46 protein-coding genes and 1 tRNA gene (1 of these 47 running past the window's edge) are annotated in these 57,671 nt (G+C 39.7%); 15 read left to right on the top strand and 32 right to left on the bottom strand.

The features are described from left to right. From pheT to IEU71_RS02065, 13 genes are all read right to left on the bottom strand, one after another. On the bottom strand, nucleotides 1-1,035 hold the 5' end (the start) of the coding sequence (pheT, locus tag IEU71_RS02125) for a phenylalanine--tRNA ligase subunit beta (protein ID WP_004915824.1). The gene continues 1,422 nt to the left of window position 1, outside the view; the window shows 1,035 of its 2,457 coding nt (coding positions 1-1,035); it begins with the start codon at nucleotides 1,033-1,035; its stop codon lies off the left edge, out of view. A 2-nt stretch (nucleotides 1,036-1,037) separates the two neighbouring features. After that, nucleotides 1,038-2,087 carry a phenylalanine--tRNA ligase subunit alpha gene (pheS, locus tag IEU71_RS02120; RefSeq protein ID WP_004915820.1) on the bottom strand — a complete coding sequence of 350 codons (1,050 nt, stop codon included), beginning with the start codon at nucleotides 2,085-2,087 and terminating at the stop codon, nucleotides 1,038-1,040. Between the two features lie 255 nt (nucleotides 2,088-2,342). Next, nucleotides 2,343-2,711, bottom strand: coding sequence for a winged helix-turn-helix transcriptional regulator (locus IEU71_RS02115; RefSeq protein ID WP_004915817.1), 369 nt, complete (start codon nucleotides 2,709-2,711; stop codon nucleotides 2,343-2,345). 63 nt (nucleotides 2,712-2,774) lie between these two features. Then, nucleotides 2,775-3,704, bottom strand: a complete 930-nt coding sequence (locus tag IEU71_RS02110) for a phosphoglycerate dehydrogenase (protein ID WP_004915814.1) — start codon at nucleotides 3,702-3,704, stop codon at nucleotides 2,775-2,777. After that, complete coding sequence (locus IEU71_RS02105; RefSeq protein ID WP_004915811.1) at nucleotides 3,704-4,144, bottom strand: nucleoside 2-deoxyribosyltransferase; 441 nt, start codon at nucleotides 4,142-4,144, stop codon at nucleotides 3,704-3,706. The genes IEU71_RS02110 and IEU71_RS02105 overlap by 1 nt, the downstream gene beginning before the upstream one ends. An 11-nt stretch (nucleotides 4,145-4,155) precedes the next feature. Continuing rightward, nucleotides 4,156-4,548: a cytidine deaminase gene (locus IEU71_RS02100; protein ID WP_004915808.1), complete on the bottom strand. Its 393-nt coding sequence runs from the start codon at nucleotides 4,546-4,548 to the stop codon at nucleotides 4,156-4,158. Between the two features lie 58 nt (nucleotides 4,549-4,606). Further along, on the bottom strand, nucleotides 4,607-6,397 hold the full coding sequence (pepF, locus tag IEU71_RS02095) for an oligoendopeptidase F (protein WP_036067578.1): 1,791 nt from the start codon (nucleotides 6,395-6,397) through the stop codon (nucleotides 4,607-4,609). A 77-nt stretch (nucleotides 6,398-6,474) separates the two neighbouring features. Beyond that, nucleotides 6,475-7,476 carry a competence protein CoiA gene (locus IEU71_RS02090; RefSeq protein WP_004915800.1) on the bottom strand — a complete coding sequence of 334 codons (1,002 nt, stop codon included), beginning with the start codon at nucleotides 7,474-7,476 and terminating at the stop codon, nucleotides 6,475-6,477. Nucleotides 7,477-7,523: 47 nt separating this feature from the next. Then, on the bottom strand, nucleotides 7,524-8,975 hold the full coding sequence (locus tag IEU71_RS02085; RefSeq protein ID WP_004915798.1) for an ABC transporter substrate-binding protein/permease: 1,452 nt from the start codon (nucleotides 8,973-8,975) through the stop codon (nucleotides 7,524-7,526). 54 nt (nucleotides 8,976-9,029) lie between these two features. Beyond that, nucleotides 9,030-9,776: an amino acid ABC transporter ATP-binding protein gene (locus tag IEU71_RS02080; protein WP_004915796.1), complete on the bottom strand. Its 747-nt coding sequence runs from the start codon at nucleotides 9,774-9,776 to the stop codon at nucleotides 9,030-9,032. Continuing rightward, on the bottom strand, nucleotides 9,773-11,215 hold the full coding sequence (locus IEU71_RS02075) for an ABC transporter substrate-binding protein/permease (protein ID WP_004915792.1): 1,443 nt from the start codon (nucleotides 11,213-11,215) through the stop codon (nucleotides 9,773-9,775). The genes IEU71_RS02080 and IEU71_RS02075 overlap by 4 nt, the downstream gene beginning before the upstream one ends. A gap of 73 nt (nucleotides 11,216-11,288) precedes the next feature. Then, on the bottom strand, nucleotides 11,289-12,275 hold the full coding sequence (locus IEU71_RS02070; RefSeq protein ID WP_036067247.1) for a GMP reductase: 987 nt from the start codon (nucleotides 12,273-12,275) through the stop codon (nucleotides 11,289-11,291). A gap of 171 nt (nucleotides 12,276-12,446) precedes the next feature. After that, entirely contained in the window at nucleotides 12,447-13,502 is a 1,056-nt protein-coding gene (locus IEU71_RS02065; RefSeq protein WP_004915788.1) for a BMP family lipoprotein, read from the bottom strand. 172 nt (nucleotides 13,503-13,674) lie between these two features. Between IEU71_RS02065 and IEU71_RS02060 the strand changes: the two genes are divergently transcribed. Continuing rightward, nucleotides 13,675-14,679, top strand: coding sequence for a sugar transferase (locus tag IEU71_RS02060; RefSeq protein ID WP_004915786.1), 1,005 nt, complete (start codon nucleotides 13,675-13,677; stop codon nucleotides 14,677-14,679). A 10-nt stretch (nucleotides 14,680-14,689) separates the two neighbouring features. Here IEU71_RS02060 and IEU71_RS02055 read toward each other — a convergent pair whose 3' ends face one another. From IEU71_RS02055 to IEU71_RS02040, 4 genes are all read right to left on the bottom strand, one after another. Further along, nucleotides 14,690-16,027, bottom strand: coding sequence for a PTS sugar transporter subunit IIC (locus tag IEU71_RS02055; RefSeq protein WP_004915784.1), 1,338 nt, complete (start codon nucleotides 16,025-16,027; stop codon nucleotides 14,690-14,692). A gap of 234 nt (nucleotides 16,028-16,261) precedes the next feature. Next, nucleotides 16,262-16,705 (bottom strand): hypothetical protein, encoded by a 444-nt coding sequence (locus IEU71_RS02050; protein ID WP_004915782.1) that lies wholly within the window; start codon nucleotides 16,703-16,705, stop codon nucleotides 16,262-16,264. Between the two features lie 7 nt (nucleotides 16,706-16,712). Then, nucleotides 16,713-19,376 carry a cation-translocating P-type ATPase gene (locus tag IEU71_RS02045; protein WP_004915781.1) on the bottom strand — a complete coding sequence of 888 codons (2,664 nt, stop codon included), beginning with the start codon at nucleotides 19,374-19,376 and terminating at the stop codon, nucleotides 16,713-16,715. 254 nt (nucleotides 19,377-19,630) lie between these two features. Then, a complete protein-coding gene (locus IEU71_RS02040; protein ID WP_004915780.1) occupies nucleotides 19,631-21,478 on the bottom strand; it encodes a DUF2207 domain-containing protein in 1,848 nt (615 codons plus the stop codon). Nucleotides 21,479-21,624: 146 nt separating this feature from the next. Between IEU71_RS02040 and IEU71_RS02035 the strand changes: the two genes are divergently transcribed. The 6 genes from IEU71_RS02035 to IEU71_RS02010 all read left to right on the top strand — a co-directional run bounded on the left by IEU71_RS02035 (nucleotide 21,625) and on the right by IEU71_RS02010 (nucleotide 27,601). After that, nucleotides 21,625-22,281 (top strand): YoaK family protein, encoded by a 657-nt coding sequence (locus tag IEU71_RS02035; protein ID WP_004915779.1) that lies wholly within the window; start codon nucleotides 21,625-21,627, stop codon nucleotides 22,279-22,281. A 431-nt stretch (nucleotides 22,282-22,712) separates the two neighbouring features. After that, nucleotides 22,713-23,558 carry a MetQ/NlpA family ABC transporter substrate-binding protein gene (locus tag IEU71_RS02030; protein ID WP_004915778.1) on the top strand — a complete coding sequence of 282 codons (846 nt, stop codon included), beginning with the start codon at nucleotides 22,713-22,715 and terminating at the stop codon, nucleotides 23,556-23,558. Nucleotides 23,559-23,603: 45 nt separating this feature from the next. Beyond that, entirely contained in the window at nucleotides 23,604-24,443 is an 840-nt protein-coding gene (locus IEU71_RS02025) for a MetQ/NlpA family ABC transporter substrate-binding protein (RefSeq protein ID WP_004915777.1), read from the top strand. A 49-nt stretch (nucleotides 24,444-24,492) separates the two neighbouring features. Beyond that, nucleotides 24,493-25,824 carry a M20/M25/M40 family metallo-hydrolase gene (locus tag IEU71_RS02020; protein WP_004915774.1) on the top strand — a complete coding sequence of 444 codons (1,332 nt, stop codon included), beginning with the start codon at nucleotides 24,493-24,495 and terminating at the stop codon, nucleotides 25,822-25,824. Beyond that, nucleotides 25,821-26,909: a methionine ABC transporter ATP-binding protein gene (locus IEU71_RS02015; protein ID WP_004915773.1), complete on the top strand. Its 1,089-nt coding sequence runs from the start codon at nucleotides 25,821-25,823 to the stop codon at nucleotides 26,907-26,909. The genes IEU71_RS02020 and IEU71_RS02015 overlap by 4 nt, the downstream gene beginning before the upstream one ends. Beyond that, the gene (locus IEU71_RS02010) at nucleotides 26,906-27,601 is read left to right on the top strand and encodes a methionine ABC transporter permease (protein ID WP_004915769.1); all 696 of its coding nucleotides are present in this window, start codon (nucleotides 26,906-26,908) and stop codon (nucleotides 27,599-27,601) included. Before IEU71_RS02015 ends, IEU71_RS02010 begins: the two co-directional genes overlap by 4 nt. A 34-nt stretch (nucleotides 27,602-27,635) precedes the next feature. Here the strand turns inward: IEU71_RS02010 and IEU71_RS02005 are convergent, their stop codons facing one another. From IEU71_RS02005 to IEU71_RS01995, 3 genes are all read right to left on the bottom strand, one after another. After that, nucleotides 27,636-28,334: a GntR family transcriptional regulator gene (locus IEU71_RS02005; RefSeq protein ID WP_004915766.1), complete on the bottom strand. Its 699-nt coding sequence runs from the start codon at nucleotides 28,332-28,334 to the stop codon at nucleotides 27,636-27,638. Continuing rightward, nucleotides 28,334-29,476, bottom strand: a complete 1,143-nt coding sequence (gene nagA, locus IEU71_RS02000; protein ID WP_004915765.1) for an N-acetylglucosamine-6-phosphate deacetylase — start codon at nucleotides 29,474-29,476, stop codon at nucleotides 28,334-28,336. The genes IEU71_RS02005 and nagA overlap by 1 nt, the downstream gene beginning before the upstream one ends. A 132-nt stretch (nucleotides 29,477-29,608) precedes the next feature. Next, complete coding sequence (locus IEU71_RS01995) at nucleotides 29,609-30,127, bottom strand: phosphatidylglycerophosphatase A family protein (protein WP_004915764.1); 519 nt, start codon at nucleotides 30,125-30,127, stop codon at nucleotides 29,609-29,611. Nucleotides 30,128-30,440: 313 nt separating this feature from the next. Between IEU71_RS01995 and IEU71_RS01990 the strand changes: the two genes are divergently transcribed. From IEU71_RS01990 to IEU71_RS01975, 4 genes are all read left to right on the top strand, one after another. Next, nucleotides 30,441-30,512: transfer RNA gene (locus IEU71_RS01990), tRNA-Gln, on the top strand. A 160-nt stretch (nucleotides 30,513-30,672) separates the two neighbouring features. Then, nucleotides 30,673-31,419, top strand: a complete 747-nt coding sequence (locus IEU71_RS01985; RefSeq protein WP_004915761.1) for an NUDIX hydrolase — start codon at nucleotides 30,673-30,675, stop codon at nucleotides 31,417-31,419. A 74-nt stretch (nucleotides 31,420-31,493) separates the two neighbouring features. Beyond that, nucleotides 31,494-32,654, top strand: coding sequence for an MFS transporter (locus tag IEU71_RS01980; RefSeq protein WP_004915757.1), 1,161 nt, complete (start codon nucleotides 31,494-31,496; stop codon nucleotides 32,652-32,654). Nucleotides 32,655-32,669: 15 nt separating this feature from the next. Further along, nucleotides 32,670-33,218 carry a folate family ECF transporter S component gene (locus IEU71_RS01975; protein ID WP_004915754.1) on the top strand — a complete coding sequence of 183 codons (549 nt, stop codon included), beginning with the start codon at nucleotides 32,670-32,672 and terminating at the stop codon, nucleotides 33,216-33,218. A gap of 135 nt (nucleotides 33,219-33,353) precedes the next feature. Here the strand turns inward: IEU71_RS01975 and alr are convergent, their stop codons facing one another. From alr to IEU71_RS01960, 3 genes are read right to left on the bottom strand one after another with little or no spacing between them, the layout of a single operon-like run. Then, nucleotides 33,354-34,475, bottom strand: coding sequence for an alanine racemase (gene alr / locus IEU71_RS01970; protein ID WP_036067571.1), 1,122 nt, complete (start codon nucleotides 34,473-34,475; stop codon nucleotides 33,354-33,356). A gap of 15 nt (nucleotides 34,476-34,490) precedes the next feature. Beyond that, nucleotides 34,491-35,828 (bottom strand): dihydrolipoyl dehydrogenase family protein, encoded by a 1,338-nt coding sequence (locus IEU71_RS01965; RefSeq protein WP_004915747.1) that lies wholly within the window; start codon nucleotides 35,826-35,828, stop codon nucleotides 34,491-34,493. A 41-nt stretch (nucleotides 35,829-35,869) separates the two neighbouring features. Further along, the gene (locus IEU71_RS01960; protein WP_004915744.1) at nucleotides 35,870-37,963 is read right to left on the bottom strand and encodes a DNA topoisomerase; all 2,094 of its coding nucleotides are present in this window, start codon (nucleotides 37,961-37,963) and stop codon (nucleotides 35,870-35,872) included. Nucleotides 37,964-38,162: 199 nt separating this feature from the next. Here IEU71_RS01960 and IEU71_RS01955 point away from each other — a divergent pair, with 199 nt between their 5' ends. Continuing rightward, nucleotides 38,163-38,471 carry a PTS sugar transporter subunit IIB gene (locus IEU71_RS01955; protein ID WP_004915741.1) on the top strand — a complete coding sequence of 103 codons (309 nt, stop codon included), beginning with the start codon at nucleotides 38,163-38,165 and terminating at the stop codon, nucleotides 38,469-38,471. A 38-nt stretch (nucleotides 38,472-38,509) separates the two neighbouring features. Here the strand turns inward: IEU71_RS01955 and IEU71_RS01950 are convergent, their stop codons facing one another. From IEU71_RS01950 to IEU71_RS01920, 7 genes are all read right to left on the bottom strand, one after another. Continuing rightward, the gene (locus IEU71_RS01950) at nucleotides 38,510-39,898 is read right to left on the bottom strand and encodes a DUF2130 domain-containing protein (protein ID WP_004915738.1); all 1,389 of its coding nucleotides are present in this window, start codon (nucleotides 39,896-39,898) and stop codon (nucleotides 38,510-38,512) included. 154 nt (nucleotides 39,899-40,052) lie between these two features. Then, nucleotides 40,053-41,315 (bottom strand): polysaccharide deacetylase family protein, encoded by a 1,263-nt coding sequence (locus tag IEU71_RS01945; protein ID WP_004915735.1) that lies wholly within the window; start codon nucleotides 41,313-41,315, stop codon nucleotides 40,053-40,055. Between the two features lie 244 nt (nucleotides 41,316-41,559). Next, nucleotides 41,560-41,835 (bottom strand): hypothetical protein, encoded by a 276-nt coding sequence (locus tag IEU71_RS01940; RefSeq protein ID WP_004915732.1) that lies wholly within the window; start codon nucleotides 41,833-41,835, stop codon nucleotides 41,560-41,562. Between the two features lie 218 nt (nucleotides 41,836-42,053). Then, nucleotides 42,054-44,483 carry a hypothetical protein gene (locus IEU71_RS01935; protein WP_004915728.1) on the bottom strand — a complete coding sequence of 810 codons (2,430 nt, stop codon included), beginning with the start codon at nucleotides 44,481-44,483 and terminating at the stop codon, nucleotides 42,054-42,056. 307 nt (nucleotides 44,484-44,790) lie between these two features. Beyond that, on the bottom strand, nucleotides 44,791-50,202 hold the full coding sequence (locus tag IEU71_RS01930; protein WP_004915726.1) for a S8 family serine peptidase: 5,412 nt from the start codon (nucleotides 50,200-50,202) through the stop codon (nucleotides 44,791-44,793). 286 nt (nucleotides 50,203-50,488) lie between these two features. Beyond that, nucleotides 50,489-51,205 carry a YebC/PmpR family DNA-binding transcriptional regulator gene (locus IEU71_RS01925; RefSeq protein WP_004915723.1) on the bottom strand — a complete coding sequence of 239 codons (717 nt, stop codon included), beginning with the start codon at nucleotides 51,203-51,205 and terminating at the stop codon, nucleotides 50,489-50,491. 50 nt (nucleotides 51,206-51,255) lie between these two features. Next, nucleotides 51,256-51,789: an rRNA large subunit pseudouridine synthase E gene (locus IEU71_RS01920; RefSeq protein WP_004915722.1), complete on the bottom strand. Its 534-nt coding sequence runs from the start codon at nucleotides 51,787-51,789 to the stop codon at nucleotides 51,256-51,258. Nucleotides 51,790-51,983: 194 nt separating this feature from the next. Between IEU71_RS01920 and hemH the strand changes: the two genes are divergently transcribed. The 3 genes from hemH to IEU71_RS01905 all read left to right on the top strand — a co-directional run bounded on the left by hemH (nucleotide 51,984) and on the right by IEU71_RS01905 (nucleotide 55,008). After that, nucleotides 51,984-52,928: a ferrochelatase gene (gene hemH / locus IEU71_RS01915; RefSeq protein ID WP_004915720.1), complete on the top strand. Its 945-nt coding sequence runs from the start codon at nucleotides 51,984-51,986 to the stop codon at nucleotides 52,926-52,928. Then, on the top strand, nucleotides 52,921-54,237 hold the full coding sequence (locus IEU71_RS01910; protein WP_004915717.1) for an Nramp family divalent metal transporter: 1,317 nt from the start codon (nucleotides 52,921-52,923) through the stop codon (nucleotides 54,235-54,237). The genes hemH and IEU71_RS01910 overlap by 8 nt, the downstream gene beginning before the upstream one ends. A gap of 126 nt (nucleotides 54,238-54,363) precedes the next feature. After that, on the top strand, nucleotides 54,364-55,008 hold the full coding sequence (locus tag IEU71_RS01905) for a CHAP domain-containing protein (RefSeq protein WP_004915714.1): 645 nt from the start codon (nucleotides 54,364-54,366) through the stop codon (nucleotides 55,006-55,008). Between the two features lie 167 nt (nucleotides 55,009-55,175). Here IEU71_RS01905 and IEU71_RS01900 read toward each other — a convergent pair whose 3' ends face one another. Continuing rightward, nucleotides 55,176-56,024, bottom strand: a complete 849-nt coding sequence (locus IEU71_RS01900) for a MetQ/NlpA family ABC transporter substrate-binding protein (protein ID WP_004915711.1) — start codon at nucleotides 56,022-56,024, stop codon at nucleotides 55,176-55,178. Between the two features lie 1,263 nt (nucleotides 56,025-57,287). Continuing rightward, the gene (locus tag IEU71_RS01895; RefSeq protein WP_267878718.1) at nucleotides 57,288-57,590 is read right to left on the bottom strand and encodes a tyrosine-type recombinase/integrase; all 303 of its coding nucleotides are present in this window, start codon (nucleotides 57,588-57,590) and stop codon (nucleotides 57,288-57,290) included. Between the last annotated feature and the right edge of the window lie 81 nt (nucleotides 57,591-57,671).

Here is a 57,671-nt window from a genome sequence, read left to right as displayed (position 1 = left end):
AACTTCCGAACTAATGCCACCCATAACACCGGCTAACATTAAACCATCTTGTCCACTGGCAATCACAATATCTTTTTCAGCACGTAGTGTCCGATTTTGACCGTCCAATGTGACCAAAGATTCATTTTCATTGGCACGGCGAACATGGATATCTTTGTGTGATAGCTTATCTAAATCAAAGGCATGCAAGGGTTGTCCGTACATCAGCATCATATAATTGGTAATATCAACAATGTTATTGATTGGTCTCATGCCTGCATTCCACAACTTTTTTTGTAACCAAAGTGGTGAATCCTGCACAGTAACTTGATTAACAACCCGCAATGCATATTTTGGTGCCAAAGATGGATCATCAATTTGAATTGATACTTGGCTATCAGCAGTTGTTTCATACTCAACTAATTCAAAGTCGAGTTCTTGAACCTTCACATGTCGCATTGCACCAAACTCATACGCTGTTCCAATCATAGAAAGCATATCTGAGCGATTTGGCGTCAAATCAGTATCTAAGACCGGTTCATTCATCCCCAAAGCAGCAATTGCGTCATCGCCAGGTTGCACACCATCATCTGGACCAAAAACATAGATACCAGACTCAAAATCTTTAGGTGCAATCTTGTTATCAAACCCTATTTCTTGCAAAGCGACCAACATACCATAAGACATTTGTCCTCGTAGTGACACTGCAGAAAGCGTCACCAATTCGCCACTATCATGGTTGATAATATGTGCACCAACTTTTGCCAAAATAACGAATTGCCCGACAGCGACATTTGGCGCCCCAGTGACAATTTGAATCGGTTCAGACTCACCAGCATCAATCTGTGTGATAACCATATGATCTGAATCTGGATGTGGGTTAACGCTCAAAACTTTTGCCACAACCAAACCATCTTGTTGTCGCGCAATAGTGGTATAGCTATCAATTTCAACACTTGTACGCGCAACTTGCTCAGCCAGTTGATTAACAGCAACCTCATCTAAAGCAAGTGGCTCATCCAAATATTCATTTAACCAAGCTAAACTCGTTTTCATGATTAATTCCCCTTCCGATTAAATTGTGACAAAAAACGAACATCATTCAGATAGAATTGTCGAATATCATCTACACCATACTTCAACATTGCAAGTCGATCAGGTCCCAATCCAAAGGCAAACCCTGAATATTTTTCAGGATCAACACCGTCCATACGCAATACATTAGGATGCGTCATACCCGCTCCCAAAACTTCAATCCATTTAATATCTTCTGGTTTTGTATCAGGTGTCACTTCATCCCAGGAAACATCGACTTCCACAGATGGTTCCGTAAATGGAAAGTATGATGGACGCATCCGAATTTGATGCTTTTCACCGAACAATTCCTGCATAACGGATAATAAAGTGCCCTTTAAGTCTGCCATAGTAATATTTTCACCAACAACCATGCCTTCAACTTGATGGAATTGGTGCGAATGTGTAGCATCATCAGTATCACGACGGTAAACTTTTCCCGGTGCAATCATTTTAAGAGGCCCCTTAGAAAAATCATGTTTCTCTAACGAACGTGACTGAACGGGTGATGTCTGGGTTCGAAGCAAAATTTCCGGCGTAATATAAAATGTATCCTGCATATCACGTGCAGGGTGATCTTTTGGCAAGTTTTCTCTTTCGAAATTATACTCATCCGTCTCAACTTCTGGTGAATCGACTGTATCATCAATTACTTGAAATCCAAGACCCAAAAAATGTTGCTCAATTTCATCAATAATCTGTTGAAGCACATGTGGTTGTCCAATGGGTGATTGGGCCCCTGGCATTGTAACATCAATTGTTTCAGCCTCTAATTGCTTGGACAAAGCTGCTTCAGCTTCAGCAGCTTTTTTTTCGGTCAATAATTCAGTAATTGTTTGCCGAACGTCATTGCCAATTTCACCAACTGCCTTGCGATTTTCAGCAGCGACATCTTTCATGCCCTTCAATAAAGCAGTCAACTCACCTTTTTTACCCAACAATTTAACACGCAATTGTTCAATATCGGCATCTTGCGAATTAATGCGCGAGACAGCAGATTGTTTCAGCTGTTTTAAATCATCAATTAAACTCATCATTTTTCCTTTCTAACAAAAAATCCCATGTTATCTTAAAAAAGATAACATGGGACGTCAAATAACGCGGTACCACCCAAATTTCTGAACGTTGTCAGCTTTGGCGTCCGTATCGTGGACTAACGCTGGCGATTAAGCCATTACTCCTGACTGAAATTCATCATTAGCTACCCACGGTCTTTCACTATTCACCGCTCGCTATTGGCGCTTAATCATTACTAGGTCATTCATCGTAATCTTACTATGTCTATTGTATCAAACTTCTGTCATGCTGTCAGGAACTTCTAGTTTTGCAACATTATTAAATTTATCAGACCATTCGTGAACTGCTTTCATCATTGGTCGCATCGCTTCACCAGCTTCAGTTAGTTTGTATTCAATCAAATTAGAATCTTCATAAGTTTGACGAATCACTAAATGCGCTGCTTCTAGTTCTTTTAAACGCTCAACCAAAACGCGATCTGAACAAGCTGGAATAGCACGTGAAATTTCTAAGAACCGCTTTGGTCCACTAACCAGTAACGTTTCAATAATCATACCATTCCATTTACGACCAAGAATTTCGAATGTTTTTGTAAAATTCTGACACAAAAGATTTTCTGTATGTTCTGCCAACTTTGCCATAATTATTCCTCCAGGCTCTTGTGTTCATTCTAACACAATCTTATACTATTGACAAAAAGTAAGCTAATTAACAGGAAACAGTGGTTGTTCCCCTGATAATACTCTGACAATATCTTCTGCTGCTTTAATGGCAACATTATCCATTGCTTCTTGCGAAATCATAGCGACATGTGGTGTCACAAATGCATTGGGTAATTGTAGCAACGGATTATCAACACTAATTGGTTCATGTTCGACAACGTCCAAACCAGCACCAGCAATCACATCATTTTTCAGGGCATCAATCAATGCTGATTCGTCAATTAATGCACCACGTCCAATATTAACGAGAACCGCTGAAGATTTCATCTTTGAGAAAACATCTGCGTTAATCATGTGCGTCGTTTCCGGTGTGGCTGGTAGCGCGGTCACAATAAAGTCAGATTGTTCATAAATTTCGTCTAGCGTAGCCATCCGACCGTTCACTACCTCATGTGAATGTCTTGCGTAAGCTAAAACATTCACATCAAATCCCGTTAACAATCGATCAATATTTTGACCAATGTGCCCAAACCCGATGATTCCTACTGTTTTACCTGATATTTCCTGACCATTATGCGCTGCTAAGTAATCAGCATTTGTAGTATCTGTGAGTAATTCACGACGCTGGTAATATAGGCGACCAGCCATCAACATGTGCATGATAGCCGTCTCAGCAACAGCTGTCGCATTTGCACCAGGAGTATTCGTGACGACAATATCATGTTTGGCAGCAGCAGCCAAATCAACATTATCATAACCGACACCGTGTCGTGCAATCACTTTCAAATTAGGCATCTTTGACATCAATGATTCACCAAAAGGGTGCATCATTATCAGAATGCCATCCACATCCGTGTGTGCCAAAAAGTCATCGTCACTCGCCTGAGAACTAATAATGACCTCGAATCCCTTTTCTTCCAAATATTTAACCGCTTTTTTTGCTGTTAAATTCGCAACCAAAATTTTTTTCATTAGAATAGTTCTCCTGTAAATGGTATTTTCGGTGTTTGTTCAAAATTATATGTTTTTAAAGCTTCTGCTGCTGTCACATAAGCTGTTAATGACTCAGATAACATCAAATTAACAGGAAACTGTAACTCATTAACGACCACTATTGGTTTTTTAGCCACCCAAGCCATTCCTTGCTCAAAAGCAGTACCCGAATCAGCATCATTATCGCGATAATCAATCACTGATACAATAATATCAGCCGCCATGACATTGGTAACATCTCTTTGAAATACTTCGGCCGCCCAAGGGGCACTAAATTCCGGATTTTCAGTTTTTTGATTTTGTCGTGGTGAGTAATAATCTTTAACAGTTGGATTAGCATCTAATGCTGATTCAATACGTTTTGCACGATCAATTTGTTCATCTGAAAAAAATGGTGCTGCAAGATAAATCTGAGGCATGAGTAAACTCCTTATTGTAAATTATTAAATGCGCCCGGCATTAATTCTGCAATGTTAGTTTCGATTTCTTGTCCTTGGTCATTAATTAACCAAATTGGCATGTCAGGTTCAAAAAACTCTACCATTACCTGCCTGCAAGCGCCGCATGGAGCAATTGGCTCATCAGTTTTTCCAGAAATAACAAGTCCATGAAAATGCCGATGACCAGCTGCAACAGCTGTAAAAATGGCAGTTCTTTCCGCACAGTTAGTTAATCCAAATGAGACGTTCTCAATGTTAACACCTTTAAAAACTTCACCATTTTCAGCTAGTAAAGCAGCACCAACGGGAAAGTGAGAATACGGGGTATAGGTATCATTAAGTGCTGCATTAGCAACGTCAGCAAGATTTTGTGGTACAGTCATGATTTTTTTCTCCTAACTGTTATTTTAGCAAAAAAACAGCCCGTTGGACCGTTTATTTCTACTTGGATAGCAATGTTTCTAATTCAGACAAACGTGCTTCAAACACTTCAAAGGCTTGTTTTAAATAGCCAGATTGACTCATGTCGACGCCTGCTTTTTGAATAATATTCAACGCATAATCTGAATTACCCGACTTTAAATAGTTTTTATAGTCTTGAGCACCGTTGCCATTCAAGATACGTTCTGCCAAAGTTGTTGCGGCAGCTTCACCAGTAGCATACTGATAAACATAGAAATTATAATAAAAGTGAGGAATACGAGACCATTCATAAGCAATAGCTTCGTCAGGGAAAAGATCTGGTCCATAGAACTTTTGATTCAACTCACCATAATAATCACTCATGACTTCAGCAGTTAAAGCCGTTCCATCAGCACTTTGTTCGTGGATCCATTGTTCAAATTCCGCAAACTGAGTTTGGCGAAATACCGTTCCCTTGAAGCCATCTAAGTATTGGTTCAAAACATAAGCACGGAATTTAGGATCACTATTGGTCTTGAGCAAATAGTCCGTCAACAACCCTTCATTAGTTGTTGAGGCAATTTCTGCCAAAAAGATAGGATAATCACCATAATGGTACTCTTGGTTATGCCGTGTTAAATAAGAATGAACGGAATGTCCCATTTCATGCGCCAAAGTGTAGATATTATTCAAATTATTTTGCCAATTCAACAGAATGAATGGCTTAGTGTCGTAAGCACCACTTGAATAAGCACCAGTACGCTTACCTTTATTTTCGACAACATCAATCCATCGTTCGTCAAATGCTTTTTGAACAATGGCAACATAATCTGCTCCTAACGGTGCCAATGCTGATAAGACAATTTGTTGGGCCTTTTCATAGGTTACATCAAAGTCAATTTCATCAACCAATGGCACGTACAAGTCATAAGAATGCACATCTTCTACACCCAGAATTTTTTTTCGTAAAGCAACAAATCGATGCAATAATGGTAAGTTTTCATCCACAGTTGTCGTTAATGTTTGAAAAACACTTTCAGGGATATTATTTCCTGAAACAGCAGCTTGGCGCGCTGAATCATAGTGTCGAGTTTTGGCCAAAAAATTGTGTCCCTTAACGTGAGCAGATAGTGTTGACGCAAATGTGTTTTGTAATCCAATGTAACTATCATATAGGGTTGTAAAAGCTTCTTGGCGCAAATCACGGTTTTGAGATTCTAACAAGAGTGAATATAAACCATTTGTTAATGGCACTACTTCTCCGGTCTCAGTATGAACATTACCAAATGTAATATCGGAATTGTCAAGCGCACCAAAAGTTTGCTCGGATGCGCCAAAAATGTCACTCGCACCTGCTAAGAGCGCTTCTTGATCAGCGGGCAACGTATGAGGCTTTTGAGCAAGTAAAACATCAAAGAAATGTTGATACTTTGCCAATCCCTCTGCAGCAAGATATTGAGTCAAAGTCGCATCAGGAATAGCTAAGACTTCTGGTTGAAAAAACGACGTTGCTGCGCTCAACTCAGCATATAAACTCTGAACTTGTGCATTATAAGCCGCATATTTAGGATTAGTAGTGTCTTGATCAAAAATCTGGTGTGCATAGACATACACTTTTTCAAATTCGCGTTCAGCTGCAAGGTCCGCTTCTAATGCAGCCAGCAATGTAGTAGCTGAATCACCAACGTGCCCAACATATTGACTTAATTGTTTTGCTGCTGTTTGAACTGACTTAAAGGCCGCTTCAAATGCATCATCTGATTCAAAAATTGTGCTGAGATCCCATGTTAAATTTTCAGGAACTTCAGAACGTAGTATTTGTTGTGCCATAATTATAAACGTGCGGAACTCCGCACTCTCCTTATCATTCAATACTAATCATTCTATCATATTCACGGTAAATGATGTTACTTTGCGTTCAACCATTTAGGCAATCGTCGAATTAAAATATAACCACCTTGCTGTAAAATAAAATTATGATTTTCTAAACTGCAAAATATTTGTCGTAACTGAACGATTTTAAAATCATCATCACCTAAGAAGTATTGTGCTAATATTTGACCTAATTTTTCTTTTTTAATAACATGCTGTAAACCAATTTTTTCTAATAGTAACACAACTAATAATCGGAAATGCCAATTTGCAACATTTAAACCAAACGTACACCCTTGAAATACCCATTCAGGCGCATCAGGTAATCGTCGATTATGTTGATATAAATGATTAATTAAAAACTTATCAACACGTTGTTGCATGAGTAAACTATGGACTTTATAGCGTTGCTTATTTACGTCATGTTGATATGTCAGCGATTGCAACGGCTTTATGAACAAATCATGATGACATTTCTCGGTATATTTTACACGTGAAAAATCGGCTTTGATGAAATGATGACGATGGACAAACATTTGATTACTCGACAAATAGAATACAATCTGCTGTGCAGCCATAAATTTTAGAATTGTTTTTTGACTTAAATTACGTTGATAGTAGGTCTCCCCTAGGATCCAAATAACTTTGATGTGACATGATTGATAGCCCGCATTTCGTTGCATTAACCTTTTTTGAGAAATAGGACTGCATTGATATTCAATTGCTAATTTTTGATTGCCTTGCGTCAATAAAATGTCCGGACGTTGCTGTATGCTAGCAATCACAGCCTCAATTTCCACATGACCAAATTGCTGCAAATACTGTGCTAACTGCATTTTACCCGACAAATGAGCTGTCGTTTCATTTTCAGTTAGTGTTTGGCAAAGTGTGCCTGAATAATGCGCAAAATGTTTTTGTTTAACATCACCCACTTTTAGCATAACTGGCTCACGACAACCTGGACAAAAATACGATTGATCTTTTTGCGCATCTTTAGCTAAAATGTATTTTTGACGCTGGTTATAGGCTACAATCATAAAAAAACACCTCCAATCATATCATACGATTTGGAAGTGTTTTTGTTTTATTGCAATTTTTTTTGCGCCCAATTGCTAAACCAAGTAAGTAATGTAATGATAATCAGATACATGATAGCCACAATTGCCCATACGCGGAAACCTTGGGAATTACGTGCAACAATTAAGGAACCGGTTTGTGTCAATTCTAGCAAACCAATCGCTGACAAAATTGAGGTGTCTTTCAATGTAATAATGAATTGATTAATGAAACTTGGCACCATAATTTTTAAACCTTGCGGCATAATTACACGCCGCATTGCTGTACGATAAGGTAATCCCAACGATCGTGCTGCTTCCATCTGACCAACTTCCACCGCTTCAAAACCACCACGGACAAAAGCACCTGTATAAGCGCCTTCATTAAGAACTAATGTCAATACCCCGGCAGTGAAAGCAGGAATTTTGGCCCCAATCACACCAGGCAAACCGATATAAATAAAGAATGCCAACACCATAAGTGGTAATCCACGGAAAATATATATAATCGTCGTCGATACGCCACGTACAAATTTATTTTGGCTAACACCCATTACGCCTAACACGACACCCCAAATTGAAGCTAAAATAATGCCAAGGAATGTGAGCATAATTGTTTGCCACAGGCCCTTCAAAAAGGCACTTTTATTCGCCTTTAAGATACCCAGAACAGAAAAATTATCCTTTTTGGCGCCAGTGAATGTAGATTGATTAGCACCTAGATATTTTGCAACGATTTTGTCATACGTACCATCTTTCTTAATAGCAGCAAAACCACGGTTGAAAGCTGACAACAGCGCTTTGTTCTCACCTTTTTTAACAAAAAATCCATACCAACCAGCGTTCCCTGGATTATCGGCATTCATAACCTTCAACTTAACACCATTTTTGATAGCATACTGAATAACTGGCATATCTTCAAATGTTGCAGCAGAATTGCCCACCGCAACATCATTGTACATTGTGTCTGTATCGTTAAAGTATTTAACATTAAACCCATACTTAGCTTGCAAAGATTTACCATATTCTGAAGCGGCCGTACCCGTCTTTAAAGCAACAGTTTTGCCTTTTAAGTCTTTTAATGACTTAATTTTGCTGTCTTTTTTGACAATCCAAGCCACACCCGTTTTATAGTAAGGTGTTGAGTGATCATAAACGGCCTTACGCTCCTCCGTAATTACCATACCCGCAATAATGCCGTCAGCTTGTCCATTTGAAACAAGTTGTGCTGCTGAATTAAAGCTCATTGGTTTTAACGTATAAGTGAAATTTTCTCGTTTCGAAATTTCTTTCAAAATATCTTGATCGATACCCACATACTGATTATTTTTATCCTGAAAATCAAACGGCGGATAGGTTGCATCAGTTGAAATGATATAATTCGGTTTATCCGCATGAACTAAATTATCACCCATTGCAAAAACAAACGTGGTAATCGACAACATTGCCAAAAAACTTATTAGTATACCTTTTTTAAACATTTTTTCTCCCCAAAAAAGGTGGCGCTATGGCCACCTGTCATTCATACGCCACGGTTAAGCATGCGTGACTTTACTCAAAAATTCTTGTAGACGTTCATTCTTTGGTGCATCAAATACTTGATCTGGTGTTCCTGATTCTTGAATTTTACCTGATTCAAAGAAAACAACACGATCAGCTACTTGCTTGGCAAAGCCCATTTCATGTGTCACGATAATCATTGTCATACCAGACTCGGCCAAATTTTTCATAACATCAAGTACATCGCCAACCATTTCAGGATCCAGCGCAGAAGTTGGTTCATCAAACAACATAATATCTGGCGTCATTGCTAATGCGCGTGCAATCGCGATACGTTGCTTTTGACCACCAGATAAGGAACTAACTGGCATATCCGCTTTATCAGATAAACCAACAGTTTCAAGAAGTTCACGTGCTTTTTTCTCTGCTGCAACTTTGTCTAGTTTTTTGAGTTCAACAGGTGCTAACATGATATTTTCTAGCACGGTGTAATTATTGAACAAGTTGAAGTTTTGAAACACCATACCGATGTTTTCGCGAACCTTGTTGATATCCGTATTTTTATCTGAAATATCATAGCCATCAACAATGATTGTCCCATTATCAGGTGTTTCTAATTGGTTTAACATCCGCAAAAAGGTTGATTTACCTGATCCTGATGGTCCAATCATAACAACCACTTCGTTTTCGGCAATATCCAATGAAATATCGCGCAAAACATGGTTTTCACCATAAGATTTATTAACTTTATCAACATGCACTTTTACTTGTGCTTCACTCATGAACGCGTCCTCTTTTCTACCCAATTACTAAACCAAGTCAGTAACGTGATTACAACCAAATATATCACAGCAATAATAGCCCATACACGAAAGCCCTGTGAGTTACGAGAGACAATTAAGGTCCCTGTTTGTGTTAATTCCAAAATACCAATTGCCGACAAAATTGATGTATCTTTTAAAGTGATGATGAATTGATTAATAAAACTCGGCACCATAATTTTGAGTCCTTGGGGCATAATCACTTTATACATTGACTTACCATAAGTAAATCCAAGACTTCGTGCCGCTTCCATTTGACCTTTGTCAACTGCTTTAAAACCACCACGTACAAACGCACCAGTATATGCACCCTCATTCAAAATCAGTGTGATGACACCAGCCGTAAATGCTGGGATTTTAGTACCAATAACGCCAGGCAGTCCAATATAAATGAAAAATGCTAATACCATTAACGGCATACCACGGAAGATGTAAATGATTGTGGTTGAGATACCCCTAATCACACTATTTTGGCTAACACCCATGATACCAAGTAAAATGCCCCAAATTGAAGCTAAAATAATACCAAACAATGTTAATAGGATTGTTTGCCACAATCCCTTCATAAAGGCATTTTCATTGGACTTTAAAATACCAAATACCGAGCTATTGTCTGATTTACTACCAGTAAATTCTGAAGCCGGAGCGCCTAAATATTTGTTTACGATCTTTTGATAAGTGCCATCTTTTTTAATCGCGGCGAATCCCTTATTAAAAGAAGCTAACAATTGCGCGTTATCACCTTTTTTAACCGCAAAACCGTACCAACCAGCCTCGTATGGATTAGTTGGGTTCATCACTTTTAACTTGGTACCATTTTTGATAGTATACTGCAAAACTGGTAAGTCGCCAAAAGTAGCTTGTGAGTTGCCATTAATCACATCATTATAAAGTGTATCAGAATCACTAAAATAAGTTACCTTAAAGCCATATTTTTTCTGGATTGATAAAGCATAATCAGCGCCAGCAGTTCCTGTTTTAATCGCAACAGTTTTACCCTTCAAATCTTGCAATGACTTGATAGCTGAGCCTTTTTTAACCGCCCAAGCAATTCCAGACTTATAGTACGGTGTCCCAAAATCAAAAACTTGTTTACGCTCATCAGTAATTGACATACCTGCAATCACTGCGTCCGCTTGTCCAGATGTTACTGATTGCGTAGCAGCATTGAAGCTCATTGGCTTAAGCGTATAGGTAAAACCTTCGCGTTTGGCAATTGTTTTCAAAATTTCTTGGTCAATACCAGTGTATTGATTATTTTTATCTTGAAAATCAAACGGAGGGTACGTCGCATCAGTTGTGATAATGTAGTTAGGCTGTGCGGCGTCAACCTTCGTGATACCCATCATCATTGTGACAGTTGCTAAAAAAGCAACACAAAATATCCATATCTTTTTCATAATACTCCAGTATAGCAAAAAAGCTGACGATCACACAATATCATGTCAGTTTTCTTAACATATTTTTCTATTTTTAATAAGTATCACCATTACTAATCGAATTTTTAACAATGACATAATCAACACGTTTAAGGTCTGCTAGCTCACGACCACCAGAATAAGAAATTGATGATTGCAAATCTTCTTTTATTTCACGTATCGTGGTATCAATACTACCACGATAAGGTACTAACAATTTTTTACCCTCAACATGCTTGTATTCACCCTTTTGAAACTGTGAAGCAGAACCAAAGTACATCTTAAATTTGTCACCATTGATTTCGACAATATCACCAGGTGTTTCGTCATGGCCCGCAAATAATGAGCCAATCATGCACATTGTCGCACCAAACCGAATTGATTTAGCTATGTCACCATTATGACGAATACCACCATCAGTGATTATTGGCTTTTTTGCTGCCTTAGCACATAAGCGCAATGCCGCTAATTGCCAACCGCCAGTCCCAAATCCGGTTTTTAATTTCGTAATACAAGCCTTCCCAGGACCCACACCCACTTTAGTAGCATCGGCGCCGGCATTTTCAAGATCCCTAACAGCCTCGGCCGTTGCCAAGTTACCAGCGATAACAAAACTATCTGGTAAAGTTTTTTTAATGTACCTTACCATGTCGATAACTGGTACAGCATGCCCATGCGCAACGTCAACAGTGATAAATTCGGGCACTAGTCCTGCTGATTTAAGATCATCAATAAATTGATATTCTTCCGGCTTAATGCCCACAGAAATAGACGCAATCAGCTGCTCAGATTGCATACTTTTAACAAAATCTAATCGTTTACTTGGTTCAAAACGATGCATCACATAAAAGTAACCATTGGCCGCTAAATGTTTTGCTAACGGTTCATCAATAACCGTCTGCATGTTGGCTGCTACAACTGGTAACTTAAAGGTATATCGTCCCAATTTGACTGACGTATCCGCCTGGGAACGTGATTCAAGTATTCCCAAATTGGGGATTAGTTGAACGTCTTCATAATCAAAAACTGTATTAAAATCCATCATAGTCATCCTTTTCCTAAACTCCAATGACTATTATACAGACTTTTCAAGGGGAATCATGACTAATTTGTAAACAAAAGACGAAATTAAATTCAAAATATATATAATTGTTCGTTTTTATATTGTTATACAAAAAAAATCGCATCACTGCGATTAATTTTTAAAACGAGATTATGGATGAACAGGTACTTTGATATCACCAGCGACAATCTTCTTTTGTGCTGACTGAACTGCTGACCAAACACTGCTAGAAGCAGAATCCTTAGATAGACTGACACCTTTTTCTTTCAAGCCATATGTGATTGTTTTACCACCAGGGAATTTGTCATTTTTGGCCTTTGTCGCAACATCTTCAACCGCACTATCGACGCGCTTTACTGCTGATACCAAGGTGAAGTTAGATGACTTGCCATCTTTATCCTTGTAATTACCATCAGACTTTTGATCACGATCAACACCAATTACCCAAATTTTCTTATCGGAATCGGCACTTTCTTTTTGGTTTGCTGCCTTAGCTTCTGCAAAGACACCATTTCCAGCACCACCAGCTGCTTGGAAAATAACATCGGCACCATTGGCAGTCATTGATGCAGCAATTGTCTTGCCTTTGGCGGCATCCGTGAATGAATCAGTATACTGCGTTAATACTTTGATGTTAGTGTTCGTTGCCTTAACACCGGCTTTAAAACCGGCCTCAAAAGTGTCGATGACATCACCATGTATGCCACCCACAAAACCAACCGTGCCGCTCTTTGATTGCTTAGCTGCCGCAACACCAGCCAAGTATGATGATTGTTCTGTTTTAAATGTCAATGAAGCAACATTTTTCTTAGCAATCACTGTATCAATAATGGCAAAATTTGTCTTAGGGTTAGCTTTAGCAACGCTAGTTACAGCAGGTGCCGCCGCGAATCCAACACCATAAACTAACTTATAACCACCTTTAACGGCCGTTTGCAAATTAGTCTTTATTTCTGATGTATCTGTACTCTGAAAATAGTTGTACCCGCCTTTTCCTTGCTTCAGGCCATTGGCTTTTCCATAAGACTCCAACCCTTCCCATGCCGATTGGTTAAATGATCGATCATCTATGCCACCACCATCTGTTACCAAAGCCACAGCATAGCCAGAACTTTTCTTTGTTGATTGTTGTGTTGCCGCGTATATACCACCCGCAATAACGACGATTGCCGCCGCACCGATACCAATTTTTGCTGAACGTTGCATGTTTTTCTTCTCCCAAAAGTTAATATCTACATTATCCGACTTTAAGCAGATTTTTATGTTAAAATTTGGTTAAAAAGACAACTAATTGCCGAATATTGCAATTATCTTTCTAATATAGTTCGGATTTTAATTGATTTTCAAAAAATAGTTCGGATTTTGGTATAATATCGCTATGACTTATTTCATCACGCACACAATTGAACCATGGATGCCACCAGGTGCTTTAAAAGCAAAATCAGATTATGCTCAAATTGCTCAGAAACAAGGTTGGACAATTTTACCTATTGCCCGCTACAATGATGTTCGTTTTGACAATGAAACGCGACAGAACCATATTAAAACTTGGCTTAACGCTGTCAAAGCAGATGATATTGTAATTCATCAATTCCCTAGCTATATGAGTTGCCATTTTGAGCAACAGTGGGTACAGGAGATTAATAACCGTTCCGCACACAGTATTGTTTTAATTCATGATATTGAACCACTTCGCCTGGTCAAAACCGATGCTTGGGAATTGTCTGTTTTAAAGCAGTACAATACTATTATTGTTCATTCAGAGGCCATGGCCAACACCCTTAGAGGTATGGGCGTCAACTCAAACTTCATTATTCAACCTTTATTTGATTATCTTGGGGAAGTCGACAACTTAGCTTCATATAGCCACCTCATTAACTTTGCTGGTACTTTTCAAAAGTCACCTTGGCTAAAAAATTACGACGGGCCACAAATCAACTTATTTGGCTCTGTTCCCAAAAAATGGCGTGATTTTGTTTTCCCTAATCAGGTTAGTTACCATGGTAATTTTGACCCTGATGATATTTTAAACCAACTTACCTCTGGATTTGGTTTGATATGGGATAATGATTTTGAAGACAAAACATATCAAAGCTACACTAAATACAACGCACCACACAAAGCGAGTCTTTATCTTAGAGCAGGATTACCTTTAATTGCTTGGCAAAAAAGTGTCCTTGCCAGTATTATCAAAAAGTATAACATCGGTTTGACCATCAACAGTCTCAATGAGCTCAATCATATCAGCGACATATCCCCCAATCAATATCAAACATGGCAAGCAAATATTCAACCCATAGCGTCGCAACTCGCTCAAGGTTCATTTACCCAAAAAACATTGATTACGATTCAAAATAAAAGCTTTAATCAAAAATTTGATTAAAGCTTTTATACTATCCAACAACAGCGTCGCTATCAGCTTGCTTTTCTTCATCCAAAAGCGCTTTATCAAACACTTTGAAGAACGGAATCCAAATTAATAGATCCAAGAGAATCAAAACGATTTGTAACACCGCACCAGAAATACTTGAGGTTGCCAAGAAACCAGAAATCACTGGTGGCATCGTCCAGGGTACAGGTGTACCTGTTGTACGTGCAACTAATCCTGATGACATCGCAAAATATGAAATCAAGACATTCATCACTGGCACAATCAGGAACGGTACGATTAAGTAAACATTCAAAACAACTGGCAAACCAAACATTGTCGGCTCGTTAATGTTAAAGATACCAGGCACTAATGTCAGTGGTCGCATTGCTTTATTTTGCTTTGATTTTGCAAAAATAGCGAGTGCAATCATCAAACCTAACGTCGCACCACCACCACCAATATAGACAAAATTATCCATAAATGGCTGTGTAATAACTTCTGGTAATGCTTTACCTGCTTTGGCTGCGTCAACGTTTTCTTGCATCAATTGCAAGAAGATAGGTGACATAATAGCACCAACTAAGTTACCACCGTGAATTCCAATGAACCAGAATAGCGACACAAGCACCGCTACCACAATTGCACCAATTAATGAACCACCGAACGCTTTTAGTGGATCACCCAAAATCATTTGTAAAATATTGTGAATAGATACCAAGCCAGTTGCTTGGAATAGCGCATAAAGCAAGGCCCAGAGCAAAATAATCACAAATCCATGAATTAATGCCGCAAATGAATGTCCAACGGCTGGTGGTACTGAATCAGGCATTTTGATGGTAATGTTATGATTTAAGAACCAAGCATAAATGGCTGCTGACACCAGTCCAATAATAATCGCTGCAAACATACCGTTAGCGTTTGTTGCTGAATATGCAATTCCTTGGTCGGCAATTGCGACTTTAGCACCCCACGCTTGGTTGCCGTTAGCACCATTTAAATATGGTGTCGAAACGAAATAACCACCAAGTGCTAAGACACCTGCTGAAATACCATCAGCCTTTGGTGATAGCAACTTGGCATAATTGGAAGCGATACCAACGACTGAAACGATACCGACTAAGTAAAACGTACCGTAAATGATTTTCACCAACCAATTTAAGACACCATTAGCAGTAATCCATGTCACCCACATATCATTAGGGGTTGGAAAATTACGAATAATCATCGCCAAAGATCCGACCAAAATCAGAGGAATCGCCAAGGCGATACCATCACGAATAGCATTCAGTGCCTTAATAGACGATAGTTTCGCGCCAATCGGCACCAAATTTTTCTGTAACCAATCTGTTATTCTCTGCATGAAAGTCTCCTCCACTTCATGTTGGATGCAATGAAAAAATATGTGAAGCGTCATTTTTTACTTCATGAGTGGCATCCATTTAAGTTGTGCTTCGTCTTTATCTTATCATGTAAACGCTTTCATTTCACGGTTTAAATCACTTTTGTGATGAAATTCTTTGAAAAAATAACTAGACCAAAAAGAGGATAAGCACCGTTCAATGTGGTGTTTATCCTCTTTTTGGTCTAGACCGATTTACATTTGTGAAGTCATTATTTTTGATACATTTGTCTGTACTTTGTTCAAATATTGAGCTTGATCAGCCTCAGACTGTTCATATTTATCATCATCGATTGTTTGATCGGCTACATTTAGTGAATCGCTCATCAACGCTGTTGCTTGAGCGTACAATTCATAATTCTTTGCTAATGACTTATGCACACCCAAAATACGAATTGGTGCTTGTGCAGCATTCAAACGTGCAGCATTCTCCTGATAACTCGTCACTGCGTCTTCAAACTCGGCTTTAATTTCAGCGAATTCTGCTGCAGGAATGTCAGTTACCTTGTTCTCTTGTTTTGCATCATCTAATTTAGTAAAAAATGGTGTCACGCGATCAGCTGTTTCCTGAGTTGCTGTTAAAACTTGTTGCAAAGTCTGCACATAAACTTGTGCTTGTTTGGGATTAAATTTTGCCAATGTCCTATTATCCTTTTTTGAAAATTGTTCGTTGAACCAATTTTACCAGTTCCACAATCACAATGATACTAATTCCCGCAACTAACACAATTGCCCATTGATAAGTATCCAAATGCGAGACATGGAACAATGGGTTCAAAGGCGGAATCACAACAACAGCTGCCATGACTACAAGTGATCCTAATAATGCCCAGTTGAACATCTTGTTTCTAAAGGCCTGTGGTCCAAACATAGAACCGTACACCGACTTAACGTTAATCGCGTTAAACATTTGCATCAATCCGAGTGTCATAAATGCCATAGTCAAAGCATCTTGGTGCGCCAAATGGCTCTCCGCATGAACGGGTGCTGCCAAAGCAAAACCATACACACTCAACACAATAACAGCTTGCAAAATACCTTGCCAAATAATAGCGGGACCAACGCCACCAGACAAGAAACTAGCACCACGACCACGAGGACTGCGTTTCATCACACCCTTTTCTGCTGGTTCAATACCTAAGGCAATCGCTGGCAAAGTATCGGTTACCAAGTTAATCCACAAAATCATAATTGGCGCTAAGATATTCCAACCCAAAAGTGTCATCACAAAGATTGAAATCACTTCCGCTAAGTTAGAAGCTAACAAGTACTGTAATGCTTTTTGAATATTAGCAAAGACCTTACGACCTTCCTCAACAGCATGCACAATCGTTGCAAAGTTATCATCAGCCAAAACCATGTCAGAAGCACCTTTAGAAACTTCTGTTCCAGTAATACCCATTGCAATACCGATATCAGCAGCTTTCAAAGCCGGCGCATCGTTAACACCATCCCCAGTCATCGCGACAACTTTGTCTTTTTTCTGCCAAGCATTGACGATTTTAACTTTGTGTTCTGGCGCAACGCGAGCATAGACATTATAGCGAGTGACATTTTCCGCAAATTCGGCTTCACTCATCGCGTCAATATCAGAACCAGAAATGACAGCAGTATCAATGTCTTTCTCATCCAAAATACCTAAACGAATCGCAATTGCAGCGGCTGTATCACGATGGTCACCCGTGATCATCATTGGTCGAATACCAGCAGCTTTTGCTTCGGCAACAGCCTGTGCAACTTCTGGTCTTTCTGGGTCAATCATGCCCACAAAACCAGTAAATACCAAATCATTTTCAACAACTTGTGTCGTCATCTCAGTAGGCATTTCATCAACTAATTTGTAAGCAAATCCTAACACACGCAACGCTTGCGTTGCCAGCTCAGAATTAATTCCCAGCAGTTTAGCACGAATATCATCGCTCAATGCAACGATTTGACCGGACATTTCAATCTGTGTAGCACGCTTTAATAGTTCATCGGGTGCACCCTTGACCGTAATAATATAACCATTGGGTGCCGGATGAACCGTTGACATCAACTTACGTTCTGAATCAAAGGGCAATTCTGCAACACGTGGCATCTCGTTAAATAACTTGTCAATATCACGATCATGCTTTTCATTGAAGGCAATTAATGCCGTTTCGGTTGGATCACCAACTAAACCATTTTCTGTTCGCTTTGTATCGTTGTTCAATGCCAAAATATCAGCTAATCTGGCATACGTATTAGTCAATTCTCCTGTGTTATCAGCGTCTGAAATTTCAGCATCAACCACGAGCTTTTCGACTGTCATTTTGTTCTGCGTTAACGTTCCTGTTTTATCAGAACCGATAATATCAGTTGAGCCTAATGTTTCAACGGCAGGCAACTTACGAACGAGAGCATGACGCGAGGCCATACGCGTGGTACCTAATGCTAATGTGATTGTCACAATCGCTGGCAAACCTTCTGGAATAGCTGCAACAGCCAGAGAGATGGAGGTCAACAGCATATCAATAATGGTCTCTCTACCACGCAACAAACCAACAACAAACGTTACCACAGCAATTCCTAAAATCAAATAAGTCAAAACTTGACCTAACTTGACCAAATTTGCCTGCAATGGTGTCTTGGTTTCATCGGCTGCCTCTAACATGCCGGCAATGTGCCCAATTTCCGTTTGCATTCCCGTACCTGTTACGACACCAACACCACGGCCATAAGTCACGTTAGTATTCATAAATCCAAGGTTGGTACGATCACCCAGCGGCAAATCACTGTCAACAAGTGTATCTGCAATTTTATCAACAGGTACTGACTCACCAGTCAGTGAGGCCTCTTCAATTTGAAGAGAAGCTGATTCAATTAAACGTAAATCAGCTGGCACAATGTCTCCAGCCTCCAGACGGACAACATCACCCACAACCAAATCCGTTGATTTCACAGACATTTCCTTGCCATCACGAATGACGTTTGCATTAGGGGTAGACATTTCTTTCAACGCATTGATGGCATCTTCGGCCTTGGCTTCTTGGAAAACACCAAAAACAGCGTTGATAATGACAATGGCCAAAATGAAGATGGCGTCAACCAGTTCACCTGTAAACGCCGCCACGATTGCAGCAGCTAACAAGATAGCAATCATCAAATCCTTAAACTGGTTGATGAATTTCTGAACTAAACTAGTTGATTTTGCTTCGTTCAACTGGTTAGGACCATTTTTTTCAAAGCGCTCCTTTGCCTCTTGACCTGTCAAACCGATTTTTGCATCAGTTTTTAATGCTACCAAAACATCCGTACTGTCTTGGTTATATAACGGCTTATCTGCCATCGAAATTCTCCTTATACGCTTGAGGTTAAGCTAAGACTAACAAAATGAAAAGACCCATGCAAACGCAAATAAACGTTTACATGAGTCTCACTGTTTAATGCTGAACCGGCGCATAGCGCGATATAAAACATTGCTGTTTTGCTTTGACGATTCAGCCACGAACATTTCGTCAGTTACTCCCTCAGAAATTAACTTATACATATAGTATAACAAATTTTTTTGAAAAATGTTGTTTAATTTATGACCACTCGATGTTAAAAAGCACCACCGCCGCCGCCACCAGCGCCACCGGATGACCCGCCAGAAAAGCTGCCACCGCCACCACTCACATTACTACTTGATTGGAAAGCACCATCTTGATTGATACTAGTGACAAAACCATCACTCCAGTCGCTACCATACAAATAATATGGCACAAACAACAATGTATTATCAGTATTCCAATCCATGTCTTTAGCCCAAATTTTCATTTGATTAGCGACATTCTTGGCTTCCCCAAAGATGACTGCATAAGCTAAAATTTTATCCCACAATTGGACGTCTAGCACCTGCTTGTCTTGTAAGTGTGCAATATCATGTAACATTTTTTTAAATCCTTGCCACTGCCATTGTTCCTGCATACCGTCTGGTACAGTGAAGAAAATCGTTTTTTGAGTAGCTGTCAATAATAACGTTACAAGCGCTACGACGCTCTCAATCACGATAATGGCCCAGATACTCGACACTTGTGTTTGATCAGCAATAATTCCTAACACAACTGCTGAAATCACTGATAATACAATTAAGCCACCCAACGCCATTGTTTTGGCATCAGTCGCTTTTTGCGTAGCAATTTTGTCAACAATGCGTGTCTGTTGCTCTGCTTTGGCTAATGCTTGCTTGAAAGCGCCAATTCGTTTTCTAATACTTTTTGAAACTGGTGATTGTTTCTTTTTAAAATCGCCATGACGGACTAAATCACGATTTTTGCCAAAAATCATTCTCACAAAAGATAATTCAAATGGTTGCAAGCCATTTTCATCAGTCACTTGATAGGTAATCTCATCTGGTCGCTTCATGCCTTGATAAGTCATTGTTATTTTATGACGGGCCACTAAATCAAGCAACGTTGCCACGACAATTTTGGCGTCATCGGACTTTTCTGCTAATCGCTCAGCAATTAATGCCGGTCCAAGATCGTTTGGTAAATCAAAAATATGGACTGGTTCACCAGTAGTACCGCTTTTTTGTTTTGCCAAATTCTGTTGATAACGCACTTTTTTGTTTTGCAAAAATACGATAAACAGTACGATCACAAACAGAATTGGTGAAACCAAGAAAGCAATAATCATCATCCAAAAAACAAATCGGTTATGTTTAACCACGATCGCTGCTTCTTGCTGGTTAATCCGTTTCGCACGTTTGCCAGAGCGACGTAATTGATTAAGCGGTGTCTGATCGCTGTCAAAATACATGTGAATTTCTAATGATTCATCTGCCGAAACAGTATCACTCATCGCAATCACTTCACCTTGTGCTTTATCTAGCTTAACATCTCCTTTTGCCCGACTATGCACCCAAGCTTTTAGTTGTTTAGGTGATTTTTTAGGCAATTTAATAACCAACTTTGCCTTGTCTAAATCAACATCCCAGTCAGAAATTGGTCGCCAATTAATCTCAGCGACATCGTCCCAATTTGTGACCAGCCCTTTTAAAACATACTGATAAGTGACAACTAACTTATCATTCTCTCGAACTGGATAATACACTTTTTCTTTAACTGCGTTTGACGTTTTTGTTTCAACGTAACCGGTTTGCGCCGCACCTTGTCTTGGTTGAATGACTGTCGGAGCTTGGCCATTCACCGCAACTTTGATTGATTTTAAGCCACCCCACGTCAGTGCTGACGCTTTTTTACCTGCTGCCAAACCCTCTCGCATAACCACGCCATGCATATCATCATCAAACGAATAGCTCACCTGCTTAGTCACATTAGCGTCACCATTAGGCTGAATTGCAACTGTTTGCTGCCAATTAGTTATCTCATAGTCATCATCCGCTGAAACCTGTTGTATGCCAAACATAGCAAACAACAAAGTCAGTATTAAAAATCGCCACTTCATCTCATTCTCCCCTAATTCTTTGTTCCCATTATATCAAAAAAGGCATTCACCATTAGGAGAATTAGATAATTAAAGGTTTTATTGCCTAAAATAATGTCAAAGTGCTAAAGTGGAAAGATACGCAACGATTATTTAGGGAGACAATAATGCTTACAACACAACACCCCATTCACGAACGATTGCCGATTGGCTTACTACTAGCGATGAATTCTGGATTTGTTGACGCTTACACATTTCAATATCATGAGTCACGTTTTGCTAGTCTACAAACAGGTAACCTCATTCAGGCTGGATTCAATTTAGCCCATGGACGCTTTGGCGCCAGCATGATTTTTATTTGGCCAATTCTTTTTTTCACTATTGGTGCCGCTTGCAATACAATTCTGAAAAAGCGATGGCCTGAAGGACGTTTGTCCCTTCAACAGCACAGTATTTTACTTGAATTTATTGGTATTACGGCCATCGTTGCCATGCACCAGTACTTGAGCAGTACATTTTTCATTGCTTTTTTGTCTTTCTTTCTAGCCATTCAACTTGATTCCTTTCCTAAATTGCAAGGTCTTCCGTTCACAAGCGTCATGTCAACAGGCAATTTACGCAGTATCGGCACTAACGTTACCAACTTTTTCTACACTGGGGACAAACAATTTTTGAGCAATACTTTTCATTTTCTTTGGCTCGTTCTAGCGTTTCTATTTGGCGCTTTCATTTCAGGGCTATTGGCTCAGGCACTAGGCACTTACGCCCTATTTGGTGCCAGCTTAATTGTGTTAATCGTCTTTGGTTTACTATTCAAAAAATAAAAAGTGTTGACATTAGAATGAATGGGATGTAGTATTATCTATAACGATTTTTAGAATGAAACGAATTGAACAGGAAAGTAACAGTTTATCAAAGCCAAGAAAGCTAACGGGAGATGTGAGTTAGCGTGCGTGCGATTGTGAAAATGACCTGTGATTGGTGCAGACGAGTCGGTTTACCGTTTAGTTTGCAACGATTTGGCCCCCGTTAACGGGCACACCATTCGGCTAGGATCATTTCCCGATGCCCGATGGTTAGTGAGCAACTATTTGGTAACAAATAGTCCAAACTCAGAATGGTATCGCGCTTATGGTAAGCCGCTTCTGTATCTATAAAGTACAGAAGCGGCTTTTTTGATTGAAAAATAGCTTGTTCATCGCCATTCTAAAAATCAGGAATTATCAATTAGAGAAAACAGGGAGAAATACGTATCATGAGTAAAACAACTAAATGGCTTGTTGGTGGTGTGGCGATCGTCGCTATCGCCGGCATTGCCTATGCCAGCTTTGGTCAAAAAACCAAAACAACTTCAAAAACCGTCACCATCGGTATTATGTCAGGTTCAAAACAAGATGCCAAAATCTGGAATAGAGTTAAAAAAACTGCCAAAGATCAGTATGGTATCACGTTAAAGTTCAAAGAATTTACTGACTACTCACAGCCTAACAAAGCGCTTGCGTCTGGGGACATTGATTTAAATGCCTTTCAACACTACGCTTTCCTAGCACAGTCAAACAAATCAACAGGTGACAAAATCGTGTCAATTGGTGATACTGTCATTTCACCAATCCGTTTGTATTCAAAGACATATACAAAAGTCTCACAGTACAAGTCAGGTGACACCATTTCTGTTCCTAACGATCCCAGCAATGAAAGTCGCGCGCTTTATGTTTTAAAAGCAGCAGGATTAATTGATCTCAAATCTGGTTTAACCCTAGCAACTGTTAAGGATATTACCAAGAATCCAAAAAATCTCAAAATTAAAGAACTAGCCGCCGACCAAACAGCTCGCTCACTCTCAGATGTGCAAGGTGCAGTGGTCAATGGTACTTATGCCGATTCTGCTGGTTTAGATTATAAAAAAGCTATCTTTGTTGAACCCTTGAACAAAAATTCTCATCAATGGGTCAACATTATTGCCGCTAACAAAAAAGACAAGAACAACGCCACTTACAAAAAAGTAGTTAAAGCCTACCAAACAGAAGCTACTAAAAAAGCCATTAACAAGCAATATGATGGTGTTGAACTAGCTGCTTGGGACGCTGATTTTAGTAAATAAGGATGTGATTCGAGGTTAACCCATCACTATTATGAGGAAAATATTATGAGTAAAAAAACAAATTGGATTATCGGCGGTATTGCCGTCGTCATTGTTGCTGGTGCTATTTATACATTTGGTCATGGTAGTAAAAGTCAATCAAAGACTGTTACGATTGGTGTTATGGCTGGATCAAAGGAAGAAGATCAAATCTGGGATGCCGCCATCAAGACCGCAAAAGACAAATATGGCATCACTTTAAAAACAAAAAAATTCACTGACTATTCACAGCCTAACAAAGCATTGGCCGACGGTGATATTGATTTGAATGCCTTCCAAAACTATCCATTTTTAGCCAACTGGAATAAAACATACAAAACAAATATTGTTTCAATTGGTGACACTTGGACAACACCTTTGCGCTTATATTCTAAATCATATAAGAAAACATCTGAATTTAAAACAGGTGATCAAATCGTTGTGCCTAATGATGTCACTAATGAAAACCGTGGCATTCATTTATTAGCTGAAGCTGGTTTAATTAAAATCAAAGATACTAATACGGCAACGCCAAAGGATATTACATCAAATCCTAAAAAACTACAAATCACACCAATTGACGCGTCACAGACAGCCAAGTCGTTAGACGATCCCAAAATCGCCGGTGCAGTCATTAACACTAACTATGCTATTTCTGCCAAATTAGACATTAATTCAGCAATTTATGTTGAAGGGCTTAACAAAGACAGCGAACAGTACTTCAACTTTATCGCCGCTAACAAGAAAGATAAGAACAACGAGACCTATAAAAAAGTCGTGAAATCATTACAAACTGCCGAAACTAAGCGTTTGGTTAAAAAGTTCTATGGTACAGCTGAAATCACTGTTTGGGATTATAAAAAGTAATACATGCGCTTTTGCGCGTACATAGTTGTTGCGGGAGGACTAATAATACATGAGTATCAGAACACAATATTTAGCGCTATTGCGTGATTTGGTTGCATTACCTAGTGTTTCAGCAAAACATGAATCACTACCAGAAACTGCTAAATTAATTGCGGATGCACTACGCGGTTTAGGAGCCGAAGTTTTATATGATGATACCTACTTTGCACCTTTCATCATTGGCAAATTAACTAGCGCTGTTTCCAAGGCGCCAACAGTTATCATTTACAATCATTACGATGTTCAACCAGCAGAACCACTTGACTTGTGGGACAGCAATCCCTGGCAGCTGACAGAAAAAGATGGTAAGTTATATGGTCGTGGCGTCGATGATGACAAAGGCAACTTGACAGCAAGACTTACTGCCGTGGCTGAGTATTTATCTGAACATAACAATCAGCTACCGATTAATATTACCTTTATTATAGAAGGTTCCGAAGAAACGTCATCTCAACATCTCGACGATTATTTGGCTAAGTATCAGCAACATCTATCTGGTGACCTCGTTATCTGGGAATCGGGTGGTAAAAATGCCAATGAGGAAGTAGAAATATTTGGTGGTAACAAAGGGATTGTGACTTTTGATGTCAGCGCGAAAACAGCTAGTCATGATCTGCATTCGTCACTAGCCGCTGTTGTAGATTCTGCTGCTTGGCGTTTGACACAAGCGCTTGCCACATTGTACGATGACAATGGTCACATTAACGTGTCAGGATTTTATGATGATGTTACACCCCCTAATCATCGTGAGATACAGTTGGTATCAGCATTGCCGCTAACACATGCAGCATTAGTTGCGCAACATCAAATCACTGTACCACTTTTGACTGACAAAACTGGGGATGATTTGAAGTCAACTTTGTATTTTTCACCTACACTCAACATTGAGGGTATTGACAGTGGCTACGTTGGTGAAGGTGTAAAAACTGTCTTACCGGCCAAAGCATCAGCCAAACTTGAAGCACGTTTGGTTCCGGGAATGGATCCTGACAAAACGCTCCTTCAAATTAAACAACACTTCCAAAGCCGCGGTTTTTCTGATATTCTGGTGACTAAGACATTGGGGCAGCCTGGTTATCGTAGTGACATGTCAGACCCAGAAATTTTACGTGTTATTGATGTCACAGCGCATTACTACAAAGCGCAACCTGTTGTTATCCCAACATCCCCCGGCACTGGTCCTATGTATTATATTCATGAGGCATTGGGTGCCCCAATTGCCAGTTTAGGAATTGGTTATGCCAATACAAACGACCACGCACCAAATGAAAATATTCGCCTAGATGACTACAATCAACACATTGACGTCATTAAAGCACTAATTAGGAGTTATGAAAAATGACAGAAGAACCAATTATTAAACTAGACAATATCAATGTCACTTTCCATCAAAAAAAGCGGACAATCACTGCTGTTAATAATGTGACTGTTCACGTTAATCGTGGAGATGTTTACGGTATTGTTGGTTATTCCGGCGCTGGTAAATCAACCCTTGTTCGCGTTATTAATTTGTTGCAAGAGCCAACTAGTGGTTCTGTGATTGTTAATAACGAAACGTTTTTTCAAGCAACAGATGAAAATGCTAAAAAAACAATCATTGGTGGTAACGACTTACGTGATAGGCGCCGCAAAATCGGTATGATTTTTCAACACTTTAATTTACTCAACGAACGGACAGTCACTGAAAACGTCGCGTTTGCCCTACAACATAGTCCATTAAAAGAAGACGAAAAAAAGGCAAAAGTAGCAGAATTGCTTGAGCTAGTTGATTTATCAGATCGCGCTGACCAATTTCCTGCTCAATTATCAGGTGGGCAAAAGCAACGTGTTGCCATTGCCCGCGCCTTGGCAAATGACCCAGAAATTCTAATTTCTGATGAAGCTACTTCGGCTTTGGATCCTAAAACAACCAATCAAATTTTGGCGTTGCTCAAAAAACTCAATCAAGAATTTGGTTTGACGATTGTTTTGATTACGCACGAAATGCAGGCTGTTAAAGAAATTGCTAACAAAGTTTCGGTCATGCAAGATGGTGAAATTATTGAAAGTGGTTCGCTATTAGAAATATTTGCGCAACCAAAAGAACAGCTCACACGTGAATTTATTGAGACGGCTACCAATATTGATAAAGCAATTGAAACAATTAGTCATGAAGCGCTTGTTCACAATTTAAAAGATAACGAAGTCTTTGCTCGCCTTTCTTATGTTGGGGACACAACCGATGAACCGCTGATTGCAGGGCTATTCCGTGATTTTAATGTTACCGCTAATATTTTGTACGGCAACATTGAGATTCTGCAAGAAACACCTGTTGGCTCATTGTTGGTTATTTTATCAGGAGAAACATCACAACTGCAAGCTGCACTCGGTACATTGCGTGACCACCATGTGACAGTTGAACTTATTAAAGGAGGCCAATCATTATGAACCAATGGTTTGCACATACTTTCCCTAATGTAATATATCAAGGCTGGGGTGGCGACACTGGTTGGTGGACTGCAATTGTACAAACGCTGTACATGACATTTTGGTCTGCTATTTTTGGTGGCCTTTTGGGTCTGATTTTCGGTATTGGTCTTATTATTACCGCGCCAAATGGTATTGCCCCAAGTAAGACATGGTTTTGGATTTTTGATAAAATTGTGTCCTTCTTCCGTGCCTTACCATTCATCATTTTGTTGGCGGCTATTGCACCTGTCACCAAAATTATTGTTGGTACACAAATTGGCACAACCGCAGCGCTTGTGCCATTATCTCTTGGCGTCTTTCCATTCTACGCACGACAAGTTCAAGTTGCTTTATCAGAAGTTAGCGGTGGTATCGTCGAAGCTGCACAATCAGTTGGTGCATCTTTTTGGGATATTGTGTTTGGCGTTTACTTACGCGAAGGTCGTTCCGAACTGGTTCGTGTTTCAACCGTCACTTTAATTAGTTTAATTGGCTTAACGGCCATGGCTGGTGCCATTGGTGCTGGTGGTTTAGGAAATATGGCCATTTCGTATGGTTATAATCGTTTCGCCACTGATACAACGCTAGTCGCAACATTGTTAGTTTTGATCCTAGTCTTAGTAGTACAAGTCATTGGTGATATTCTTGTTAAACAACTCAATCATAAATAATAAAAAGCTGATATCAATCAAGATATCAGCTTTTTTAACGTGTAATTGTCATTTCAAAGCGTTCACCAACATAAAATGAACGTGAATACTCAAATGGCATATCATTTTGATCATATGAAACTTGACGTACTGACAGAATTGGATCACCACGCTTAATATGGAGTAATTCTGACAAGCGTTCGTTGGCTAAACTCGCCGTGATTGTTTGCTCAGCGCGACCCGGATTAATGCCTGCCTGCTCGAGCGTTGCATACAACGATTGCGTTAATTGACTACGTGTAAATGCTTCAACTAATTTAACCGGCAAGGTTGTCTGTTCCAACAAAATAGGTTCATCATCACCTAAACGCAGACGTTCCATAACCAATACTTCATCAGTCTCCGATAGTTGTAAGTGCTCCATTTCCGAAGCAGATGGTGTTGTTGTTTTATAACTGACAGTCACCGTGCGTGCTTGTCTGCCTGTGGCAGCCATCAACTCCGTGAAACTTGTGACACCGAGCGCACGTTCAGAGACTTTCTTTTCAGCAACATAGGTTCCCGAACCCACCTTACGTTCTAAAATGCCTTCGTCCACCAACGTCTGAATTGCTTGACGCAAAGTCATCCGCGACACATCAAATTCCAGTGCCAAATCACGCTCAGCGGGCAAACGTTTTTGAGCTTCCCACTCACCAGCTTCTATTCGTGACAATATTTGATTGTGAATTTCGATGTAACGCGGTTTAGCCATTAATTCTCCCTTGCGAAGCGACGACCAAGTGAGTATGTCGCTTGTAATTCCATGTCTTGATTAAAAATATTAAAATCAGCATCTTTACTTGCTGACAAATCACCTTTTTGTGTCAAACCAAACTCACGCGCTTGATTGACCGAACTCATTTGTACAGCATCGCTAATATCAGCACTTGTAAAGCGTTGAATATCAGCAAAAGCATCATCATAGGCTAAAACAGAACCGGCTAAATGTCCATTTTCTAAGCGTGCTTGTTTGTCTTTAACAATTACTTTTTGTCCGCCCAATTCTGATTCGCCATTACCTAATCCTTCGGCGCGCATTGAGTCAGTCACCAAATCAAGACGTTGTGCCCCTTTGACTTTGAAAGCCAATTGCAGCATATCAGGAACAACATGGAAACCATCAGCGATTAATTCACCTGTGATTGATTCTTCAAGCATACCATGACCTGTAACACCTGGTTCACGATGGTGTAGTGGTCGTTGTGCGTTATACAAATGTGTTATGTGAGTAGCACGAGAATGTCGTAATTGTTCACGAGTTGCATTAGAATGGCCAATTGATGGCACAATGTGATGTTGCAACATGAATGCCTCAAAATCAGGCAACCCACCATTTTCAGGCGCATAAGTTACCAAGCGTATGCGTTCGCCAGAAAGTGCATACCACTTTTTGAGTAATTCAGTGTTTGGATCAATAATATATTTTTCAGGCTGTGCACCCATAAAAACTTTGTTAATAAAAGGGCCTTCCAAGTGAATTCCTTGAATCACTGGATTTGTCTTAGCAACTTGATCGATTGTCTTCAACGCACGTTCAATATTTTCAGGTGATTGCGTCATTGTCGTTGGAAATAGTGACGTAATGCCTTCCGTCACCATTTTATTGACCATCTCGTTAAGCTTGTCGGGATCACCGTCCATCGTGTCTAAACCGTAACCACCATGCTTATGAACATCAATGAATCCTGGCACAACCAGTTGACCAGTTGCCTCGTCAATGACCTCATCGTCAGCTCGCGCTGTGAAATCAACCATGTAGCCAACTTCCTCAATTGTGTTAGTGAAGCGCATGTATGCGTCTGGCATATGCTTATAGCCTGTATACAAGTCAATATTCTTAATTAATTTTGCCATATCATCACGTGGTACGGCGTTTTAGACGCCGCAGCACTTTCCTCCTCTAGCCTTTATAATTTAAGTATAATTGGTCTAGACCTATTTTGCAAATATTTTATATAATTGACAATGAAAAAAAACGCCTCAGCGTTAGTTTCTGATTCGTGATTGGTTTTCAACCATTCCTGCCGCGAATTTATGAGCTACCTTAGAGGCCGCCGCTGCTGCTAAAGCACCCACAATATCATCTGCAAATGTCGTCACTGCTTCGCTTGTTTTTCCCTTGCGATCAAGTTCACCAACCAGTCCAACTTTTAGTTTGTCGATGTAACCATAGTTTGTCACACCAATCGTATCAAATGACATAGCAATTGCGGTTCCGATTGTCTCATCAACGCCAAACAAGCCATCATCATGTTCGACTAAATCTTGCAGCGGTGCTTCTAGTAAATGTTCTTCAGCCAAGCGATCTAATTCAAGTCCAACCCATACTTGATGCTGAACCACGCGCTTATGTAAAATACTTTCCACCGCAGCTTCTACTTGTGCAAGTGTCAGACCTGCCACGTATGATTGTTCATTATCATAAGCAATTTGGGCGATATCTGTCACCGTAATATGGTGCTGTGCTAATTTTTTAATTGTGTTGTCGTAAGTTGCATACTGCATGTGTTTGCCCCCTTCTGTGTTTTTCTAGTATACCGAAATTTAATTTTGAAAGCTATCATGAAGACAAATACTGTCACAACAACATTTTGATATTATCAAATCACGCTGATTAATGTCACAAATGAAACGATTATTTTTTCATTATTCTAACTGAAACGCTAATTTGCTGTCATAAACAACCTTGATATTTTCCAAACATGGACACGAAACTTTCACTTTTTGAATCGCAACTGAATGCTTGAACAAAATAGCAATCGTTTCAAAAATACTGCTTGCAAAAGAGAGACATTTTCTGTAAAATATATAGAGTAATTGCCCCTTGGCCAAGCGGTAAGGCGGTGGCTTCTGGTGCCACTACGCGCTGGTTCGAATCCAGCAGGGGCAATTTTAAAAAGGTAATCAACTTTGAGTTGGTTGCCTTTTTCATTGACACAATGTGCGTGGTGGCACCATTGTTGCCATGAGTGTTCCATTAAATCAAGATGCTGGTTACGCCCATTTCACTTGAAATTAAGATATAATATGCCCTAGGAGGTTTTCCATTTATGCCAGAAATTATTTCTCGACCCATTGTCACGGTAACAAATGTTATTTGGAGTTATGATTTTACAACCGAAGAAGTTGTGGTACTCTTGGCTAAAAAAGCAGACGAGCCCTTTAAAGGTTATTGGAGCTTACCTGAAACATTTTTAAGATCAACAGAGGATGCTGATTCAGCAGCTCTAAGACTTATCTCAGACAAAATTGGTGTCCAACTGGATAGTTTTCATACTGAACAACTCGCAACTTTTTCATCAGTGGTTCGTACTAAATCAGACCGTCAGCTTGCGTTAGCATACATGAGTTTTTTGCCAAAAATGCCAGAGCTGACGCCAGGTGTTGGTGCTGTAAATGTTGCTTGGGTCCCAGTCAAAGCTCTACAAAATAACTTTTATTTAGTTCATCCCGAATTCTCTATTAAATTACCGAATACCACACCAAATGATTTTTATCAAAATCTGACCGTTAAAAGTAACCAGTCACAATTAGCTTTTGATCATGAATTGATTATTCAAACTGCCATCACTCGTGTTCGAAACAAACTTGATTACGCGCCGTCGATTCTAAGAATCCTTGGCAACCACTTTACACTCAAAAATGCACGTAAAATCTATGCTAATTTTCTTGGTATCTCCGAATCAGCAATTGATAATTCCAATTTTCGAAAAACTCATGATCATCTTTTTTTTGAAACTGGTGCTGTTACCACAGTGGGAAAAGGACGCCCAGCAAAGCTCTATCAATTAAAGTAAAATTGACTTTTAATTAATATCATGATATTCTTAACTCCAATAAAAGTATTTAATACTTAAAAGGGAGTTTTTTTATGTGGTCATCTTTTACACGAAAAACGTTATTAATTATCGGTACCGCTTGGCTATTTGATGCACTGGATGTGGCTTTGCTGTCATTTATCATGCCAATGGTAAAAGCGCAGTGGCAGCTAGAAGCCACTCAAACTGGCCTATTGTCTTCGATGACAGCTATCGGCATGGCTTTTGGTGCCATATTGTTTGGTAAAGCTGCCGACCACTTTGGTCGAAAAAACGTCTTAACAGCCAGTCTTATCTTATTTTCTCTGGGTAATTTAGCATTAGCATTTTCCCCCAATTATCATTGGTTTTTAGTTATTCGTTTCATAGTTGGTCTCGGTCTGGGTGGCGAATTACCTGTGGCCGCTACTTATTTGGCTGACCATTTTAAAGGAACCGTACAATCGCGCTTATTAATTCTAGCAGATAGTTTTTGGGCAGTGGGTTGGCTCATTGCATCCGTATTAGCATTCTTTTTTGCTAATAGCCTTGGCTGGCGTGGCCTATTAATACTAACCGCAGTTCCTGTGTTGTTTGCCCTAATCTTGCGCAGCAGACTAACTGATGCACCCACACTATTAAAGAAATCACCCACTTTAATCACAAGTTTAAAAGTAAATTTGAACTATCAAACTGTTCTATTATGGTTGACTTGGCTAATGGTGATGTTTAGTTACTATGGTATGTTTATGTGGCTGCCAACAATTTTAGCCAGCCGCGGTAACACTTTGGTGACTGGCTTTGGCTATACTGTTCTCATTACACTTGCACAATTGCCTGGTTATTTTGTTGCAGCGTGGTTAATGGGGAAAATACAAGTACGTTGGGTCTTCATCATTTACATGTTAGGGACGGCATTGAGTGCTTTTGCCTTTGGACAAGCTGATAGCATAACTGCAACCATACTATTCGGCAGCTTGCTCTCATTTTTTAATCTTGGTGCTTACGGCACAATTATTGCAATGACTCCGGTTCAATACTTATCGGAATATCGTGGTACTATGACCGGTATTGCCCAAGGAATCGGCCGTTTAGGTGCCGTGGTTGGACCTTTATTTGTTGGCTGGTTGTTAGATTATCATGTTTCTGTTAACCATATTTTTACTATTTTCATGATTTCTCTCTTTATTGGCGCACTGGCTGCAGTTTTTTTGCCTGATCGCATGAAAGCATAAAAGGATATTATGAGCATGTTGAAAGATTATTATACATTTAAAAGCCCAAAATTGACGATACAAGTGCTGACAATTGCAGCATTGATGTTAACACTTGATATCATATTATGGAAAATTAGTATCGGCCCTAGCTATTTTCAAGTAGCTTTAGGATTTATTTCAATGGGTCTAATGGGCTATTTTCTTGGTCCGTGGTTGGCCGGCACAGTTGAATTGATGTCCGACTTTTTAAGTAGCACCGTTTTTGGTGGTTCATCTGCTTTTGCTTGGCAATTCTTAATAGGCGCTTTCCTAGGTGGCGTGGTGTATGGCGTGTTGCTTCATGGGCACAAATGGTCATGGATTAACATCGTCGTCGCCCACTTAATAATTCTTGGCCCCATCAGTCTTTTACTCGATACTACAATTGTTTCTTTTGTTTACCATATAGACTGGCGTGTCGTGTTCATCACACGCGCTGTTCGTAACTTCTTTACATTTTTCATTGAAACATTTGTATTAATCAGTATACTAAAAGGAATTGAAGCCAATAGATTTTTGAGAGAAATCAAGCATAATTTGTAATACCATGGTCAATGATTTTTGCTATCAGGCTAAACATACGGATTAATTTATAAAACGTCACATTCCCAATTAGTTGATATCATTGTTTATCTTGATAGCTGGCGCCGTACTTTTTACCCATGACTATTGTCTACTTTATGGCACGATGATACGCTGCAAACGTGGCGCAAAATGATTCATCAGTGCAACAATACTAACACTTGAATACTGAGCCAAATCGGGCAAAGTCACTGATTGAGCCCCAACACTGCCAATTAACGTCACTTGAACACCAATATTAACTGGCTTATCGACAAAAATCATCGTCTGGTCCATCGCCACACCACCAGCGATATGTCCGACTTGTCCATCAGCTATTAAAATGCGCATACCATCAGCATTAAATGGATAACCGTCCGAGTGCCCAATCGGAATCGTTAATAACCACCCGTCGTGTTTCGCGCGATAATCTGCACCATATCCCACCGCTTCACCAGCTTTAATCGGCTTACTAAAAATAACTTCAGCGGTTAGTGCAAGTACAGGTTCCAGTTCAAACGGCATCGGCATGGTTGGTTCAGATGAATCAATGCCAAATAAGCCAACACCTAAACGCACAATCTCAGTATCCACTTTATCAGCGTACCAAGTGGCCATACCAGTATTAGCGAAGTGTTGTTCCTTTGGTTGTGCAGGTAAATTCTGAGTTAAACGTTGCCATTCTGATATTTGAAAATCAACATACGTCTCATTCGGTGTATCTGCCGTAGCAAAATGCGTCCAGAGGCTTTGAAATTCTAATTGTTTCGAAACAACTACTTCTTGAATCGCTAGTACCAATTGGTCACGTTCTTTGAAACCAATACGATTAAGTCCTGTGTCAACCGGCAACGATACTTTCAGGTGTAATGATGTGTCAGCTAAAACTTTGACCGCTTGTTGAATAGTCGCTAGTGAACTAAATGCCAACGTAATATCTCTTTGTGCGGCTAAACGGACAAACTGCGAATCCGTGAGGCCTAACACATCAATAGGCTGTTGATAGCCCAAATCGCGTAATGCTAAGGCTTCATCCAGCATCGCCACGCCAAAACGAGTTGCGCCAGATTGGATACTCAACATCGCCATTTCTGGTAAACCATGAGAGAACGCATTGGCTTTCAAGACAGCCATCACTTGTTGTGCATGAGCATGATTTTTGATGGCTGCCACATTGTGCGCAACAGCTGAGCGAGATAAGCTCACTTGTGCATGACGATGCAATGCTACGTAATTCATATTGTCACACTTTCGTTAATAAAACGCGCCAAACTCGGAACCTAGCGATGGATAAGCATAAATATTTGCTTGTGTATCTGCTAAGGTTCTTTTGTCGTTGATAGCGGTCACAAAATAGTTGATTAATTCTTCTGCTTCCATGGCAATGACACTCACGCCAACAATCCGCCCATTTTGATCCAGCACTGTACGAATTCTGGCGTTGTCATGATAGCGATAGAAAGTAATGACTTGACTCATATCAACATCAGTGACACGATAACCTAATTGCTCTGCTGCCGCAACCGGTATACCTGTTTGCGCAATACGTGGTGATCCAAACACTACTGCAGGCATAGTTGGAAATGCAATTGGGTCGGTTATTTTTTGAGCTATAAGTTGTGCAACATAGCGTCCTTCATAATTACCTGTGGGCACTAACTTTGGCGCTGGACTACCACCCACATCGCCAATTGCGTATACATGCGGATTGCTTGTCCGTAAATAGTCATCAACTGGAATATCGGCTTCATTATAGGTAATGCCGGCCGTTTCAAGTCCTAATTTATCAGCATTCCCGACACGTCCAGCTGTTACAAAAACACGATCTGTTTGGAATTGTGTCCCATCATCAAGCGACACTAATAACTTTTTAGTGTCAGTTTGTTCAATTTTAACTACTGTCGCATCAAAATACCAATCAAAACCTGCTTCTTGTGTTTCAGTAATCCATTGTTTTACCAGTGTTTGGTCGAAGTCACGCAACGCACTATGGCCATGCGTGACAACGCGGGTATGTGCACCTGCGGCATTTGTGATTGTGGCAAACTCGACACCAACATACCCCGCCCCAATAAAAGTTACATCATCTGGTAAATCAGGCAAATTCAAAAAATCCTCACTGTCTTGTGTCAATTCAGAACCTGGAAAATCAAGCTTTTTAGGGCGCTGACCAACCGCAATGACCCAATCGGTAGCCGTAACTGTGTCAGCAGTATCTGTTATTACCACTGTGTCAGCGTTTATAAACTCACTATGACCATATAACCGCGTTACGCCTGCTTCATCCAATCCACGAACTTTGCGTGGTTCGACGGCATCAACATAACCTTGCTTGTAGGTCATCAAGTCTGACCAATTAATTTTTGAGTATCCTTGTAAGCCACGTCCTTGCATGGCGGATTGACGCCTAATACCTTCAACGGCAGAAAGCAATATTTTTTTAGGATCACAGCCATAGTTTGGACACGTACCACCCCATAAATATTGCTCGATAATAACGACTGATTTTCCTAGTGCTTTAGCGGCAAATGCTGCTGCTAGACCAGCTGGTCCGGAACCAATCACGCCGACGTCATATTGATATTGTGCCATTTTTGCCTCACTTAATTTTTTATTATTATACAATATAGTCGTTATTTTTTTGGTTTTGGATTAAGCTTAAAACCATAAAATGTATTTCCTTTAAATGTTTGCTTGGCTAATTTGCCAACTGCTGTGTACGGCTTTCCACGTTTAGATTTAGCAGGAAAACTAACCTCTGCCCCAGATAACAACTTTTGCAGTTCATCATCAGTAAATACGTGGCCACTCCATTCTCGAGCAAATGTAACTTCTTGCCCCTGCCAAGTGCCAGTCATTTTTTCTGACACTTTTCTTGGCTTTCGAATTTTTGGTTTGGGTTTTCCTAATAAAGTTTCTAAAGACTGCGCATTATTGACCATAATTGGCAGATCATGTTCAACCACTTTAGTGGCTGAATCAAGCACCTGCGTCATCGTCATCTCAAATTGACCCACTTGATCCATCATTTCAAATAATCGCTTGGTAATTTTGGGCGAGGCAATCCAAGTATCTTTAACCATAATAGCGGAAACGTTACCTGTCTCTGTTAAGTCTAACTTCCCTCTTTTTTCAGATAGCATGGCTTTAGTACCAAGCGCCATTTCAGAAAGTGTCGCGACACGTGTCGCACCAGTACCGACGTTATGCTTTTCTAAGAATGCCATAATCCACTTCGTTGTTGGTGCTTGTGGTTTTGGATTAGCGCCTTCGTGCAAATAAGGCGTCGCGTCAGGTCCCAATTTCCCTTTAGTAGCGTTGTTCTCATCCTCTTCCCCATCATCAACTTTAATGGCTTTTTGAGCATCATAGACTAGTTTAAAGTTGAGTTTAATTGGCACATTGAATGCCGTTTTAAAGTCGGGATAATCTTGTAAATTAGCTGTGACGTGATCATAGACATAATCTTCTGCTAACATTGCCAAGTAGTTCTTAGCCAATACATCATAAATGGCTGGTCCACTAGCACCGTACTTTGACAATGACTCGGTTGTGTTAGGGACATTTTCACCTGGCCGATTGGCCCCGTGCGCTCCTTGTTCTTTGACATGAGTTGGGCGAGGTGTCCGATGTGTTAACAGTGAGGGATCAATACCGACAACTGCCGCAATACGGTCTACTAAAGGCAACAAATCATTAAATTGATCTGGCGTCACTGTTTTATCTTCAGTTCTTGGGTACGAGACGACTTGCGCCTCATACATTTTTTGATAAGTGCTCAAAACTTCTTTAGAAGAGAAGCCACGCGGGGCTAAAATTGACGCTAAGCCGGCTAAATCAAGTAGCTTTCCGGGCGCTTGCGTACGGGTTTGGTGTTTTTCATTAACAACGGCGCTGTTATGATATTGCTCAATATCTTGCTCTGCTTGTGCTTTCGTCGAAAAGCGCCATGGCACCACATCGCCTTGTGGTGTCACGCGTCCAAAAATATGTCCTGCCGGATCTTTGAACTTTACCTCAAAAAATGGCGTTTTAACATAGTTTTTAATAGCTTCAAGTTGCTGATAAATACGCCAAACAATGACTGATTTCAGGCGTCCTTCACGGGCAACAACTTGAAAACCAGCCTTTTTGGCAGAAGTGGTAGCAATACGGGTAAGTTGCATGGACGCAAAGTCCCAGCGATTGCGACTTTCACCTTTGATGTATTCACCATCAGCCATTTTGTCAGACACATCACGTAACTGACGCATTGCTTTTTGAATGCCGGTCGTTGACTCATCCATAAAATTAGCACGAAGCACTTGTCCGCGCCAACTGATTGCGTCTAAAGCTTCCCAAGCAAGTAATTCGCCCTCTCCTGACGGATCAGTATCAGTGGCAATTATAATCGCGTCAAAGCCTGCTTTAGATTCTTTTTTTAGGTCGTCAATTAGCTTTTTCGTCGATTCTATTTTGCCTGTTCGCAAATTGCGCTGTTTGATGTACGTACGTGCCCACGAAAAATCTTCTAATCGCCAAGGTAAATGTTTAATGAGCCATGATTTGTATTGTTTTTTGAGGTCTTCTGCCACCATTTGTTCTGGATCTTTGAGTGTCATCACATGACCACGCAAATTAGTAATGGTATAAGTAAAGTTGTCAAATGATCCTGATTTGCCGCCCAGTGCTTTGCCAAAATTAGCGGCTGCGGATGGTTTTTCAGTTAGGATGAGATAATTGGGCATAATAATGTGTGCGCTATCCTTCTAAGGTTAATTGACTCTATTTTAACAGATTGTGCAAGTCACTGCCCTCTGCCTGAACTAACGCCTAATCTATTGTACGATTTTAATTTAGATAACGCTTATGCGTATGAAACAAAAAATAACACTTACTTTTAGTAAGTGTTATACTAAAGACAAATCAAGAAAGTAGGTCAATAAAATGTCAGAAATTCTATTAGTTGATGCCGCGGGCATGTCAATTTCAATGTTGTCGAATAAAATGGATCAATATAGCGCAGCCCATGATTTAGGCTACCATGTTGAAGGCATCGCTGATGCCGCTGCTGAAGAGCATATTGCTCACGTCAAGCCCGCCATTATCATGATTGCACCTCAAGTAAGCTACTTGTTTGATAAATATAATGATAAATTTGGCGCCGACATTCCGGTTGTTAACATTGAAATGATGGCTTATGGCACGATGAATGCTGAAAAAATTATAGGTGCAGCGATTGAGCAAATCAGCTAACAACCTCCGGAAGTGGCACGTCTAAAATAGTTTTCCCCTCACTCCCCCAACCCATCAAACTTCGCTTTCATCGTTGGATTACCTCTCGTCAGTTTCTTGACGCTGACATCTTCCAACTTATTATTTGCCAATCGCAGTTGGTTTTCGGAGGTTGTGAGTGAGCGCTTGACGGCTTCCATGCGGGCGATGGCTTTGTCGATTTCGTCAATGGCACTTTTGAAGTTTTTTGAGGCGCTTTGGTAATTTTTGCCAAAGGCATTCTTGAAATTCGTTAAATCGCTTTCAAAATGAGTGATATCAATATTTTGTTCACGAACTTGTTCGAGTTCTTGCTTATATGCCACGGAGTTCAATGCGGCGTTGCGCAACACGCCAATAAACTGGATAAAGAATTGCGGACGAATCACGTACATTTTGTCGTAGTCATTAACCTGCACAATACCCGTGTTATACAAGTCACTATCGGCTTCCAGCATTGATACTAGCACGGCGTATTCTGTGTTTTTCTCGCGGCGATCTTTATCTAATTCTTTGAAAAAATCAGTATTTTTGTGCTTGGAAGCTGTTGTGTCGGCTTCATTTTTCATATCAAACATAATGCTGACAAATTCTGTCCCATCTTGATAATCACGGAAAATGAAATCACCCTTTGAATTGGTCTCAGATAATGCGTTGTCTTTTTCAAAATAGGCGTTTGGGAACGCGTAAGGTCGTATTTTATTAAATTCAGTCATCGCGTATTGTTCCAAACTCTCACCAATCTCCTTAGTCGATTGGCGTGCCTTGAAATCTTTATAAAACTCAACCTGTTCGTTAGCAGACTTCAACTGGGCTTCATATTGATCTTTCACATTAGCAATTTGGAGTTCTTTTTCTTTGTCCTTAAGCTGTAATTGTGATGTCAATTCGGACACTTTTTGGTCGCGCTGTGACAGTTCACTTTGAGCCGTTGCGTCTTTTTTAAGTAATTGTGTTTCCAATTCAGCTTGGTGTTGTTGCTTAATCGTTTCAATTTGCGACTCAAGCGCTGTGATTTTGGCCTGTTTATCAGCCAACGTATCTTTCAAGTCCAAATCTTTTTGTGTCAGCTGTGCCTTGAGTTCAACGTTATTTTGCTCAGTGATACTTTTTAATTGTGTCTCAAGGGCGACAATTTTGTTTTCTTTATCATTGATATTTTCTTGTAGCGTCGCTTTTTGTTGTTGGAGCTGGTTTTCCAGTTCAGCTTTTGCTTGTGCTTGCCGTTGCGCTTCCCATTCCGTCTTGGCTTGCACCAATTTGTCATCTAAAATTTCAGCAATCGTCCCGTTGATGACACTCGTGTCAATGTTTTGTTCGTCAGTCAAATCAACGATGTCACCGGCTTTGGCATCTTCATCCAAAACCAATTCCGTTTGTGACGCAATGTGAAATTTTACCTTTGCCATGTGAGATTATCCTTTTTAATTCATGAATTCTAGTCAATATAATCATTCTCATTATAGCAAAAATCAGGTTTTGCTATTATGTTTTATCATATCAATTTAATAAAACTTGTGTATCGTTTTAGTCAGTAGAAAAAGCACACCAGAACAGTGTGCTTTATTTGTTACGATTAGTGCTATCAATGACTTCTGATGTGTTAAAGAATGGGTTGAGCACTGAGTTGGTGCCATTCAAATCATCTGTCATGCGAATACCGTCAACGTTGATACGGGCTTGGCGATAATACTTTGTCGTCATCTCGCCCCACGACGTGTGAGACGCATCGACGTTCTCATAGATTTCAAAGCCTTTTTGTCGCAGGTAGGCAAACTTCTCGTTATTATCTTGATACCCCTGCCAATCGCCAATGTCTGCGCCAAATGGGAAAATCAAAATGTTCGTCTTGCCAACAACAGGTTGCACTTCCTTTTCCCAACGATCCGTATCAAGCTTGACATCCGCCACAGAAGAAGCCTTCATATTCAGGTGTCCCCATGAATGTGAGGCAAAATTCCAGCCGTCTGCTTTCAAGGCTGCGACGACTTTAAGCGCTTTTTTTGTTTCGCGTTTGGTCTTAGCAGTGTCGCCATATTGTGACACAGATGTCCGGTAGCCAAGGACACCATTATAACCTGTCACCGCCAATGTCCCTTTATCACCACGGTATGAAAAATCAGGGTGATCTTTGATAAATTCATCAACGATTGGCACCAAATCATAATTACCAACCGAGGTCTTACCATTAGCGTCAATATATTCATTCTTGATGCCGTTCTTGGTAGCCACCAACTTCGAGGCAAATCCAGAATTGATCATGTATTCATAATAATTGACATCATCTTGCGACAAAACCAATGGCGTCTTACCCTTTGGCAAACTAACCCCATCAAATACTAACTCGCCTTTGTCGTTTTTCTTCACCAATCGCTCAGAATTAACCAACACGTAGCCTTTGGCATAGAGTTGCGTCAACATCTTATTAAATTCGCCAATCGTGACCATGTAATCCTTGTAACCTTGCGCCTTTTGTGACGTAAAGGCGCGCGTTGGATCAACAATTAAGCTGTGGAAAAATAAATGACTGTACTTGTCCGGATCGTTCCATGTTACAAGGTTGGACTGACTGGCTTCAATTTCTTTTTTGAGCGCTTTAGCCTTGAAGGAGTTGTCATTGGTAATTGATTTAAGGCTTTTGGCGTAGTTATATTGTTGATAGTCTAGCTTAGCTTGGGCAACCGAATTTGCTTTGTGAGACTTTCCGGTCAACACAGCCTTAGGTGCAGAAGTAGCGCTTTTTTTCGTCTGGCTCATCTTTCCAACTGACCAACAAGCCACTATGCCCAAAAGCATCACTAAAACCATATAAGCAACTTTTTTCATCTATTATCAACCTCTACATCGCAATTATTATTGACATATGAACTCTTTAGTTCACACATTATCAATATCAATATCAATATCAATATCAATATCAATATCAATCTAATTTTAACATAATTGTAGTATAGCTGTTATATTTGAAGTTATTGCGGGTAGAATGTGAACTATATTCGAATTTTTGTGATATCGAGCACTTTTTAATTAGCGTGGTTTGAATTGGCCGTTTTAATCGTGAACCAATGATTCAGTTACCAAAAAACTTCAAATTATAAAGTATGCCAAAAAACCAATCGCTTCTATGCAACTGCTTCAACAATACTTTGCCATCATCGGACAACTTACTATCCAGAGAAAGCCTTTGAAATGACTTAGTCAAATGTGTGAGTTCTTTGTCCTGCAACACTTTTGGGCGGCCTAAATTAACAATACTATTTTGAATCACTTGCTTTTCAATGTCATTCAAATCTGGATGGTTTTCCAGAAATTTTTTTAGATAATTGCGTTTATCTGTTTTAAACATTTTTTCCTCTATTCACTCATATACAAAAGTTTTTCTTACATCCCTCAATGATAACATTAACTTGATATGAGATATCGACAATCATTTGATAGCATTCTGTTATTGATGTTCATATCATTAATATAAAACAAACACCTACAAGACAAAGAGCGCATTGCCTTGTAGGTGTTTGTTTACTTTATGATACTGATTCAATTTATTTGTTAAATTATATATGATTACTCAACGAAGTGATCAGGTGCAGCTGGAGTCTTCTTACCGTTGTTTAACGCCCCTAATTCGTTATCACCGTCTTTGACTAACTTAATGAAAGATACGTCTTCTTGATCGTAGTGTTTATCATTATACTCCACATCATAAGGTTCACCATGGGGCTTAGGGCCAGTATAATGAAAGTTTTGATAAACCGTCTTTTGTTCTTCAGTTGGATTCGTGTGTTGATCGTTCTGATAATAGCCCAATCCGATATTAAAGGTCGGTGCATACATCGTTCTTGCCCCATCAATTATTAGCTTATAATCCTTATCTCCACTTATTCGTTTTGTCTGTCCGAGCCCGCGGAAGCCTAACATTTGAATGCCATCAACTTCGTGAGTTACAGTATTTGCAATGACACTGTTAATACCGCCCCTATGTCGAGTAACTGCATTAGTATTTAAGATGTTGATATCTGATATTGGCATAACATTTTCAAATTCTGCATCCCAATCTTTATCTTTAGGAAGATCCGCGTTATTTTCCCAACAACCATTAAAATAAAAGTCATCTTGTTGTGTGCTAATAGCACACTGTTCTTTAACTTTGTCAAAATCATTTTTATCATTTTCAACCATATGTTTGGCAGCATATGCAGCCTCACCAGTAACAAGTTTACTATAAACCCACTTATTATTGCGGTATGAGAAAAGTATTCTGCCGTCGTCTGAGGTTTTTTCTTCAGCTTTGAGTTTGCCTGGTAACGGGTTGCCATTTTCGTCTTTAAGTACGGTTGGCTGTTTTGATTTTGCTTTCAATACTATTTCAAGTTTCGTAAGAGCATTTTCTGCTTGTCTCCATGCCGTGAGAGCTTGCCAATATTCTTCAGAAGGAAACGAAGCATCATCATACACTCTTTTTGCATCCGCCACTGCTTTCTCCGCCGCAGCTAACTTATTTTGATCCTCACCTGACAACTCACTTGACCACCCATAAACCGGCTCATTTTCAATCTCTGTTGCATAAGCATAGTCCACAGCATTCACATTAGCACCCAGTATATTAGTTTCTTGCGAACCGACGAACACACTACTGTTGTTATATTTATAAACCCAATGATTCTTGTCATATTCGTCTAAATCATACGCATTATTATGACCATTATCTGAGCCGACATCATATCCTAAGCGCATTAGATCATCTCGGGCATTTGACCTCAACCCATTAAACAACGTATATGATACCGGACATCTTTTCTTAAATTCATCATCAATTGTTGTGTCATTGGTTTTTGCCGCCGTCACACTTTCCTTATATTCAGCACTTGCCGTAATTTGATCAAGTTGGCCTTTGACACGGAAGTAATCAAAGAATATGGCTGTCATCATATCACTCGCCCATACAGTATAGTGACTCATGACATATTCAGCAAATGCTTCACGCGTTGCGAACGTTTGCGTATTAAACAATTCTCTTAACGATTCATAATTACTCATTACTCGGAAAATATTTTCTTCTTTAAAATTAGCGCTAACTATAGCAGCTCCGAACTTACAAAAGTCGTTGAAAACTTGTAGATTCTCTGATTTTGGTACTTCTACAGCTTGTTGTTTCTTATCATCGAAGCCCCAATCAGAGGTATGGTAGAGCGCAGCGTATTCATTCACATACTTTTGCACATCATCTTTGTCCTTACTGGCAAGGTTAATGTGATGACCTGATTGATATTGAGAAATTTTCCCAGCAACGGTGCCAAATGGTGTTCTCGTATCTTTAAGCTTGTCCTTAAAAGATTCGATTCTATTTTCAATTGAGGCTTGATTAATCTTATCTGATAAGGCACTGCCAAGGTTGTCTAGGTGTATACCAAGATCGTCAAGCTTCTTACTTATCTCATTGAGTTTTTCGTCTGTTTTATTTCTTGCAGCTGGTGTAATCCAGTCAATCAAACAACCCAGTAATGCACCAAGCGGTCCAGCAAAACCAAGTGCTTTCATAATAGTTGGCTTGTTGACTGCTTCAATGAACTTTTCACCAATAATTGTAGCGATATAACTGGCCGATTGAGCTGCTAAGGTCGCATCAGAGGTAGGCTTGTTTTCACCATACATCGCTTTTTGTTGTTGATAATAGTTTGTCTTCTTGAATTTTTGTTGGAAATTCTTATCATCAAAAGCGATGATATCCGATTTCTTTACGTCACTATCTGCTTTATTCGAGTCAGTAGTACCTGAATCATCTTGTTTTGTCGCTGTAACGGTATTAGTCTTTTTGTCGGCAGACTTTTTCTCGTCCGTTTTTTGCGCCGGCTTAGCTTCTGCCGCTTTCTTAACTTGTTGTGCCACCGCCTTTTGAACCACCTCAGCGTGCACAACTTCAATGCCACGCGTGGCACTGACAAAAATTGGGCTTAGAGCAACGCTGATTAATAGCGCTGATTTAAGTTTGGACATGTTTGTTTCTCCCTAATCACATTTTTGTTCATCTCATGAACTCTTTGAACATTTATATAGTTTATACGCCAAATATGTCTACCCCATGAACGAATTATGAATTGAATTTCGACCAAATGGTCATAATTTGGTGAAAAACACTTGTACAGTATACAAATTTTCATGATTTCAGGACAATTGTGGTGTTTTTGTAAACAAAATGTGAAGTTGGAATTTTGATCAATTGTAAGCGTTATCACACAAAAACCGGTTGAATATTGTTAGAATTCAACCGGTTTACTGCAATAAATTTATGCCTCAAGTTAATTTACTTACCAACTTGATGAACCACAACTTCATACGTATCACCCACATTACCAGTATCCGATAACTGATATGGCATAATGTTGTATGTTGCAGTCTCGTGCTTATTTAACTTGTAAGTCTTACTGAACTTCTCTGGGGAAAAGCCAAGATATGGCGTGCCGTACTTGCTAGCACCATCCCAGTTAGTTTGACCAACAAAGACATTTTCACCGTTGACATTCACAGCAACACCTGTGTTATAGGCAGATACCTGCCCGCTCAACGTAAAGCTAGTGTTTGTCGTGTAGACATCAAAATGGTGGCTATTAGGTCGTTGCACCCAATTCGTGTCAGTGTCAAGATGAATTGCTGGTTGACTCAGGTTAGTTTTCAACACATGTTTTTGTGTCTTGGCAGTTGTTTCACCTTGAACTGTTTGATCATATTTCACGACAAACGCTTTTTCAACAACAGGTCCAACGTGATGCGCTACAAACTTAAAGCTACCATCTGGGTTAATGGTGACTTGATTTGATTTGTCGTCTGGGTTAGCACTATTCAAGACAAAACGCAGATTTTTGATAGAAGGAATTGCATAACCCGTGATTGTATAATCTTGTGTGAATGGATTATAGCACGTTAGAGCACCATTTTCATCAAGCAAGTTGCTTGGTGTAACTGCGATATCAGAACCAATCATCATAATTGGCCATTTATCATTAAGCCCCAAAGACTCAGCATTGTGTTCTGGTTTTAATGGTAGAATTGCGTCATTTTCCTCGCCATTGTCTTTAACAGATGATAAGCTTTCGCCTTCTGGTAAACGATAGACCGGCATGCTAAATGTCTTACTAAAATCAGACAATTGCCAACGATAGTGATACAAAGGATCGTTGGGCGAAACATCTTTTTGTAAACAAGCATCATTGAAAAACCAGTTTTCACCACCTGCTGGTGTTACAATACGCGGCAATATATCACTATACTCGGCTTCATAACCAGTAAACTGAACACTCTGAAGACCGTTACTAGCACAATCCTTTGATCCTCCACCTTCATAGTTGCTAGCTTTTTTTAATAGATTAAGACTGTTATTTTGTAAGTTAGCTAATGTTTGTGCGTCCCAAAGGCCGATCTGACCACTATAGGCCCCATCAGCAGGTAATTTAGTGGCCTCAACATTCTTTTCTAGACCATGCTGTCCAGTATAGACTTGCATATTTAAGTGATTATCAGTCCAAGTTGGGTGTGCAACACAAATCGTGCCAGATTCCTTATCAATCACTTGATTATTATAAATCAACACCTTATCTGGCATATGAGCACCAGTGAAAGCACCTTTGATATTTAGGCTACTTGTACTATACGGCACGACAAGAATTTCATGATTTCCTCGCTTAATCCATTTACCATGAGATTCGTTTGCTAAAGCTGTTTGATCTATTTCAGTATCAATTCCCTCGCCAACAGGAATCTCTGGTACCACAGGCTTAGTCAACTCTTTACCAGATTCGTCAGTAAACTTAAGATATCCAAGTTTACCCACTTTAATTCTTGTTGACCAGTTACCCTTTTTAGCCGTCACGGCAACATGGTCAATTTGTTTGTCTTGACTATCAAATGACGTGACATTAAATTGTTTATTTTGATTCCAAGAACCATTAATTTGCATTGACCAATACTTTGAATCTACTGCTTTTAAATCAAAGGCGTTGATACTTTTATGCTCACTTGGCGCACTATTGGGATCAACGTGTTCTCCAGTTTCAACATGAACACGATTTGCATCCATTGACAAGTTACTATTCTCACCATCAACTTTAGTTATTTTAATCATATTTTGATAATCAACAGTAAATTTGCTTGCCAATTGATCTACTTGAGTATTAGTTTCTTTGGTACCCTCAACGGGTAGCTTAAATTGACTTTCATACCAATCGCCATTTCCAGCACGGTCACGCAAAGTAATTTCAACCTTGTTATCTTGCTTTTTCAAGTTTTCAACCTGGTCTTTGTTCAAAAGAATATCAAAATAATTGTGTAACCAGCCAGAAGCTTTCTCCTTCTCAGGTGTGTCAAACTGATTAGAACTTAGGATCGAATTCAAACGTAAATCAACTCTGCCACCCACGTAATCATTAGAAAGGTCAAACAAACCAGAACCTTTTTCATCAATGTCGGCAGTTAAATGAAACCCGTCTTTTTTATACTTCAAATGTGCATTTTTAACTTTCGGCATGATATTATCGACGGTTAACTTACGGAATACCGTCTCAGTTTTAGCACCATCTAACATTTTGGCTTTGGTGCGGATGTAATAGACCCCATCAGCTACCTTTTCAGATTTACCTGTTTTAGTATTTGGTACAGTGCCATTCCATTCTGTACTAATTAGTCCCGGCTTAGACTGCTGATAAGTTGCTAAATGCGTCAGGACGGTCTTTTTATCCGCTCCCAACACGTCAACATCAATTTGTTTCGTCCAACGTAACATGTATTCTAAATCAACTGCTGACTGATGCGCACTACTCTTTTGAAATGAGATAGCCGCGTGATCATTATCACTTGTATATTGTGTAACGTATTCATTAGAAGCAATACCCGTATTTCCTGTGACTAATGGTCGCAAATAATGAGAATCACCTAAATAACCCCAGCCTTTAATTGATCCTTTTTCTTGTGCTGGCTTATCAATGACTTGTCCTGCGTCCCAATCACCATAGTAGCCAAAGTAAGGAATATTGGCTGCAGGTTCGCTGTCTTTGGTAGATTTAACTTGAACATAGCCTTCTACCCAGCTCTGCTTAGTTTGAGTTTTTGGCACAGTGACTGTCACGGCAACCGTCTTTGTCTGACCAGCTGGCACAGAAACTTGATTTTTACTGGTTGTCAATTTAGCGTTAGCAATGTTATGCTCACTCACTAAATCGAGATAGGGTTGTTCATCACGATAATAGTAAGTCCCAACACCATTCAAACTGGTTGTATCTAATGCTATACCGTCGGAGTTATAGGTTGTTCGAATACCCACTTCGTTTGGTGACTTGGAATCAGTGGTACGAATTTCAGTTGCCACACCACCAAGTCCTTTAATCGAATAGGTAGCTGCTTTATTACCGACGTTTTTGATATTCAAGCTAAATGTCTTCGTCTGTCCACTAAAGCTCTTCAAATCAACTGCACCATCTTGATCTTTGGCATCAGTAACAACTGTGCGTGATTTAATAGCATTGTCAACTTGAACTAAACCAGCACCTTGTTGACGTGGTGAATAATAAGCTTGACCATCTTTACTGTATACTGGTTGTGCTGTATTTTGTAGCAATGTCTTCATATTCTTGATGAACTTGTTGCTACCTTGACCAAGATTGATATGTTGTTTTTTAGCTTGTTGCTTCAACAATGCCACTGTTCCAGCAACAAATGGTGATGCCATACTTGTGCCACTCATTTGTGCATAATCTTTATTAGACAATGACCAAATATTACCGCCAACACCGGTAACATCAGGCTTCAAGTTCAAGTCTGGCGTACATCCCCAAGATGTGAACGTACTCATCTTGCCTGTGTTTTGATTATCTGAAGTTGTCGTCGTTGGTGCACTTAGCGACGCGTTTGCTACTTCTTTTCTTTTATTAGCGTCTTCATTTGTTGCATCTTCTGGTAGTACCTCTTTTTCATAATAATCAGGCGCTAATTCTCTTACCTTAGCAAGCAATTGTTTCCCACTTTGATAGGATATCAACATTGCAGGTGCATTTTCATCATCTACCGGTGCAGAATCGCAGCCAGGTAATGGTCGATCTTTATAATCAATTAAAATCACCATGTCGACATTGTTATTTTTTGCAGCCTTCTGCATATCTTTAACTGTCGTACCGGCATTAGGATCCGGATTGTATTGAATGATTTTGATTTTATGAGCGTCCGAAGAACGATCGAAACCTTTTGAAAACCAATCGGCTTTTTTTGTCTCGTCAAAGTTTCTCTCGCCATCAACCCATGGCACATCATTATCCTTAATCGTATGTTCCTTCGTCCAAAAGTTATCTGGAATCCCTGGTGACACACGCACCGGCACTTTATCACTAAATGTCTTGCCTGTGCTATCTGAGAAGTTTGTCGTCAACGCATGTGTTTGCGTACCTTCCATTGATGCTACTGATATAGCCCCGTCAGCAAGTGACATGGAACTAATTGAAATATCTTCTTCAGGATTATGGGCAACAGTATGTAAATCAGATTGTTCAGCTGATGCTCGACCATCATTTGACGCTGCCACAACCGGGACAACACCCAACTTTGCCGCTCGATTTAAAGCAGCCGTTTCTGGCATCAGACTAGAATAGTTAGTCAATGATGATCCCAGTGACAAGTTCAACACGTCAGCGCCAAGCTTCACTGAGTCTTCAATGGCGTCCACAATCGAGTCGGTTGACGCCCCATTGTGATGATTACTGAACACTTTCATATCCAGCAATTGCTCTTCAGGTGCCACCCCTTTGACTTTACCGTTAGCCGCCAAGATACCAGCCACGTGCTGTCCGTGTTCGTGAGTAATACCGCTGTCTTTTAACTCATCTTGAGAATCAATGTTATCCGCATAATTGTGGGCAAATGGCACTTTGTTGGACTGGTAAACACCATACGAACTGAATTTTTGGAACAGTTTTGAACTATCTTTGCTTAACTTAGCCTGTTTACTACCTATGGTGGTTAATTTCAAATCAGGGTGTGTGTAATCGATGCCCGAATCAATGTCAGCAATCAACATGCCACTGCCGTCGCCGCCATGCGCTGAACGCCAGTCGTCAGTCACTTGGGCAAGATCATTATCATTAGAGTTTGCCGGCTGATAAACACTTTGAATGTGGACTTCTTTCACGCCAGCAATCGCTGACAATTGCTTCACTTGTGTTGGCTTAGCCATAATCGACAAAGTATTGACCAAATACCCACTTTGTTTTAGAACTTTTTTACCGGTGATTTGCTCGGCACGATTTTTGATTGGCGTTTGCTGGTCAATTACGTTTTGCTCGGCTTGATTGATACGATTTAGCGTTGCTGACGTACCGTCAGGGTTTGGGGTGCTTGATTTTTGCGCTGCTGCCTCATCTGACAAACTCAAAGTCATTTTGACATAAGTATTAGACTTTTCTGCTAACGTCATTTCCTTAGGCTTTTTGCCTTGCGCAGTGAGTTGCGTGTCATAAGGCGTCTCAATCCCTTTTGTTTTCAAATCATCAGCTTTTTGTGCTTTAGTTTTGACAACCGCTGTCGGGAAGTTCTGGACGACCGTCTGCACCTTTTGCTGTTTTGCGGTCTTGTAGGGCGCTAGGCGATGCTGCTGATAGGTGTTGACACCAACCGTTGTACCAGCAATAGCCATCAAGGCAAAGCCCGAGAACATTAGATAAGCTTGTCGTTTTCTCATATTCTTCTCTCATCTTCAAATTTTTTGTTCATGAACATTGCACCATTATAGTATAAAATTTACCCCATAAACCATTTTTTCACAGTTTATTTACAAACTTCTTTTTTTGAACACAATTCCTCATAAAAGCTATTTTAAAGCCTTTACAGCAACTTTCAGGGGTTTAATTAACCTATTCCACGTCCATTATCAACCACATTTTGAAAATGATAATTTTATTATTTTTAGCACATATTTGCAAAAAAAAAAGCCAATAACATGTTATTGGCTTAGTGAAAGATATTTATTATAAGGTCACGTTGTGGTGAACTTGTTGCACGTCTTCATCTGACTCTAAGGCGTCAACTAATTTTTCGAATGCTTCTAAATCGTCACCTTCAAGTGTCATTTCTGATTGTGGCAACATCGTAATTTCAGTGGTTGAAAATTCAGATACACCACTGTCGCGCAATGCCGCAATTGCTTGATGCAATGCAGTTGGCTCTGTATAAACAACGACTTGATCATCTTGTTGTTCCGCATCACGAACGTCTACTTCGGCGTCTAATAATGTCTCTAAGGCACCATCAGCATCATCCCCTTCAAAGACAATCACACCAGTCTCATCAAAAAGATAGCTAACTGAACCTGAAGCGCCATAAGTGCCACCATTTTTGTTAAAGGCCGTGCGAACGTTGGTTGCTGTACGGTTGACGTTAGAAGTTAAGGTATCCACAATAATTAATGACCCATTGGGACCAAATCCCTCATAGCGTCCTTCAATGAAAGTCTCATCGCCCGAACCCTTGGCTTTTTCCAAAGCACGTTCGATAACGTGCTTTGGCACCTGTGCCTGCTTGGCACGTTCGATAACAAACTTCAAAGTTGAGTTAGCTTCTGGATCAGGACTACCACCTTGCTTGGCAGCAGCATAAATTTCAATCCCATATTTACTGTTAACTTTGGCGGCAGCACCATCAGTCTGCGCCTTTTTCATTTTAATGTTTTCCCATTTACGTCCCATGAGGTCACCTCTTTTAATTTATATCTTTTAATATTATACCGGTTCGTCGCCTATTTCACCACACGATACTGGCCCGGCTTCAAATCAGCAATGTGATATTCCCCAATATGCGTGCGAATCAACCGTAACGTCGGAATTCCCACAGCTGCTGTCATACGACGCACTTGACGATTGCGCCCCTCTTTGATTTTGAGTTGAATAAAACTCGTCGGTTGATTTTGCCGGACGCGGATCGGCTTTTCACGCTCCCATAGCCATTTTGGATAAGGAATTCGTTTCACTTTGGCCGGTAAGGTCATGCCATCTTTGAGCATGACACCTTGCGCTAATTCACGCAGTTGGGCTTTTGTTGGAATACCGTCTACTTGAACGACATAAATTTTGTAGGCTTTATTCTCGGGGTCAGTTAGTTCATGGTTCAACTTGCCATTGTCGGTTAGCAACAACAGCCCTTCACTATCCATGTCTAAACGCCCTGCCGCATAAACGCGCGGAATGTCAATATAGTCAGCTAAAGTGGGTCTCCCTTGATCATCTGTGAATTTTGTCAATACATTATAAGGTTTATTAAATAGTACAATCATGCTGTTGTAGTAGTGTCCTTTTCATTGTAAAAAAAGAAGCAAATCAATGCGGTGATTTGCTTTAATAGCATTATTATTGTATCACATCCACCAATAGTCACTGTAACAAACTGAGAGATTATCCCATTTCTTGTACCATTTTTATCAAACGATAAGGACTTGCTTCAATTTATACTAGTTAGTGAGGGAAAATTATGAAAAATAGTCTATTAATTGTTAATCTTGGCACGCCAGCCGAGCCTACCACACAAGCAGTCAAACAGTATCTCAAAGCCTTCTTGTCCGACCATAATGTCATTCAAATGCCAAAATGGTTATGGCAACCAATTCTCAATCACATTATTTTGCCAACTCGTTCATGGCGTTCAGCGACGTTTTATCAACATGTTTGGCAACCATTGGGTTCACCTTTGATGCAATATACAAAATTGCAAGCACAACAAATTCAAGCGCTTTTGCCTGACTGGCAGGTTAGCTATGCCATGACTTACGGTCAACCAAGTATTGCTGGTGAACTACACAAATTACAAAACGCCGGTGTTGACAACATCGTTGTCCTCCCACTTTTTCCACAATACAGTACTACAACCACAAAATCCATTGTTGAACAAGTCGAAGCAACAGGAATTCCCACACAAATCATTACTGACTTTTACCAACACGAACATTATCAACAACTTCTCGCTAAGACGGTGGCTAGTCAGTGGGATCCTGATAAATACGATCAGTTGCTGGTCAGTTACCACGGCATTCCCAGCTCGTATGTCCGCAAAGGCGATCCATACTTACAACAATGTACGGACACAACCGCAAATTTGATGTCATCGGTGCCGTCACTCAACCGCGACAATGTCACCCAAGTATTCCAGTCAAAGTTTGGTCCCATGCCCTGGTTAAAACCTTATCTACGGCCAACCTTGCAACAATTACCTGTACTCGGTAAACGACGTATCTTGATTGTAACACCATCATTTGTCGCTGATTGTCTCGAAACCCTTGAAGAAATTAATGTCCAAGGCTATCAAACTTTTGGTAGTACGGGCGGCGAATTGTATGATGTCGTGCCACCTTTTAACGATTCCCCTGACTTTTCTAGCTTTTTAGCACAGTTAGCCACTGACGAGGTGGCTCATGACTGAGAAAAGTCTCTCTGAAATTAACAATTCTGTTACCGTGCCAAGCGTTTATGAAAGTGCATTTTGGCGAAAATTCTTAGCTTATAGTGGCCCCGGCGCTCTAATTGCTGTGGGTTATATGGATCCGGGCAATTGGCTCACGTCGATAATGGGTGGTATTCATTATCGTTATTTACTATTGTCAGTCATTTTGATGTCAATTTTAGTGGCGATGCTAATGCAATATTTAGCCGCCAAACTTGGTGTTGTGACACAACTTGATTTGGCACAAATTATTCGTCAGCATGTTAATCGTCCCGTTGCAATCTTATTGTGGTTATTATCTGAACTCGCCATGATGGCAACCGATATCACCTCGGTAGTCGGTTCTGCGATTGCATTAACGTTACTGTTTAAAATACCATTATTTATCGGCATTTTAATTACTAGTTTGGACGTTTTATTGCTACTCGCTTTGCTACGATTTGGTATTCAACGCGTTGAAGCCATTGTGTTTATTTTAATTTTTGCTGTTGGTTTAGTATTTGCTTACGAAGTTGCATTATCACAACCGCAACTAGGTGATTTATTACGTGGCTATTGCCCACAAATTAGCTTAATCCACCATTCGCAATTAATCCTATCACTTGGTATTATCGGTGCCACAATTATGCCTCATAATTTATTTTTACATTCCTCTTTGTCGCAAACCCGTCGTTTTGACCACGACGATTCGGCGCAAGTTGCTGAAGCTGTGAGATTTTCTAAATGGGACTCCAACGTTCATTTACTCGTTGCTTTGATTATCAACTCTTTGTTACTGATTCTTGGCGCTGCCCTGTTCTATGGTACGCAAGCCAATCTGTCTGCTTTCAGCGACTTGTACCATGCGTTGCAAAATCCCCATTTAGCGGGTAAAATTGCGTCACCATTTTTGAGCACTTTGTTTGCTATCGCCTTACTCGCCTCAGGTCAAAACGCCACCATCACTGGTACATTGAGTGGGCAAATTGTCATGGAAGGTTTCACAAACTTGAAACTACCACTCTGGTTAAGACGTGTTATCACGCGTCTCTTGGCAATTATCCCTGTTATTTTACTGGTGATCTTATTTGGCGCAAAAGAAGGTGTGCTCGACCAACTGATTGTTTACTCACAAATTTTTCTCAGTATAGCGTTGCCATTTTCGATGTTTCCACTCGTGTATTTCACCAGCAAAACACGCTACATGACGACAAGATTTGTTAACCAGAAGTGGGTGACTGTACTGGGTTATTTGATTGCGAGTGTTTTGACTATTTTGAATGTGCAGTTGATTTTAAGTGTGTTTTAAAAATGCCATTTTTTCTAAACATAGAAAAATCACAAACAAATCACAATTCAACCACAATCTCACAATATCTAGGTTATATCATGATTATAGAATATATTTTGATTATTAACTACGAAGGAGCATTGTATGAATTCATCACTTGTAAAAACTATTTTCTTAGTTGCCGCAACTATGAGCGCAGCATTTGCCATGTCAAACACGGAGGTCAGTGCAGATACTCATCGTGTCGTTAAAGGTGAAACCGTTTATGATATTGCGCTAGCCAATAATACCTCAGTTTCAGAAATTGTCCGAATTAATGGTCTCCCCTCAAATGGGCATTGGATATATGTTGGAAACGAATTGAAAGTTAATGAACAATCAGAAACCAATACATCGGACAAAGAAAACAATCACGACGCTGCATTCGTAGCTATTGATAAGCGTAACGAAAATATTAATAACGCAAAAAATAGCTATCCATTTGGGCAATGCACTTGGTATGTCAAAGCGAGTTTAGGCTGGGTTGGTAATTATTGGGGTAACGCACAGGACTGGGCCAAGTCAGCAAAAACAGCGGGGTATCAAGTTAACGGAGAAGCCAAGCCGGGTAGTGTTGCTGTATTTTCACCTGGACTCCACGGTGCAGATGCAACCTATGGGCACGTTGCTGTCGTGGAAAAAGTTAATTCAGATGGCACAATCTTAATTTCTGAAGGAAACGCTGGCCGCGGTCTTTATAGCACCAGAACAGTACCTACTGCGAGTGTCCAATTCATTCATCAAAATTAATTGCCATATCTTATCAACATACAATAGCCATAACACTAATATCAGTGTTGTGGCTATTGTTTTACTCAACATAAACTCGTGCAATGTTTGGATGGTTCATTTATAACGACTTATCAAGCCATTTTTTATGATAAATCGCTTGCATATGCATAGCAATGAAAAATCAGTTATTGTACCTTTGGTGCGCCCTTCCAAACAGCAATTTCTCCGGTGCCACTTTTGTTATCAATATAGTCCGCCACATTATCGGATTGATACGCTTTAACAAATTTTTTGATTGCAACACTATTTTTCTTGCTTTTTGTTGTTGCAATAATATTAATGCCGCCATGTGTACTCTTATTAACTGGCTGTACATATATCGCTGACTTGATCGATCGACCAGATCCGACGATAAAGCTAGGATCAATTGAGGCAACATCTACTTCCGGTAAAGTTCTAACCAATTGATCAGTTGCTAATTCTTTAAATTTCAGATTCTTCTTATTCTCAACGATATCTTTTACCGTTGGATCTTTTACATTACTGGCTATTTTAATCAATCCTGCAGATTGCAATACCAACAAAGATCTGCCTTGAGTGACCTTACTATTAGAAATACCAACCGTTCCATTTTCTGGAATATCTTTAATTGATTTGTGCTTGTCGGAATATAAGCGACCAGCCACTAAAATTGTTTCCCCCACAGGTACAATATTAGACTTATGGCTCTTGTTCCAATCATTCAAAAAGATGTAATGCTGAAAAGCATTTGCGTCAATATCGCCGGATGTTAACGCCGCGTTAGGTTGTGTATAATCCGTGAACGTTTTTATTTTTAAGGTCAATCCTTCTTTTTTGGCATTATTTTTTATAATTTTCCATTGCTTGTCTGTGCGTTTATCGCCTGCCATGATACCAACTGTCAGTGTCTCTTGATCTTTACTTTTGGTCTGTGGACCAAAGCTGGCATAGGCAATGCCGGCGATAGCGACGACAGCCACACCACCAACAAGCCATTTAGTTGTTTTACTCATGATACGTATTTCTCCCTGTTTTCTCTAAATGATAATTCCTGATTTTTAGAATGGCGATGAACAAGCTATTTTTTCAATCAAAAAAGCCGCTTCTGTACTTTGTCAATACAGAAGCGGCTTACCATAAGCGCGATACCATTCTGAGTTTGGACTATTTGTTACCAAATAGTTGCTCACTAACCATCGGGCATCGGGAAATGATCCTAGCCGAATGGTGTGCCCGTTAACGGGGGCCAAATCGTTGCAAACTAAACGGTAAACCGACTCGTCTGCACCAATCACAGGTCATTTTCACAATCGCACGCACGCTAACTCACATCTCCCGTTAGCTTTCTTGGCTTTGATAAACTGTTACTTTCCTGTTCAATTCGTTTCATTCTAAAAATCGTTATAGATAATACTACATCCCATTCATTCTAATGTCAACCAACAACTTAAATGATCACTGCGTTTTATTCCAAACAAATATTTTAGTAAAAGCTAGTTGGTAAATTTTGCAGTGAATATTCAGAGAAAAGCAATATCATGAACAATCCACAACAACAATTCTTAACGATGCTTTCGTTGTTGATTTAGGTAAGTATAAAACATGCCAAACTTCTCAGTTTACAAGAAGTTTGGCATCTTTATGATTATAAATTTATAAGTAGATATGCCGACGAGAGGAACCTATGTTATAATTCGCAATCCCTATAATTTAGCTGACCACGTATATTGTATTACATTACATCTCATTGTGCTCAATTTTTCAAATAAACTGGAAATAACGCATATGGTGATAAGTTGGTTTAGTTACTTTTTTATTCTTATTTTTGTCTACAAACGCCGGCAAATAAATATTTGTAGGCAAGAACAGACCATTTTTTACTCTTTTTTGTTATTGTCTTATTCTTATTTCTACTGGACAAGCAGTCTAATTTCTATTTTTAAGTATTTTTCCAAATCCTCAAATTTTTTCCATTTATCTAAAATAATTAATAATATAAAGAAACTTGACTTTTTTATCAAAACCATTGGACAACGTTTTGATACTTTCTTAAGGGAGAAAAAAGTGTACATGCGATCAAATCAATATATAAAATGATAATTAATGAATACGTTCTCAAAATAGTCCATTTATATACCTAGATTTACAGCGCGAGAACGTGTTGCTCTGATATTCTCGCTTATTTTTTTACAATTTATTTAAAGTATACAAAAAATTTTAAGTACCGTTCCGCCGCAAAAAGACAAACTTATTTAAATGTCTTTAAACTCATTTTGTTAAATTTCAGCAAAAATATTATTAATCATCTTCGTGTCACGCAACTCCATCTCTTTAAGCATATGCAAATAAACGTTTTGCGTTGTTTGTATATTCGAATGCCCTAATCTACGCGATACTGACAAAACTGGCATACCATAAAACAGCATCACTGACGCATGAGTATGCCTCAAGCCATGAAAGCTAATCCTGTTAATATTTAAGCGTTCCAAAATGCTTGTCAAAGTTTTATTTATTTCTGAAGAATGCAGAATACGATTGTTTTTACCCCAAAATAATAATCCATAATCATTTGCTCTTATACTAAAAAAATGGACTATTTTTATTCAGTCCGTAAAATGAAAGTATAGGAGTATTTTTATGTCAATTCGTTATTCACAAGA

The organism is Leuconostoc falkenbergense (assembly GCF_014634805.1).
GTDB classification, from domain to species: domain Bacteria; phylum Bacillota; class Bacilli; order Lactobacillales; family Lactobacillaceae; genus Leuconostoc; species Leuconostoc falkenbergense.
Note: the sequence above shows the minus strand (reverse complement) of the source record. Positions and strands in the feature narration are given on the sequence as shown.

Bases quoted from the DNA above. Each gene is read 5' to 3' on its own strand.
- IEU71_RS02005 (WP_004915766.1), bottom strand. From the start codon at position 28,334: ATGGCTAAACCGCGTTACATCGAAATTCACAATCAAATATTGTCACGA.
- IEU71_RS02010 (WP_004915769.1), top strand. From the start codon at position 26,906: ATGAACCAATGGTTTGCACATACTTTCCCTAATGTAATATATCAAGGC.
- alr (WP_036067571.1), bottom strand. From the start codon at position 34,475: ATGAATTACGTAGCATTGCATCGTCATGCACAAGTGAGCTTATCTCGC.
- IEU71_RS02075 (WP_004915792.1), bottom strand. From the start codon at position 11,215: ATGAAAAAGATATGGATATTTTGTGTTGCTTTTTTAGCAACTGTCACA.
- IEU71_RS02040 (WP_004915780.1), bottom strand. From the start codon at position 21,478: ATGAAGTGGCGATTTTTAATACTGACTTTGTTGTTTGCTATGTTTGGC.
- IEU71_RS02105 (WP_004915811.1), bottom strand. From the start codon at position 4,144: ATGCCTCAGATTTATCTTGCAGCACCATTTTTTTCAGATGAACAAATT.
- IEU71_RS02020 (WP_004915774.1), top strand. From the start codon at position 24,493: ATGAGTATCAGAACACAATATTTAGCGCTATTGCGTGATTTGGTTGCA.
- IEU71_RS02015 (WP_004915773.1), top strand. From the start codon at position 25,821: ATGACAGAAGAACCAATTATTAAACTAGACAATATCAATGTCACTTTC.
- IEU71_RS01930 (WP_004915726.1), bottom strand. From the start codon at position 50,202: ATGAGAAAACGACAAGCTTATCTAATGTTCTCGGGCTTTGCCTTGATG.
- IEU71_RS01920 (WP_004915722.1), bottom strand. From the start codon at position 51,789: ATGATTGTACTATTTAATAAACCTTATAATGTATTGACAAAATTCACA.
- IEU71_RS02090 (WP_004915800.1), bottom strand. From the start codon at position 7,476: ATGATTGTAGCCTATAACCAGCGTCAAAAATACATTTTAGCTAAAGAT.
- IEU71_RS02060 (WP_004915786.1), top strand. From the start codon at position 13,675: ATGACTTATTTCATCACGCACACAATTGAACCATGGATGCCACCAGGT.
- IEU71_RS02025 (WP_004915777.1), top strand. From the start codon at position 23,604: ATGAGTAAAAAAACAAATTGGATTATCGGCGGTATTGCCGTCGTCATT.
- IEU71_RS01900 (WP_004915711.1), bottom strand. From the start codon at position 56,024: ATGAGTAAAACAACTAAATGGCTTGTTGGTGGTGTGGCTGTCGTCGCT.
- IEU71_RS02070 (WP_036067247.1), bottom strand. From the start codon at position 12,275: ATGGATTTTAATACAGTTTTTGATTATGAAGACGTTCAACTAATCCCC.
- IEU71_RS02115 (WP_004915817.1), bottom strand. From the start codon at position 2,711: ATGGCAAAGTTGGCAGAACATACAGAAAATCTTTTGTGTCAGAATTTT.
- pheS (WP_004915820.1), bottom strand. From the start codon at position 2,087: ATGAGTTTAATTGATGATTTAAAACAGCTGAAACAATCTGCTGTCTCG.
- IEU71_RS01940 (WP_004915732.1), bottom strand. From the start codon at position 41,835: ATGTTTAAAACAGATAAACGCAATTATCTAAAAAAATTTCTGGAAAAC.
- nagA (WP_004915765.1), bottom strand. From the start codon at position 29,476: ATGGCAAAATTAATTAAGAATATTGACTTGTATACAGGCTATAAGCAT.
- IEU71_RS02085 (WP_004915798.1), bottom strand. From the start codon at position 8,975: ATGTTTAAAAAAGGTATACTAATAAGTTTTTTGGCAATGTTGTCGATT.
- IEU71_RS02110 (WP_004915814.1), bottom strand. From the start codon at position 3,704: ATGAAAAAAATTTTGGTTGCGAATTTAACAGCAAAAAAAGCGGTTAAA.
- IEU71_RS01965 (WP_004915747.1), bottom strand. From the start codon at position 35,828: ATGGCACAATATCAATATGACGTCGGCGTGATTGGTTCCGGACCAGCT.
- IEU71_RS01955 (WP_004915741.1), top strand. From the start codon at position 38,163: ATGTCAGAAATTCTATTAGTTGATGCCGCGGGCATGTCAATTTCAATG.
- IEU71_RS01980 (WP_004915757.1), top strand. From the start codon at position 31,494: ATGTGGTCATCTTTTACACGAAAAACGTTATTAATTATCGGTACCGCT.
- hemH (WP_004915720.1), top strand. From the start codon at position 51,984: ATGAAAAATAGTCTATTAATTGTTAATCTTGGCACGCCAGCCGAGCCT.
- IEU71_RS02055 (WP_004915784.1), bottom strand. From the start codon at position 16,027: ATGCAGAGAATAACAGATTGGTTACAGAAAAATTTGGTGCCGATTGGC.
- IEU71_RS01910 (WP_004915717.1), top strand. From the start codon at position 52,921: ATGACTGAGAAAAGTCTCTCTGAAATTAACAATTCTGTTACCGTGCCA.
- IEU71_RS01925 (WP_004915723.1), bottom strand. From the start codon at position 51,205: ATGGGACGTAAATGGGAAAACATTAAAATGAAAAAGGCGCAGACTGAT.
- IEU71_RS02080 (WP_004915796.1), bottom strand. From the start codon at position 9,776: ATGAGTGAAGCACAAGTAAAAGTGCATGTTGATAAAGTTAATAAATCT.
- IEU71_RS02035 (WP_004915779.1), top strand. From the start codon at position 21,625: ATGCTTACAACACAACACCCCATTCACGAACGATTGCCGATTGGCTTA.
- IEU71_RS02100 (WP_004915808.1), bottom strand. From the start codon at position 4,548: ATGACTGTACCACAAAATCTTGCTGACGTTGCTAATGCAGCACTTAAT.
- IEU71_RS01905 (WP_004915714.1), top strand. From the start codon at position 54,364: ATGAATTCATCACTTGTAAAAACTATTTTCTTAGTTGCCGCAACTATG.
- IEU71_RS01995 (WP_004915764.1), bottom strand. From the start codon at position 30,127: ATGCAGTATGCAACTTACGACAACACAATTAAAAAATTAGCACAGCAC.
- IEU71_RS01935 (WP_004915728.1), bottom strand. From the start codon at position 44,483: ATGTCCAAACTTAAATCAGCGCTATTAATCAGCGTTGCTCTAAGCCCA.
- IEU71_RS02065 (WP_004915788.1), bottom strand. From the start codon at position 13,502: ATGCAACGTTCAGCAAAAATTGGTATCGGTGCGGCGGCAATCGTCGTT.
- IEU71_RS01985 (WP_004915761.1), top strand. From the start codon at position 30,673: ATGCCAGAAATTATTTCTCGACCCATTGTCACGGTAACAAATGTTATT.
- pepF (WP_036067578.1), bottom strand. From the start codon at position 6,397: ATGGCACAACAAATACTACGTTCTGAAGTTCCTGAAAATTTAACATGG.
- IEU71_RS01950 (WP_004915738.1), bottom strand. From the start codon at position 39,898: ATGGCAAAGGTAAAATTTCACATTGCGTCACAAACGGAATTGGTTTTG.
- IEU71_RS01945 (WP_004915735.1), bottom strand. From the start codon at position 41,315: ATGAAAAAAGTTGCTTATATGGTTTTAGTGATGCTTTTGGGCATAGTG.
- IEU71_RS01975 (WP_004915754.1), top strand. From the start codon at position 32,670: ATGTTGAAAGATTATTATACATTTAAAAGCCCAAAATTGACGATACAA.
- IEU71_RS01960 (WP_004915744.1), bottom strand. From the start codon at position 37,963: ATGCCCAATTATCTCATCCTAACTGAAAAACCATCCGCAGCCGCTAAT.
- IEU71_RS02045 (WP_004915781.1), bottom strand. From the start codon at position 19,376: ATGGCAGATAAGCCGTTATATAACCAAGACAGTACGGATGTTTTGGTA.
- IEU71_RS02030 (WP_004915778.1), top strand. From the start codon at position 22,713: ATGAGTAAAACAACTAAATGGCTTGTTGGTGGTGTGGCGATCGTCGCT.